At 61.7% G+C, this 55,883-nt stretch carries 56 protein-coding genes (1 of these 56 only partly in view); 23 read left to right on the forward strand and 33 right to left on the reverse strand.

Annotation, left to right across the window (positions count from 1 at the left end; translation table 11 throughout):
- Positions 1–34: 34 nt before the first annotated feature.
- From HX801_RS16160 to HX801_RS16170, 3 genes are all read right to left on the reverse strand, one after another.
- On the reverse strand, positions 35–667 hold the full coding sequence (locus HX801_RS16160) for a LysE family transporter (RefSeq protein WP_003208844.1): 633 nt from the start codon (positions 665–667) through the stop codon (positions 35–37).
- Positions 668–782: 115 nt separating this feature from the next.
- Complete coding sequence (locus tag HX801_RS16165; protein WP_008439307.1) at positions 783–1,346, reverse strand: mechanosensitive ion channel family protein; 564 nt, start codon at positions 1,344–1,346, stop codon at positions 783–785.
- Complete coding sequence (locus tag HX801_RS16170; RefSeq protein WP_177022372.1) at positions 1,346–3,256, reverse strand: ATP-binding cassette domain-containing protein; 1,911 nt, start codon at positions 3,254–3,256, stop codon at positions 1,346–1,348. The genes HX801_RS16165 and HX801_RS16170 overlap by 1 nt, the downstream gene beginning before the upstream one ends.
- A gap of 50 nt (positions 3,257–3,306) precedes the next feature.
- On the opposite strand from HX801_RS16170, the gene HX801_RS16175 reads away from it, so the two are divergent.
- Positions 3,307–3,768: a TIGR02444 family protein gene (locus HX801_RS16175; protein ID WP_177022373.1), complete on the forward strand. Its 462-nt coding sequence runs from the start codon at positions 3,307–3,309 to the stop codon at positions 3,766–3,768.
- On the opposite strand, the gene HX801_RS16180 is transcribed toward HX801_RS16175, so the two are convergent.
- On the reverse strand, positions 3,765–4,994 hold the full coding sequence (locus tag HX801_RS16180) for an AlgP family protein (protein ID WP_177022374.1): 1,230 nt from the start codon (positions 4,992–4,994) through the stop codon (positions 3,765–3,767). The genes HX801_RS16175 and HX801_RS16180 overlap by 4 nt on opposite strands.
- A 192-nt stretch (positions 4,995–5,186) precedes the next feature.
- Here HX801_RS16180 and HX801_RS16185 point away from each other — a divergent pair, with 192 nt between their 5' ends.
- Complete coding sequence (locus HX801_RS16185; protein ID WP_177022375.1) at positions 5,187–5,852, forward strand: FKBP-type peptidyl-prolyl cis-trans isomerase; 666 nt, start codon at positions 5,187–5,189, stop codon at positions 5,850–5,852.
- A gap of 53 nt (positions 5,853–5,905) precedes the next feature.
- Here HX801_RS16185 and HX801_RS16190 read toward each other — a convergent pair whose 3' ends face one another.
- The 7 genes from HX801_RS16190 to HX801_RS16215 form a co-directional block, all read right to left on the reverse strand.
- Positions 5,906–6,364: an Rsd/AlgQ family anti-sigma factor gene (locus HX801_RS16190; protein WP_003208832.1), complete on the reverse strand. Its 459-nt coding sequence runs from the start codon at positions 6,362–6,364 to the stop codon at positions 5,906–5,908.
- A 206-nt stretch (positions 6,365–6,570) separates the two neighbouring features.
- Positions 6,571–7,092, reverse strand: coding sequence for a disulfide bond formation protein B (locus tag HX801_RS16195; RefSeq protein WP_003208831.1), 522 nt, complete (start codon positions 7,090–7,092; stop codon positions 6,571–6,573).
- 237 nt (positions 7,093–7,329) lie between these two features.
- On the reverse strand, positions 7,330–8,571 hold the full coding sequence (locus tag HX801_RS16200) for a heme biosynthesis protein HemY (protein WP_177022376.1): 1,242 nt from the start codon (positions 8,569–8,571) through the stop codon (positions 7,330–7,332).
- A 5-nt stretch (positions 8,572–8,576) separates the two neighbouring features.
- Positions 8,577–9,695: a uroporphyrinogen-III C-methyltransferase gene (locus HX801_RS32035; protein ID WP_003208826.1), complete on the reverse strand. Its 1,119-nt coding sequence runs from the start codon at positions 9,693–9,695 to the stop codon at positions 8,577–8,579.
- A gap of 18 nt (positions 9,696–9,713) precedes the next feature.
- Complete coding sequence (locus tag HX801_RS32040; protein WP_102604070.1) at positions 9,714–10,481, reverse strand: uroporphyrinogen-III synthase; 768 nt, start codon at positions 10,479–10,481, stop codon at positions 9,714–9,716.
- Positions 10,478–11,419 carry a hydroxymethylbilane synthase gene (hemC, locus tag HX801_RS16210; protein WP_008439333.1) on the reverse strand — a complete coding sequence of 314 codons (942 nt, stop codon included), beginning with the start codon at positions 11,417–11,419 and terminating at the stop codon, positions 10,478–10,480. Before hemC ends, HX801_RS32040 begins: the two co-directional genes overlap by 4 nt.
- A gap of 138 nt (positions 11,420–11,557) precedes the next feature.
- On the reverse strand, positions 11,558–12,304 hold the full coding sequence (locus HX801_RS16215) for a LytTR family DNA-binding domain-containing protein (RefSeq protein ID WP_003208820.1): 747 nt from the start codon (positions 12,302–12,304) through the stop codon (positions 11,558–11,560).
- A 562-nt stretch (positions 12,305–12,866) separates the two neighbouring features.
- Between HX801_RS16215 and argH the strand changes: the two genes are divergently transcribed.
- On the forward strand, positions 12,867–14,261 hold the full coding sequence (gene argH, locus HX801_RS16220) for an argininosuccinate lyase (RefSeq protein ID WP_003208818.1): 1,395 nt from the start codon (positions 12,867–12,869) through the stop codon (positions 14,259–14,261).
- A gap of 144 nt (positions 14,262–14,405) precedes the next feature.
- Here the strand turns inward: argH and HX801_RS16225 are convergent, their stop codons facing one another.
- Positions 14,406–15,065: a glutathione S-transferase family protein gene (locus tag HX801_RS16225; protein WP_177022377.1), complete on the reverse strand. Its 660-nt coding sequence runs from the start codon at positions 15,063–15,065 to the stop codon at positions 14,406–14,408.
- A gap of 125 nt (positions 15,066–15,190) precedes the next feature.
- Here HX801_RS16225 and HX801_RS16230 point away from each other — a divergent pair, with 125 nt between their 5' ends.
- The 3 genes from HX801_RS16230 (at position 15,191) to HX801_RS16240 (ending at position 18,878) form a co-directional block, all read left to right on the forward strand.
- Positions 15,191–15,475, forward strand: a complete 285-nt coding sequence (locus HX801_RS16230) for a hypothetical protein (RefSeq protein ID WP_003208814.1) — start codon at positions 15,191–15,193, stop codon at positions 15,473–15,475.
- A gap of 148 nt (positions 15,476–15,623) precedes the next feature.
- Positions 15,624–15,872: a TIGR02647 family protein gene (locus tag HX801_RS16235; RefSeq protein ID WP_003208812.1), complete on the forward strand. Its 249-nt coding sequence runs from the start codon at positions 15,624–15,626 to the stop codon at positions 15,870–15,872.
- Positions 15,873–16,040: 168 nt separating this feature from the next.
- Positions 16,041–18,878, forward strand: a complete 2,838-nt coding sequence (locus tag HX801_RS16240; RefSeq protein ID WP_177022378.1) for a class I adenylate cyclase — start codon at positions 16,041–16,043, stop codon at positions 18,876–18,878.
- Here HX801_RS16240 and rnk read toward each other — a convergent pair.
- From rnk to cyaY, 3 genes are all read right to left on the reverse strand, one after another.
- Positions 18,875–19,285 (reverse strand): nucleoside diphosphate kinase regulator, encoded by a 411-nt coding sequence (gene rnk, locus HX801_RS16245; RefSeq protein ID WP_003208808.1) that lies wholly within the window; start codon positions 19,283–19,285, stop codon positions 18,875–18,877. The two genes, HX801_RS16240 and rnk, sit on opposite strands and share 4 nt — an antisense overlap.
- Positions 19,286–19,416: 131 nt before the next feature.
- Positions 19,417–19,635, reverse strand: a complete 219-nt coding sequence (locus tag HX801_RS16250; protein WP_003208805.1) for a DUF1289 domain-containing protein — start codon at positions 19,633–19,635, stop codon at positions 19,417–19,419.
- Between the two features lie 2 nt (positions 19,636–19,637).
- Positions 19,638–19,970 carry an iron donor protein CyaY gene (gene cyaY, locus HX801_RS16255; protein WP_003208803.1) on the reverse strand — a complete coding sequence of 111 codons (333 nt, stop codon included), beginning with the start codon at positions 19,968–19,970 and terminating at the stop codon, positions 19,638–19,640.
- A gap of 239 nt (positions 19,971–20,209) precedes the next feature.
- Here cyaY and HX801_RS16260 point away from each other — a divergent pair, with 239 nt between their 5' ends.
- Genes HX801_RS16260 through HX801_RS16285 form a run of 6 tightly spaced genes read left to right on the forward strand, consistent with a single transcriptional unit; the run spans position 20,210 to position 24,790 of the window.
- Positions 20,210–20,371: a lipoprotein gene (locus HX801_RS16260; protein WP_003208801.1), complete on the forward strand. Its 162-nt coding sequence runs from the start codon at positions 20,210–20,212 to the stop codon at positions 20,369–20,371.
- A 9-nt stretch (positions 20,372–20,380) separates the two neighbouring features.
- Positions 20,381–21,628, forward strand: a complete 1,248-nt coding sequence (gene lysA / locus HX801_RS16265) for a diaminopimelate decarboxylase (RefSeq protein ID WP_008439346.1) — start codon at positions 20,381–20,383, stop codon at positions 21,626–21,628.
- Between the two features lie 4 nt (positions 21,629–21,632).
- Complete coding sequence (gene dapF, locus HX801_RS16270; RefSeq protein WP_003208798.1) at positions 21,633–22,463, forward strand: diaminopimelate epimerase; 831 nt, start codon at positions 21,633–21,635, stop codon at positions 22,461–22,463.
- 13 nt (positions 22,464–22,476) lie between these two features.
- Positions 22,477–23,193: a DUF484 family protein gene (locus HX801_RS16275; RefSeq protein ID WP_003208796.1), complete on the forward strand. Its 717-nt coding sequence runs from the start codon at positions 22,477–22,479 to the stop codon at positions 23,191–23,193.
- Positions 23,194–23,195: 2 nt separating this feature from the next.
- Entirely contained in the window at positions 23,196–24,095 is a 900-nt protein-coding gene (gene xerC / locus HX801_RS16280; RefSeq protein WP_008439350.1) for a tyrosine recombinase XerC, read from the forward strand.
- Positions 24,092–24,790 carry an HAD family hydrolase gene (locus HX801_RS16285; protein WP_177022379.1) on the forward strand — a complete coding sequence of 233 codons (699 nt, stop codon included), beginning with the start codon at positions 24,092–24,094 and terminating at the stop codon, positions 24,788–24,790. The genes xerC and HX801_RS16285 overlap by 4 nt, the downstream gene beginning before the upstream one ends.
- Positions 24,791–25,047: 257 nt before the next feature.
- Here HX801_RS16285 and sutA read toward each other — a convergent pair whose 3' ends face one another.
- From sutA to glnK, 4 genes are all read right to left on the reverse strand, one after another.
- Complete coding sequence (gene sutA, locus HX801_RS16290) at positions 25,048–25,374, reverse strand: transcriptional regulator SutA (RefSeq protein WP_003208791.1); 327 nt, start codon at positions 25,372–25,374, stop codon at positions 25,048–25,050.
- 103 nt (positions 25,375–25,477) lie between these two features.
- On the reverse strand, positions 25,478–25,903 hold the full coding sequence (locus HX801_RS16295) for a secondary thiamine-phosphate synthase enzyme YjbQ (RefSeq protein WP_003208787.1): 426 nt from the start codon (positions 25,901–25,903) through the stop codon (positions 25,478–25,480).
- Between the two features lie 209 nt (positions 25,904–26,112).
- Positions 26,113–27,453, reverse strand: a complete 1,341-nt coding sequence (locus tag HX801_RS16300; RefSeq protein WP_177020286.1) for an ammonium transporter — start codon at positions 27,451–27,453, stop codon at positions 26,113–26,115.
- Between the two features lie 34 nt (positions 27,454–27,487).
- Positions 27,488–27,826 (reverse strand): P-II family nitrogen regulator, encoded by a 339-nt coding sequence (gene glnK / locus HX801_RS16305; RefSeq protein ID WP_002555808.1) that lies wholly within the window; start codon positions 27,824–27,826, stop codon positions 27,488–27,490.
- Between the two features lie 473 nt (positions 27,827–28,299).
- Here glnK and HX801_RS16310 point away from each other — a divergent pair, with 473 nt between their 5' ends.
- Positions 28,300–28,509 carry an accessory factor UbiK family protein gene (locus HX801_RS16310; protein ID WP_371103568.1) on the forward strand — a complete coding sequence of 70 codons (210 nt, stop codon included), beginning with the start codon at positions 28,300–28,302 and terminating at the stop codon, positions 28,507–28,509.
- Positions 28,510–28,561: 52 nt separating this feature from the next.
- On the opposite strand, the gene cfa is transcribed toward HX801_RS16310, so the two are convergent.
- Positions 28,562–29,644, reverse strand: a complete 1,083-nt coding sequence (gene cfa, locus HX801_RS16315; RefSeq protein ID WP_003208781.1) for a cyclopropane fatty acyl phospholipid synthase — start codon at positions 29,642–29,644, stop codon at positions 28,562–28,564.
- A 263-nt stretch (positions 29,645–29,907) separates the two neighbouring features.
- Here cfa and HX801_RS16320 point away from each other — a divergent pair, with 263 nt between their 5' ends.
- Positions 29,908–30,816 (forward strand): LysR family transcriptional regulator, encoded by a 909-nt coding sequence (locus HX801_RS16320; RefSeq protein WP_003208779.1) that lies wholly within the window; start codon positions 29,908–29,910, stop codon positions 30,814–30,816.
- A gap of 97 nt (positions 30,817–30,913) precedes the next feature.
- Positions 30,914–32,410, forward strand: coding sequence for a YifB family Mg chelatase-like AAA ATPase (locus tag HX801_RS16325; RefSeq protein ID WP_177022380.1), 1,497 nt, complete (start codon positions 30,914–30,916; stop codon positions 32,408–32,410).
- Here HX801_RS16325 and HX801_RS16330 read toward each other — a convergent pair.
- Positions 32,397–32,981 carry a TetR/AcrR family transcriptional regulator gene (locus tag HX801_RS16330; protein WP_003208775.1) on the reverse strand — a complete coding sequence of 195 codons (585 nt, stop codon included), beginning with the start codon at positions 32,979–32,981 and terminating at the stop codon, positions 32,397–32,399. The genes HX801_RS16325 and HX801_RS16330 overlap by 14 nt on opposite strands.
- Before the next feature lie 114 nt (positions 32,982–33,095).
- Between HX801_RS16330 and HX801_RS16335 the strand changes: the two genes are divergently transcribed.
- Positions 33,096–34,019 (forward strand): ABC transporter six-transmembrane domain-containing protein, encoded by a 924-nt coding sequence (locus HX801_RS16335; RefSeq protein ID WP_008439408.1) that lies wholly within the window; start codon positions 33,096–33,098, stop codon positions 34,017–34,019.
- 117 nt (positions 34,020–34,136) lie between these two features.
- Here the strand turns inward: HX801_RS16335 and HX801_RS16340 are convergent, their stop codons facing one another.
- A complete protein-coding gene (locus HX801_RS16340; RefSeq protein WP_008439409.1) occupies positions 34,137–36,113 on the reverse strand; it encodes a methyl-accepting chemotaxis protein in 1,977 nt (658 codons plus the stop codon).
- Positions 36,114–36,291: 178 nt separating this feature from the next.
- Positions 36,292–37,212: a LysR substrate-binding domain-containing protein gene (locus HX801_RS16345; protein WP_177022381.1), complete on the reverse strand. Its 921-nt coding sequence runs from the start codon at positions 37,210–37,212 to the stop codon at positions 36,292–36,294.
- Positions 37,213–37,364: 152 nt separating this feature from the next.
- On the opposite strand from HX801_RS16345, the gene HX801_RS16350 reads away from it, so the two are divergent.
- Positions 37,365–38,768, forward strand: a complete 1,404-nt coding sequence (locus tag HX801_RS16350) for a NorM family multidrug efflux MATE transporter (RefSeq protein WP_102370156.1) — start codon at positions 37,365–37,367, stop codon at positions 38,766–38,768.
- Positions 38,769–38,925: 157 nt separating this feature from the next.
- Here HX801_RS16350 and HX801_RS16355 read toward each other — a convergent pair whose 3' ends face one another.
- The gene (locus tag HX801_RS16355) at positions 38,926–40,596 is read right to left on the reverse strand and encodes a bifunctional diguanylate cyclase/phosphodiesterase (RefSeq protein ID WP_008439412.1); all 1,671 of its coding nucleotides are present in this window, start codon (positions 40,594–40,596) and stop codon (positions 38,926–38,928) included.
- Between the two features lie 267 nt (positions 40,597–40,863).
- On the opposite strand from HX801_RS16355, the gene rep reads away from it, so the two are divergent.
- Positions 40,864–42,873: a DNA helicase Rep gene (rep, locus tag HX801_RS16360; protein WP_008439414.1), complete on the forward strand. Its 2,010-nt coding sequence runs from the start codon at positions 40,864–40,866 to the stop codon at positions 42,871–42,873.
- A 57-nt stretch (positions 42,874–42,930) separates the two neighbouring features.
- Complete coding sequence (locus HX801_RS16365) at positions 42,931–43,503, forward strand: xanthine phosphoribosyltransferase (RefSeq protein WP_008439415.1); 573 nt, start codon at positions 42,931–42,933, stop codon at positions 43,501–43,503.
- Positions 43,504–43,633: 130 nt separating this feature from the next.
- On the opposite strand, the gene HX801_RS16370 is transcribed toward HX801_RS16365, so the two are convergent.
- From HX801_RS16370 to dadA, 6 genes are all read right to left on the reverse strand, one after another.
- Positions 43,634–45,556, reverse strand: coding sequence for an acetyl-CoA hydrolase/transferase family protein (locus HX801_RS16370; RefSeq protein ID WP_177022382.1), 1,923 nt, complete (start codon positions 45,554–45,556; stop codon positions 43,634–43,636).
- Between the two features lie 135 nt (positions 45,557–45,691).
- A complete protein-coding gene (locus HX801_RS16375) occupies positions 45,692–46,105 on the reverse strand; it encodes a cytochrome c5 family protein (RefSeq protein ID WP_305729269.1) in 414 nt (137 codons plus the stop codon).
- A 182-nt stretch (positions 46,106–46,287) separates the two neighbouring features.
- Positions 46,288–46,836, reverse strand: a complete 549-nt coding sequence (locus HX801_RS16380) for a cupin domain-containing protein (RefSeq protein ID WP_003208755.1) — start codon at positions 46,834–46,836, stop codon at positions 46,288–46,290.
- 116 nt (positions 46,837–46,952) lie between these two features.
- Complete coding sequence (gene alr, locus HX801_RS16385) at positions 46,953–48,029, reverse strand: alanine racemase (RefSeq protein WP_102370158.1); 1,077 nt, start codon at positions 48,027–48,029, stop codon at positions 46,953–46,955.
- An 80-nt stretch (positions 48,030–48,109) separates the two neighbouring features.
- Positions 48,110–48,463 carry a RidA family protein gene (locus tag HX801_RS16390; RefSeq protein WP_003208752.1) on the reverse strand — a complete coding sequence of 118 codons (354 nt, stop codon included), beginning with the start codon at positions 48,461–48,463 and terminating at the stop codon, positions 48,110–48,112.
- Positions 48,435–49,736 carry a D-amino acid dehydrogenase gene (gene dadA, locus HX801_RS16395; protein WP_003208750.1) on the reverse strand — a complete coding sequence of 434 codons (1,302 nt, stop codon included), beginning with the start codon at positions 49,734–49,736 and terminating at the stop codon, positions 48,435–48,437. Before dadA ends, HX801_RS16390 begins: the two co-directional genes overlap by 29 nt.
- Positions 49,737–49,892: 156 nt before the next feature.
- Between dadA and HX801_RS16400 the strand changes: the two genes are divergently transcribed.
- Complete coding sequence (locus HX801_RS16400; protein WP_003206849.1) at positions 49,893–50,381, forward strand: Lrp/AsnC ligand binding domain-containing protein; 489 nt, start codon at positions 49,893–49,895, stop codon at positions 50,379–50,381.
- 38 nt (positions 50,382–50,419) lie between these two features.
- Here the strand turns inward: HX801_RS16400 and HX801_RS16405 are convergent, their stop codons facing one another.
- Positions 50,420–50,773 (reverse strand): YkgJ family cysteine cluster protein, encoded by a 354-nt coding sequence (locus tag HX801_RS16405; RefSeq protein ID WP_003208747.1) that lies wholly within the window; start codon positions 50,771–50,773, stop codon positions 50,420–50,422.
- A gap of 115 nt (positions 50,774–50,888) precedes the next feature.
- Between HX801_RS16405 and HX801_RS16410 the strand changes: the two genes are divergently transcribed.
- Complete coding sequence (locus HX801_RS16410; protein WP_003208746.1) at positions 50,889–52,181, forward strand: FAD-binding oxidoreductase; 1,293 nt, start codon at positions 50,889–50,891, stop codon at positions 52,179–52,181.
- Between the two features lies 1 nt (position 52,182).
- Here the strand turns inward: HX801_RS16410 and HX801_RS16415 are convergent, their stop codons facing one another.
- Positions 52,183–52,419: a DUF1127 domain-containing protein gene (locus tag HX801_RS16415; RefSeq protein ID WP_023659297.1), complete on the reverse strand. Its 237-nt coding sequence runs from the start codon at positions 52,417–52,419 to the stop codon at positions 52,183–52,185.
- Between the two features lie 165 nt (positions 52,420–52,584).
- On the opposite strand from HX801_RS16415, the gene HX801_RS16420 reads away from it, so the two are divergent.
- Positions 52,585–54,009: a PLP-dependent aminotransferase family protein gene (locus tag HX801_RS16420; protein ID WP_008439421.1), complete on the forward strand. Its 1,425-nt coding sequence runs from the start codon at positions 52,585–52,587 to the stop codon at positions 54,007–54,009.
- A gap of 62 nt (positions 54,010–54,071) precedes the next feature.
- Positions 54,072–55,634 (forward strand): phospholipase D family protein, encoded by a 1,563-nt coding sequence (locus tag HX801_RS16425; protein WP_003208738.1) that lies wholly within the window; start codon positions 54,072–54,074, stop codon positions 55,632–55,634.
- Positions 55,635–55,758: 124 nt separating this feature from the next.
- Here the strand turns inward: HX801_RS16425 and HX801_RS16430 are convergent, their stop codons facing one another.
- Positions 55,759–55,883, reverse strand: partial view of an MFS transporter gene (locus HX801_RS16430; protein WP_102370161.1) — the end only. It continues 1,018 nt past the right edge of the window; the window shows 125 of its 1,143 coding nt (coding positions 1,019–1,143); the start codon falls outside the window, past its right edge; it ends in the stop codon at positions 55,759–55,761.

Consider the following 55,883-nt stretch of genomic DNA (forward strand, 5'->3'; position numbering starts at 1 on the left):
CCCGCTCCCACATTTTTTGATCCGGTTTCGTCAGTTACGCCGTTGCGCGATGCAGACTTGCGAGAAAGCCCGCCGCACCAACAAACAACCCGGCAAACGTACGGTTCATGCGCTTCTGCTGCTTCGGTGTGCGCAGCAACCGCAACACTTTCGAAGCGAGCCCGGTGTAGCCGGCCATCACGATCATGTCCACGCAGATCATGGTCGCGCCCAGGATCAGGTATTGGTTCAGCAGCGGCGCCTGCGGGTTCACGAACTGCGGCAGCACCGCCAGCATGAACACCAGGGCCTTGGGGTTGCTGGCGTTGACCAGGAACCCGCGGAACATCATCGCCATCGGCTTGCCGATCGGGCGAATCGCCGCGTCATCGCTCAGGTCGGTTGGCAGCGCGCGCCATTGCTTGATGGCCAGGTACACCAGGTACGCTACGCCAAACCATTTGATCGCATAAAACGCGGTGGAGGATGCGGCAAGAATCGCCCCCAGGCCACCGGCGACCACGGCAATCTGCATCGCCAGGCCCAATTGCAGGCCCAGGGCGTTCCAGTAACCGCGCAGGAAACCGTATTGCAGGCCGCTGGACATCGACGCAATGGCACCGGCGCCAGGGGAAAGACTGATGATCCAACTGGCCAGGAAAAAGGCCAGCCATGTGTCGAGCGCCATTACACACCTCAGAGCTTAGTTTGCTGAATGTTTCTAAACTAACGCTGCCGGCTGAGAAATGGCTAGAAAAATTTTGGGGTGCGCCTTTGTGGCGAGGCAGCTCCCTCGCCACAGGTTAAGGCAGCACGTCGCTGCCGCGCCAACGGCGCACCGAGCGCTGGAAGAACAGGCTGTTGGGCACTTGCACCATGACACTGCCGGTTCCGGCCTCTTCCACTTCGATCAGCGTGGTGTAGAGCAGGTTGATCGCCACCACCCTGCCTTTGACGCCGGGCTTGTCGACGGTGTCCACCAACTCGACCACATCGCCCAGGCGGAACGGCCCGACGGTGAAGATCAGGATGGCGCACAGCAGGTTGGACAACACCGACCACATGGCGAAGAACGCCACCGCGGCCACCGCCACAAAACCCGACAACGCCGTCCACAACACCGTGGCAGAGACGCCCAGGCGCTCCAGCACGAAGATCAGCGCGCTGCCCATGATCAGCCAGCGCAGGCCGCCGCGCAGCGGCATCAGCAACTGCGGCGGGAACGGATAACGTTCCCCCAGGCGGTTCAGGCATTTGGCGACGAAACGCTGAGCGAGATAGCCGGCCAGCAGGATCAGCAGAATCTGTACGGCCACCCAGATCGGCGCGATCCATTGGGCCGGCAGTGGCAGTTGCAGCGCTTCCATCAGGACAGCGCCTCCAGCTCCGCTTGCAAGGATTCCAGCAGTTCGAGGGCTTCCATCCAGGTCTCCTCCAACTGCACTTCACGTACCTTGAGCTTGGCCTGTTCGGCCAGCAGGTCGCGCAATTCATCCTTGCGGGCCGGCTCGTAGACGGCGCTGTCACCCAGGCTGGTTTCGATCTTCGCCAGCTTCTCGTGGATCTTGCCCAATTCGGCTTCCAGCTTGTCCGCTTCACGCTTGTGCGGGGCCAGTTGCTGACGCAATGCAGCCGCGGCCTGGCGCTGGGCCTTCTTGTCGGTCTTGTCCGGGTTGACCGGCGTGTTGCTGACCGGCGCGTTGCGCAGGCGGTAGTCCGACAGCCAACGGGCATAGTCTTCCAGGTCGCCGTCGAATTCCTCGACCTTGCCGTCAGCCACCAGCAGGAAGTTATCCGTGGTGCTCTTGAGCAGGTGGCGATCGTGAGACACCACCAGTACCGCGCCGCTGAATTCCTGCAGGGCCATGGTCAACGCCAGGCGCATTTCCAGGTCGAGGTGGTTGGTCGGTTCGTCGAGCAGCAACAGGTTTGGCCGGTCCCAGGCGATCAGGGCCAGGGCCAGGCGGGCCTTTTCGCCACCGGAGAAATTCAGCACCGGCTCGTCAATGCGCGCACCACGGAAGTCGAAACCACCGAGGAAGTCCCGCAGGGTCTGTTCGCGTTCGGTCGGCGCCAGGCGCTGCAGGTGCAGCAGCGGGCTGGCCTTGGCGTCGAGGGAATCCAGCTGGTGCTGGGCGAAGTAGCCCACCACCAGGTTCTCACCGCGCACCAGGCGACCGGCCAGGGGCTGCAATTCGCCCGAGAGGTTTTTGATCAAGGTCGACTTGCCCGCGCCGTTGGGGCCGAGCAGGCCGATCCGCGCGCCAGGGGTGAGCTGCAACTTGACCTTCTCGAGGATGGTCTTGTCGCCATAGCCCAGGCGGGCATCGGAAAGGTCCAGCAGCGGGCTGGAGATTTTCACCGATTCGCGGAACACAAAGTCGAACGGTGAATCGACGTGGGCCGCCGACAGTTCTTCCATGCGCTCCAGGGCCTTGATCCGGCTCTGGGCCTGACGGGCCTTGGTGGCCTGGGCCTTGAACCGGGCAATATAGCTTTCCATGTGCGCGCGCTGCGCCTGCTGCTTCTCGTAGGCCTGCTGTTGCTGGGCCAGGCGTTCGGCACGGGCGCGTTCGAAGGCGCTGTAGCCGCCGCGGTACAGGGTGATTTTCTTCTGGTCGACGTGGGCAATGTTGTCCACCACGGCGTCGAGGAAATCCCGGTCGTGGGAAATCAGCAGCAAGGTGCCCGGGTAGCTTTTCAGGAAGTCTTCCAGCCACAGGATCGCATCGAGGTCCAGGTGGTTGGTCGGTTCATCGAGCAGCAACAAGTCCGAGGGGCACATCAGCGCCTGGGCCAGGTTCAGGCGCATGCGCCAGCCACCGGAGAAGTCGGCGACCGGGCGGTCCATCTGTTCGTTGGTAAAGCCAAGGCCGGCAAGCATCTTGCGCGCACGCGCGTCGGCGGTGTAGCCGTCGGCGCTGTCCAGTTCCGAGTGCAGGCGGGCCTGTGCGGCGCCGTCCTGGGCTTTCTCGGCCTCGGCCAGGTCGTGTTGCACCTGGCGCAGGCGCAGGTCGCCATCGAGCACGTAGTCGATCGCAATGCGGTCGAGGGTGTCGATCTCCTGGCGCATATGGGCGATGCGCCAGTCGGCCGGCAGCAGACAATCCCCGGAGTCGGGAGTCAGCTCACCCAGCAGCAAGGCGAACAACGTGGATTTGCCGGCGCCGTTGGCACCGATCAGGCCGGCTTTGTGACCGGCGTGCAGGGTCAGCTCGGCGTCTTCGAGAAGACGTTGCGGGCCACGCTGTAATGTTAGGCTTTGAAGTCGGATCATAATGGCGGCGGAGTCTACCAGCTTCGTTGGCCGCTGGCTTGGGTGTGAATATGTGCGCTGACCTGTGGAGCTTTGCCCTCTCGACCTACGCCCGCTCGGGCGTCGAGGACGCGTGCCTGCGCTTGCAGGCGCAAGGGGCTGATGTGTGCCTGGTGTTGTGCGGGTTGTGGCTGGAGCAGCGGGGTGTGGCGCCGCAACCGTCGCGCTTGCAGGCACTGCGACAGATCGCCGGGCCGTGGCAGGCGGAGGTGGTTGAGCCGCTGCGGCAAGTACGCACGCAATGGCGGGCCATGGCGCAGCAGGATGCTGAGCTGGGAGCGTTACGGGAGTGGGTCAAGGCTTTGGAATTGGATGCAGAAAGGCTGCTGCTATCACGCCTGGAAGGTGTGGCGCAGCATTGGCCGATGGCCGAGGTGAATCATCAAGCATGGGTTGAAGGACTGGCGGCCGAAGCCGCCAACCTTGACCACGACGCGCTGCATCAGCTGCGCGCCGCGGTTACCGGCACTTAGGAAGCGCTGGTTGGGGTGACGCTTGGCGCTGCCGGTGCAGGCGTGCTGCTGGCCGGTGCGGTTGGCGCTGTGGTACTGGCAGCAGGTGCAGCCGGGGTCGCAGGCTTTGCAGCTGGAGTAGCTGGTTTGGCTGGTGCTGGCTTGGCGGCGGCAGGTTTAGCGGCTGGTTTGGCAGCAGCAGGTTTGGCGGCCGGCTTGGCAGCTGGTTTCGCAGCAGCAGGCTTAGCGGCCGGCTTCGCGGCTGGTTTTGCAGCAGCAGGTTTAGCGGCTGGCTTCGCGGCAGGTTTTGCAACAGCAGGTTTAGCGGCTGGCTTCGCAGCTGGTTTCGCAGCAGCAGTTTTAGCGGCTGGCTTCGCGGCAGGTTTTGCAGCAGCAGGTTTAGCGGCTGGCTTCGCAGCTGGTTTCGCAGCAGCAGTTTTAGCAGCTGGCTTCGCGGCTGGTTTCGCAGCAGCGGTTTTAGCAGCTGGCTTCGCGGCTGGTTTCGCAGCAGCAGTTTTAGCGGCTGGCTTGGCAGCTGGTTTTGCAGCAGCGGTTTTAGCGGCTGGTTTGGCAGCTGGTTTTGCAGCAGCGGTTTTAGCGGCTGGCTTGGCAGCTGGTTTTGCAGCAGCGGTTTTAGCGGCTGGTTTGGCAGCTGGTTTTGCAGCAGCGGTTTTAGCAGCTGGCTTGGCAGCTGGTTTTGCAGCAGCAGTTTTAGCCGCTGGTTTGGCAGCCGATTTAGCCGGTGCTTTTGCCGCAGGCTTGGCCGCAGCTTTTGCAGGTGCCTTGGCAGCGACGGCCTTGCTGGCTGGTTTTTTCGCCGCGCTGGCTGCAACAGCTTTAGCCGGAGCACGGGTGCTCAGCACTTTGCCTACAGCTTCCTTCACACGACCAACACCCTGGGCCAATTTCAGGCTCTCGGAAGCATCACGCTTGAGTTGGGAAATGTAGGTGCGGGTTTCGGATTGACGATCCTTGAGGGCGTCGAGCAAGTCCTCAAGTTCTTTGACGGCGTCCTTGGCCTTGGCTTGTGCCTTGGCTTTGCCAGCGGTCGCTGCGCCTTGCAGTTTGGTGCGGGATTTGTGCAGTTTTTCCTGAGCTTTGCCGCGTTGTTTTTCAAGCTTGGCGAGCAACTTCTCAGCATCAGCCAAGGCTTGTGAACAGGCGCTTTCCAAATGTTCGAGCAGGCTGCCCGAAAGTTGTTGGAGCAAATGCAACGGGGTATTTACAGGCTTCTGTTTGGCCGACATGGTTTACCTCCTGGCTGACGTGGGTGCGGCTCATACTAGCCCTCTGCTCTTACCGCCGCTAGGGCATGTTGACAGTATCGATTGGCTTGCGTTGCACCGCACGAAAATTCTTATTGATATAACGAAAATCCACGCCACTTTTTAAGCATTCACACTGGCATAATCCATCGCACTTTCGGCTGGAGAACGCCCATGTCGCGTTACCTTTTTTTAGTGTTGAGCGTGGTGCTTTGCGTGGCCAACGCAAGCGAGAAATCCCCCTCCAAAGATGACCACGACCTGGCCTACAGCCTGGGCGCGAGCCTGGGTGAGCGCCTGCGCCAGGAGATGCCTGGGTTGCAGGTAGAGGCGCTGATCGACGGACTCAAACAGGCCTATCAAGGTAAGTCACTGGCCCTGGACGACACACGCATCGAACAGATCCTTGCCCAGCACGAAGCACAAAACGCGCCGGACAATCGAGCACCACAAAGTGAAAAGGCACTCGCTGCCGAGCAACAATTTTTAGCCAGTGAGAAATCCAAAAGTGGTGTGCGTGAATTGGCAGACGGCATCCTGCTGACCGAACTGACCCCTGGCAGCGGGAAGAAACCGGCGGCCGATGATCGCGTGCAAGTGAATTATGTTGGGCGGTTACCCGACGGGACCGTCTTCGACAAGAGCACACAACCTCAGTGGTTTCGCCTGGACAGTGTGATCAGTGGCTGGCGCAGCGCGTTGCAACAGATGCCGGTGGGCGCGAAGTGGCGCCTGGTGATTCCATCCGACCAAGCCTATGGCGCTGATGGCGCAGGCGAACTGATCCCGCCTTATACGCCGCTGGTATTCGAGATCGAATTGCTCAAGGCGGGCGCCTGAGCCCAAACGAAAAACGGTGCGCAATGCGCACCGTTTTCTTGTGTCGGGGGGAGTCAGGCCTTAGCCGTCAACTCTTCCTTGTGAGCGTTGTGCAGCACTTCGATCAGGCAATCTTCCAGCTCGAAACGCTCGTGAAGCAAACCACCCAGCTCTTTGAATTTTTCTGCAACGCACTGGCCGGCATCACACAGGTCGTTGAACGCCAGCAGCTTCTCGGTGATGACATCGATGCGCGGGTAAATCGTCTCCGCTAAATCGAGGCCACGTTGATCGTCGAAAGCCTCGGCCTCTCTGGTCAACTGCTCGTAGATACCGAAGTGCCCCGCCGATACGTAGTCCACCAATACGCCGCAGAATTCCTGCAACGGCTTGCGGTTCTCGCTGAGCGCTTCGGGCTTGGCACCGAGAGCATCAAAGGCCCGAACCAGTTCGTGACGCGCTTTCAACCAACCATCGATCAGTTTGTGCACCCCACCCCAGCGTTCCTGAGCATTCTGACAACGTTCCAGCATGATGATCTCTCTTCCCTATAGGGGCGCCGCACGCTGCCCGCGCAACACTTCAAGGTTAAAGCGGCAACCGGGCAAAGGTGCATCGAACAGTCTGTTTCAATAACGCGTGCGGGCCAGATTATGCCCGCACGACTATGTCATCAAGGTACGCAGGAGAGAAAGTTCATACAAGTGTTTAATCCCTTCCTACAACCTGCGGTTACCTGTCAGTGCCGTGCAAGGCCAAAACGCTGGCTCAGCAGCAACCGCGAGAACTGCGCGATGCCAAGGATCAGCATCGCTACGAAGAACAGCAGGCTCCACTCGGGAATACTCAAGTCGAACAGCGTCCAGTTGATTTCCACGCAGTCGACGGTGCCCTTGAAGATCAAGGCCAACGTCTCTCTCAGCGACAGGTTCTCGATCATGGATTGAAGGCCGGGCCAACAGGCAGGCAACTGTTCCGGCGGCGTATTTTGCAGCAGCACCTGGCGTACGGCGGTAATGGCGCCCAGCACTGCACACCCCATGCTCGCCGCCCAATACAGGTAGATCCCGGACCGCTTCGGCCCATGAATCGCTGCCACGAGATTGATCAGCGTGAAGGCAGCCACAAGAATTCGTTGCACCTGGCACAGGAAACAAGGCCGCAAAAGCGCGGCGTATTCCAGGTAAAAGGACGCGCCCAGCGTCAGCGCACCAGCCAGGAACGCCAGGAGGAACAGGGAGCGTGAGGGGGCCAAAGACATTGTTTATCCGCAACGCAAGAGATAGGTAGTTACGGTAGAGGAAAGACCTTACCCCTTTCAATACGCGCCAGAGCAGACGATTCCGCGAGAGCGTAGGGATATCCCGTCAGAAGGCGAGCGATTAAACGCGCGTCTACGTAGGAGTTTACTACAAGCCGTATTGACTACAGCTATTGGGCGTTATTGAAGGGTTGGCCACCAGACAATTCTGAGGCAACCCTTACTCTGTTTCCTACTTCAAACCCGTGCCGGCACCGGCAGCGGTGACGCCAGCAAACGCTTGTCCAGCAAGCCCAGGCCTTCCTGGAACAACTGGTTGCTGCGCTCGGTGTCGCCCAACTGCGCCAGCAGGCGTGCCAGCTCGGCGCAGGCCTCAGGGTTGCGCTGCACCTGAAGGCTGCTTTCAAGGTAATCCCGCGCCTTGCCCCACAAGCTGTTTTGCAGGCACAGGCGCCCCAGGGTCAGCAGCAGGCTGGCATCGCCTGGATGGTCCTTGAGCCAGCCTTCGGCGAACTTCAACTGCTTCGCCGGATCGCTGCCACGCAGCAGCCCGTAGAGCCGGATCAGATGACTGTCGTACTCGCGCTTGAGGGCACCGCGCAGCACTTCTTCGGCCTTGGCGTCCGCGCCCAACTGGCGCAGTTGTTCGGCGTACGCCAGCACCAGTTGCGGCTCCTGGCGCTGGGCCGAAGTCAGTTGTTGCCAGGCCAGCTCCAGGGATTGCTGCCCGGCCTCGCCCTGCTCTTCGCGCTGGGCAGCCAGGGTCAGGTTCTCGCCCCAGGCGCGTCGCTCCAGGTCGGCCAACTCGGCAGGCGGCAACACCTTGTCCTTGCGCAACTCCGGCAACAGCCGGATTACCGAAGACCAATCGCCACGCTGTTGATACAACCGCTGCAGTTGGCGCAATACCTGGACGTTATGCGGATGACGCTCATGCATGGCCTGCAGGGTGACCAGGGCGCCATCGGTGTCACCGCGGTCCATCTGCAACTGCGCATGACTCAAGGCTACCGCCAGTTCGGCCTGGGGCTGGCGCTCAAGTGCGCGTTCCAGCAGGCCATCCGCATCCTCATAACGGCCCTGTTCGTTGGCCGCACGGGCGGCGCCGAGGTAGTAGAGCAATGGCTGGCGTTCGGCTTCGGCCGCACGGTGCAAGTGACGCTCGGCACTGGCCCAGCGCCCTTCGGCGAGGTCCATCTGGCCCTGCTCGATGGCAACCTGGACCCGACGGCTGCGGTTGCGCCGCGACCACGGATTGACCACGCCACCCGAGGTCAGCACCAGGCCCAGCAGCACCCTGGCCAAATAGATCACCAGGCCGATGGCAAACAACGCCACCAGCGTCGACCACAGCCCGGACTCGTAATGCAGCACATGGGGATAAGTAATCAGCACGTAGCCGGTATGTTTCGAAATGCCCACGGCCAGTGCCAGGGCGATCGCAATCGCCAGCACCAGGATCACATAGAAGCGCTTCATCGGCTTTACTCCTGGGTCGCCGGCTTGCCAGCGGAAGCCTTGGCTTCCTCGGCAGACAGGTGGCGACGGTCAAGGTAAGCCTGCACGGCAGCCAGGCTCGCGGCCAGGTCCGGCGTGACCACCGAGACGGCCTTGGGCTCAAGCTCGGCAATACGGGCCAGCATGGCTTTGCTTTGCGGGTTGTCTTGATTGAAGTTGTCCTGCAACACGCTGCGAGCCTCGCCCAGGGATCGGCTGTACACCGCCGGCTCGCCGTTGAGCGCCGCCCATTGCGCCTGCTCAAGTGCAAGGCTCAGGGCCAGGCGCACCTGGTTCAGGCCTTGCCCTGCCAGGAGCGGGCGAATGTTGTCATCAGGATTGAAGTCGATGCGGAAATACCGCGAGATCTGCGCCCACCACTGACTCCAACGGCTGTCCGTGTCGGTGGTCGGACGCCCATCATTGGCCGCTTCAGGGAGTTGGTATTCCGGCGCGATGGCCGCCAACTGCACGACCTGATCGCGCAATGCCGCCAGTTGCAGGTACAGCCCGGTACGGTCGGGCTGTTCGATATTGCGCAACGCGGCGAGGCTCTTGGCCAACTGCTCACGGGCGGCGTAGGAGCCAGGGTCACTTTGTTCGCGGAGGATTTCGTCAGCGCCCTGGACCAGTGCCTGGGCACTGTTGATGTCCTGCAAGGCGGAAAGACGCAGGCTGGCCAGGCGGATCAAGTGCTCGGCCTCGGCCAGGCGCCAGTCCTGGCGGCTGGCCCCCAGCACCGTTTCCAGGCGCTGGCTCAGACGTTGTTGATCACCCTGCAATTGCGCCACCAGCCGGCGACGCTCTTCCAGCTCATCGGCGCCGGGCAGTTGCCCCAGGCGGGCCGACAGCTGCTGCTGGCTCTGCTTTAGGCTCTGGGATTGGTCGTCCAGGGTTTGCACTTGGCCCAGCTGTTGCTGGCTGCTCGCCTGCAGTGCGCGGACCTGCCAGATCCCCCAGCCACCGGCGGCAACGCCGGCGGCGCCGAGCAACAAGGCCACGATGGCCAGGCCATTGCCACGGCGCGGGGCGGTGGTGACCGGTGTCTCAACAGGCGCATCAAGCGCGGGCTGAGCTTCATCTTTAGGCAAGGCTGTTTCGCTCACGTATCCATCCTTTGCGTATTAGAGAGTGGGAACGGAAACACTCCGTAACGCCACTAACAAAGCCGCGGCACTGGCGCCACGACAATCCACAACTTCTTGCGCGCCAGCGGCACGCGCCATCTCGGCGACTCGCGGGCTGGGCACGAACAACGGCAGCTGTGCCACCTGGGGCCAATCTGTACCGGCCAGCGCTTGCAGGTGTAAAAAACCCTGCCCACTGCTGACCACCACGCCGTTCAAGCGTTCCACGTTTATGCGCTGGGTCAGCGTTGCACGGTCGTAGTCCGGCAGGAAACGGCGATACAACTCCAGATAGTCGACACTAGCACCTTGCTCGCGTAAACGCTCAGCCAGCAGCTCTCGCCCGCCCTCGCCCCGCAGGATCAGCACCCGGGCGCCGGGCTTCGAGATAGCCTCGCGCAAGGCGACCAGTTCAAGCAAGGCTTCACTGTCGTCGCCGTCGTGGGGATAACTGACATCAAGGCCATGCTCGGCCAACACCTGCGCCGTAGCAGCGCCGACACTGAACCACGGTAACGCCGGCGGTTGCGGCCAGTGTTGAGCCAACAACTGCAAGCCCAGGCGCGCGGCCGGCTTGCTCACCACGATCACCGCGCAATAGCGGTCCAGCTCGCGAAAGACCGCCTGTTGTTCAGGCGTGACAGGCAGCGCTTCAATCTCCAGCAACGGCAGGCTGCTGCTGAAAATACCTTCTTCGGATAACGTCGCCGCCAGAGCCGCCGACTCCTCGGCAGGCCGCGTCAGCAGCACACGCCATTGCATCACTGCGGCCCGGCCTCGCCGTACACCGCTTGCAGAATGGCACCGGCGCCTTTTTCCAGCAGTTCCTCGGCGACCTTGATACCCAGGCTGGTGGCCTCGCTTTGCGGCCCGCGAATCTCTGCGGTGAGCAACAACCCACCACTCGGGTCGCCCACCAGGCCACGCAGCCAGAGGTTCTCGCCCTCAAGCACGGCGTAACAGGCGATCGGTACCTGGCAGCCACCGTTGAGGTGCTTGTTCAGGGCACGTTCGGCGGTGACGCGAATTTCGGTGTCCTGGTGATCCAGCGGCTTGAGCAGCGCATGAATTTCGCTGTCGGCGGTGCGGCATTCAATGCCCACAGCGCCCTGCCCGCCGGCCGGCAAGCTGTCTTCGACGCTGATGGCCGAGGTGATGCGGTCTTCAAAGCCCAAGCGGATCAAGCCGGCTGCCGCGAGAATGATCGCGTCATATTCACCGGCGTCGAGCTTGGCCAGGCGAGTATTGACGTTGCCCCGCAGGAAGCGGATTTGCAGGTCCGGGCGGCGGGTCAGCAACTGCGCCTGGCGACGCAGGCTGGAGGTGCCGACGACGCTGCCCAGCGGCAGCTCATCCAGGGAGGCATAGGTATTGGAAACGAAGGCATCGCGGGGGTCTTCGCGCTCGCAGATGCAAAACAGGCCCAGGCCTTCGGGGAAGTCCATGGGCACATCTTTCATAGAATGCACGGCGATGTCGGCTTCGTTCTCCAGCAGAGCGGTTTCCAGTTCCTTGACGAACAGGCCCTTGCCGCCGATTTTCGACAATGGCGAATCAAGCAGCTTGTCGCCGCGACTGACCATGGGCACCAGGGACACCTTCAGGCCAGGATGGGCCTGCTCAAGGCGTGCTTTGACGTATTCGGCCTGCCATAAGGCCAGGGCGCTTTTACGGGTGGCGATGCGGATTTCGCGAGAGGACATGGATCAATCCGTACTGAATAGATACGGCAGATAATAACAGCTCAGGCAAATGCGCTTTGATTTGAATCAGCAAGTGCGGGGCCTCCCTGGCCGCGTCGCACCGGGATATGGGCGGTGAAGCTCGCGTCAGCCCTCGGGCTAAAGCTGCTGCATCATCTTGCGCACGCCGGCGACATGGCGCCGGCTGACGATCAACGCGTCACCGTTGAGGCCCTTCAGGAACAGCTGAAAGTGCCCAAGCGGCGTGCGCTGCAGACGCTCGATTCGCTCGCGGGCCACCAGCGCATTGCGGTGGATGCGCACAAAGCGGTCGCCAAATTCATCTTCCAACGCCTTGAGTGGCTCATCGAGCAGCACTTCACCAGCCTCGTGACGCAAGGTCACGTACTTGTGATCGGCGATGAAGTAGACCACCTGGTCCAGGGGAATCAACTCGATGCCCTTGCGGGTACGGGCGCTGATATGGCTGCGTGGCCCATTGCCGCCCTGGGCTGCGGGCTGGGTCAAGGCTGCCAGTTGGACACGATTGGGACGCTCGGCCTTTTTCAAGGCGCGAAGCAACGCATCGGCATTGATCGGCTTGACCAGGAAACTGGCGCCGCTGGCATCCAGGGCCTCGGAAGAGAACTCATCCTGGGAGGCGCACAGCACCACCGAAGGCGGCGATTCTCGCTCGCTCAGGCGGGCAGCCACCTGCAAGCCATCAAGGCCCGGCATGCGGATGTCGAGCAACACGACATCCGGCTTGAGGCTGTCAATAAGGGCCAAGGCTTCCTCGCCACTGGTGGCGCTCGGCTCAAGGACATTGTAACCCTCGAGTTCACTGACCAAACGGCTCAGTCGCTCGCGGGCTTGGGGTTCGTCATCAACGATCAGGACATTCATATTGCGCTGGATTCCTGCGTGAGTCTCGCACAAGGATAGCGTAGACAGGTGCGGTGACTTCCGTCACGGCGATCCACGCTAAGACTAGCGCGAGCGGCAAAAAGTGCCCCGAGAGTGGCACCAATATTTACCCGGACCTGTTCAATCGCGCCCAAAGCCTGCTGCCTTCGGGCATCGTCGTAGGGTTTGCTGATACACAATACGAACACCCCCTCTCTAATGGATAGCCTGGAGTTCGACCTCATCGCCCGGCATTGGTGCAGTGCACCTTCTGTCAGCGCGAAGCTCTATCAGTGCAACTGTAGACGCTGGCGAAGACGATATTGCTCAATCGTCAAATATCGTTTCAATAAACACGCTTTGTTTGACCAAGGACCGCAAGTTTCCCCCCCGATCGGTCCTGGCTCCAGTCTCGTCCTGCGCGAGTCCGGGGGCAAGGCACTTAGCCATCTTGGAAACAAATAAAAATGCCCCGCCCCGGCATCGTCGCCTCCGGGGGCAACCCTGTTATTATCGGCGCCACACTTTCATGCCCTCTTTCCAGCAGATCACGAGCGAATCCATGAGCACCGACAAGACCAACCAGTCCTGGGGCGGCCGCTTCAGTGAACCCGTCGACGCCTTCGTCGCGCGCTTCACCGCCTCCGTCACTTTCGACCAGCGCCTCTACCGCCACGACATCATGGGCTCGATCGCCCACGCCACGATGCTGGCCAAGGTCGGCGTGCTGACCGACGCCGAGCGCGACAGCATCATCGACGGCCTGACCACCATCCGTGGCGAGATCGAAGCCGGCACCTTCGACTGGCGCGTCGACCTGGAAGACGTGCACATGAACATCGAGGCCCGCCTCACCGACCGCATCGGTGTGACCGGCAAGAAACTGCACACAGGTCGCAGCCGTAACGACCAGGTGGCTACCGATATCCGCCTGTGGCTGCGGGACGAGATCGACCTGATCCTGGCAGAAATCACCCGCCTGCAAAAAGGCCTGCTGGAGCAGGCAGAGCGTGAGTCCGGCACCATCATGCCCGGCTTCACCCACCTGCAGACCGCACAGCCTGTGACCTTCGGCCACCATCTGCTGGCCTGGTTCGAAATGCTCAGCCGCGACTACGAGCGCCTGGTGGACTGCCGCAAGCGCGCCAACCGCATGCCTCTGGGCAGCGCTGCACTGGCTGGCACCACCTACCCGATCGACCGCGAATACACCGCGCAGCTGCTGGGTTTCGACGCCGTGGGCGGCAACTCCCTGGACGGCGTGTCGGACCGTGACTTCGCCATCGAATTCTGCGCCGCGGCCAGCATTGCGATGATGCACTTGTCGCGCTTCTCCGAAGAGCTGGTGCTGTGGACCAGCGCGCAATTCCAGTTCATTGACCTGCCGGACCGCTTCTGCACGGGCAGCTCGATCATGCCGCAAAAGAAAAACCCCGACGTGCCGGAGCTGGTACGCGGCAAGAGCGGCCGTGTATTCGGTGCGCTGATGGGCCTGTTGACCCTGATGAAAGGCCAACCGCTGGCCTACAACAAGGACAACCAGGAAGACAAGGAACCGCTGTTCGACGCCGCCGATACCCTGCGCGACTCGCTGCGAGCCTTTGCCGACATGATCCCGGCGATCAAGCCCAAGCACGCCATCATGCGTGAAGCGGCCCTGCGCGGTTTCTCCACCGCCACAGACCTGGCGGACTACCTGGTACGCCGTGGCCTGCCGTTCCGCGACTGCCACGAGATCGTCGGGCATGCCGTGAAGTACGGCGTGGACACCGGCAAGGACCTGGCGGAAATGAGCCTGGAAGAACTGCGCCAGTTCAGCGACCAGATCGAGCAGGACGTGTTTGCGGTGCTGACCCTGGAAGGCTCGGTGAATGCCCGTAACCATATCGGCGGGACTGCGCCGGCGCAGGTGAAGGCTGCCGTGGTTCGCGGCCAGGCATTGCTCGCCAGCCGCTAACCCAAAGGTAAGTACCCCTGCAAACAAGGGCAAACACTGAACCTGTGGCGAGGGAGCTTGCTCCCGTTGGACTGCGCAGCAGTCCCATTTTGGGGCCGCTCCGCTGCCCGACGGGAGCAAGCTCCCTCGCCACAAAAGCAGTTTTTATTTCTTCGCAGCAACCATCGCCATAAACGCCGGCATCGCTGCTTCCTTGTCCGCCGCCACCCGCTGGGCATTCGGCAGCGCCTGCAAGCGCTCCAGCAACGCCTTGGCCTTCGGCAACTCAGCCAACAGATCCAGCCCGAACAGCTTCCCGGCCACGGCACAGGCCAGGTCCACGCTGTACACAAAATACAAATCCGCAATCGTGAAACTGTCCCCCGCCACATACGGCGCAAACTTCCCGTGCCGCCCCAGCGATGCGATCCCCAGCAATAACTCCGCCCTGGACTTTTCCTTGATCGCCTCCGGCACCGGCATTCCGAAAAACGCCTCGGCAAAACACGCCCGGGCCGGCAACTCGATGTACAGCTCGATTTCCCTGCACAACGCCAGCACCTGGGCGCGCTGGAACGGCTCGCTCGGCAGCAGCGATCGTCCGCCCTGGGTCTGTTCGAGGTATTCGAGGATCACGCTGGTTTCGTTGATAAACCCTTGCTCGACACCCAGCACCGGCACCTTGCCCCGCGGGCTCACGGCCAAGGCTTCAGGGGTCTGGCCTGCGTAGAACGGCACCTCTTCGAAGGGCAGCCCTTTCTCCAGCAGCGCCAGTTTGACCATGTTGTAGTAGTTGCTGACCGAAAATCCATAAAGCTTGAGCATCACAAAGCCTCCAGGCCGTGTATGGGGTTGGCAGCAGTGGTTATAGATCGGGAGGCCGCGCCTGGCCAGCAGCATCAGCCGAGTGAATGGGGGTAGACTGGCGCCCTTTCCTCCAGGAGCCTGCCATGAGCGAGCCAACCGATATCGACAACGACGAAGAAGAGTTCGCCGAGACCACCTTGATTGAAGCGATCGAAAACCAGATCGAAAGCGACAACCCGCCCGCCGCCAAGGCCACGTTCAACAAGCTGACCCTGGTGGGCTACGAGCGCGAAGACATCCTGCAAATGATGGCCCACGTCCTCGCCATCGAAATTGACGCGCTGCTCGAAGAAGATCGCGCCTTCAATACCGAATGGTATGAAACTGCGTTGCGTGCGCTGCCGGAGCTGCCACCCGAGAAGCAATAAGCCTCACACCGCGCTGGCCAGCAAACTCTTGCTGGCCACAATCCTGCCCCACATCAACACCGCATGAGTTCCGACTGGACAGCTCGCCCAAGTGCGTTCACCTTATGGCTGCTAACGTCTAAAAATTCCTAGAAAGTCTGGAGTCCTTATGTCGTATACCCCTGAGTTGGTTGCCGAACTGGAAATCCTTGCACTCTTCAACCTGGGCAGCTCCCAGGAAGGTCTGAAAGTTCATCAGACTGCCGCTCCCACTGCCATTGCCGCCGCCCGGCGCCTGTTTGATAAAGACCTGATCGACCAGCCAGACGGTGGTTACCTCACCAGCCTCGGCCGGGACGCTGCCGAACACGCACAAAGCCTGCTGACTATTCTGACGACCGCCAAAGAAGCCGCCTGACACCTCGTATCGCCCACGGGATCCTCTTTTCACGGATTCCGCGGGCATTCCCGCGCCCGGGATAAAATTCCGGCGTCAAAAACAAATTCCCTCTAAACCTCCTACGCTACTGGCTGTAAACTCCCACACGGCCGCCCACGTCGGGCCCTGCGAGCCACCGAGTTCGACATGACCCGCACCCACGAAATCCGCCCCGACCTGGACGAAGGCATCGACCGCAAGGTGCTGGCCCAGTTACGCGCGCGGTTTCTGGCCCTGAACGAAGGCCGCATGGCCCGGGCCGTCGAGGGACTGACACCACGCCAGCAAAGCGTATTGACCCTGCTGCCGCTGTTTTTCCACGTGAATCACCCGCTGTTGCCGGGCTATGTGTCGGGCAGCACGCCGGCCGGCCTGTCGAATTTTGAACCCGACGCGCAAGCCTTGGCCGAGGCCCAGCGCCTGACCCGCACGTTTTCCTACAAGCCCCGCCACGGCAACCCACCGCGGCCGATTCATGGCCTGTTCCTGATGGGCAGCCTGGGCACCCTGGCCCAGGCCGATCAAAGTGATATGGACGTGTGGGTCTGCCATGCGGCCGATCTCAGCGAGAACGAGCTGGCCGAGTTGCGCAAGAAATGCCAACTGCTCGAAACCTGGGCCCTGAGCATGGGCGCCGAGGCGCACTTCTTCCTGATCGAGCCGACACGGTTTATCCAGGGCGAGCGCGACACCCAACTGAGTTCAGAAGACTGCGGCACCAGCCAGCATTACCTGCTGCTGGACGAGTTCTACCGCACCGCCATCTGGCTGGCCGGGCGCACGCCGATCTGGTGGCTGGTGCCGGTGTACGAAGAAACCCGCTATGCCGACTTCACCCACGCGCTGATTTCCAAACGCTTTATTCGCGCCGATGAAACCCTCGACCTGGGCCACCTGGCGCACATCCCGCCGGGTGAATTTATCGGTGCCGGCTTGTGGCAGTTGTTCAAGGGCATCGAATCGCCCTACAAATCAGTACTGAAACTCCTGCTGACCGAGGTCTACGCCAGCGAGCACCCGAAGGTGCAGTGCCTGAGCCTGCGCTTCAAGCGCGCTGTGTTTGCCAATCAGCTGGACCTGGACGAACTGGACCCGTACATCGTCGTCTACCGCCGGATCGAGGAGTACCTCAAGGCCCGTAATGAGCCGGAACGCCTGGAACTGGTGCGGCGCAGCCTGTACCTGAAGGTCAACCGCAAGCTCAGCGCGGGCCAGCGCACCGGGTGGCAGCGTTTGCTGCTGGAGCGCCTGGCCAGCGAATGGGGTTGGGACCAGCGCCAACTGGCCCTGCTGGACAGCCGCAGCCAATGGAAAGTCCGCCAGGTAGCCTCCGAGCGCCGGGCGCTGGTCAACGAGCTGAACTACAGCTATCGCTTCCTGACCCAGTTTGCCCGCACCGAACAGACCGTCAGCCTGATCAACAAGCGCGATCTCAATGTGCTGGGCCGGCGCCTGTACGCCGCCTTCGAGCGCAAGGCCGGCAAGGTCGAGTTCATCAACCCCGGCATTGCGCCCGACCTTGCCGAAGACACCCTGACCCTGGTGCAGTCGCCCAACCGCAAAGAGCCCGGCCAGCATCATTGGGGCTTGTACAACGGCAGCCTGACCGCTCTGGAATGGGAGCACTTCGCGCCGATCAAGCGCAGCCGCGATTTGCTGGAAATGCTCACCTGGTGCCACCGCAACGGCGTGATCGACAGCAGTACCCGCCTGGCGCTGCATCCCGGCAGCAGTGACATGACCGAATTCGAGCTGTTCAACCTGCTGGGCAGCCTACAACAAACCGTCGTCCTGCCCCTGGCCAGCGTCGATGAAGACCGCCTGCTGCGCTCGGCAGTGCCCGAGGAAGTGCTGCTGCTGATCAACGTCGGCGTCGACCCGCTCAAGCATCATCGCGACCTGAACATCCTGATGACCACCGAGCGCACCGACTCCCTGAGTTACGCGGGCGTACGGGAAAACCTGGTGCTGACCCTGGACCAGGTCACGCTCAACAGTTGGAACGAGGTGATGGTCAGCCGCTATGACGGCCCCCACGCGCTGCTCGATTGCCTGCGCGACTACCTCAATCAGCTACCGCCCAATCACTTGCCGCGCTTGCGGGTGCGCTGTTTCTGCCACAACCGCGCGCAGTTCATTGCCCAGCGCGTGGAGGAAATCTTCGACACCGCGCAAAACCTGCTGCTGGGCCAGGAAAACCACCGCTACCTGGTGCAGGTGCAACAGCACTACCACGTGATGGAGCTGACACCCGGCCAGGCCAACCATGTGTCACTGGCGACCCAGGACGCGCTGATCGCCTACCTCACTGAGGAACTGGCCAGCTACAGCCCGCTGCACCTGGACACCATGGCCCTGGAAGACCACGACCTGGCGCTGCTGCTGCCCATGGGCCTGCCCGACTGTGTGCAGGTGTTCTACCGGATCAGCGACGGAGTTGCCGAGCTGTACGTGCTGGATGAGTTCAACGCGCTCTGGCAGCAGCGCCTGCCGTTCCACGACGAGCAAAGCCTGTTGGTGCCGTTGCAGCGCTTCCTGCAGTCGATCATTTATCGCCGCGACGCGCTGCTGCCGCTGGATCCGCAACAGCCCTTCGGCGCGGTGCAAATCCTGTATTACCAGCTGTTGCCGTCAGGCAGCGGCCGTGCACGGCGGGCCGAACCGCGCCCAGCGCCGCAAACCCCGGCCAACAAGCCGTTCTACGACGTGCAGGCGATTATCGGCAAGGCAGCACCGGGCCAGGTGGGGATCACCTTGTACTGCAATCAACGGGAGTTTTCCGAGCTGGAATTTGGCGACCAACTGTTTGCGGTGGTCGCCCAGCAAATCGTCGGGCAACGCCGGGAAGCCGAGCGTTACCGCTGCTACATCACCGATCTGGACCTGTCCGGCCTGCTCGGTGATGTTCAAAGCCCGAGCAATCTGTACCTGCGCTACAAGGCTGATCTGGAACTGGCGCTCAATGAAGCGCTGAACCAGGTTTAGAGAGGAAAGGCGCCACCGTCTTTCGGCTGGCCTTCGACGCCGAGCAATTCAAGCTTGAGGGTCTTGCCACCCGGTGCTGGCCAGTCGATGTGCTGGCCGACTTGCAGGCCCAGCAATGCACTGCCCACCGGCGCCAGGATCGAGATTTTGCCTTCGTCGGCGTTCGCGTCCTTGGGGTAGACCAGGGTCAGGTGATAGTCCTTGCCACTGCCTTGTTCACGGCAATGCACGCTGGAGTTCATGGTCACGACAGATGCAGGCACTTCATCGTGGCCAACCACTTCTTCGGCGCGGTCGAGTTCGTGTTGCAGGGCTTCAACGCCCGGCGACGCCTCGCCGACACGGTCGATCAGTTGCTCAAGACGCTGCACGTCAAGACGGGTGAGGATGATGGAAGGTGCGGTCATGATTCAGGCAGACTCCTTTTTTCTGCACAAAAAAGCAAAACCCCGCCAGGAAAAGGCGGGGTTCTCACGGACCTCGATGAGTTGAGGTGTATCCGGACACTACCACAGCACAATAAATAAACAAGACGGCCTCAGGCGCAGGTCCTGCGCTGCTCGGCCTGTGCGACGATAACGCGGCGTCGCGCATCGTCGGCAGAGCGCCATTCGCGGATGTCTTCCACATGACGGAAGCAACCGAGGCAGACTTTGTGCTCATCCAGCCGACATAAACTGATACAAGGTGACGGCACCGCCGGGCTGACATTGCTGAACAGCGGCTTGGGCGGGCGTACGGGAACGGGCTGCGTCACGATCAGATCTCGTCGAAGTCCAGCTCGACGCCGGCTTGTTCCTGGGTGAGGCGCGCGAGCATTTCGCTCAGCAGCTCATCGGTGGTGTCGTGGGTCCAGCGTTTTTCTTCTTCATCGTAATCGAAGTGAAAACCACCGGAACGCGCCGCCAGCCATAGCTGACGCAGGGGCTCCTGGCGGCTGAAAATCAATTGGGTGCCATTTTCAAACTTGACGGTGAGCACACCGGCCGAGTTCTCCAGGTCCACATCCAGACCGCTGTCGTCGAAAATATCCTCCAGCGCTTGCTGGGTCGCATCCACCAGGTCGTGAAAACGGGCTTCGGTCAAACTCATTGTGGGAACCTCGAAAAGTGTCTGGTCTCGCTCAAGCGCCGCACAATACGGACGCGCCATCATGATTGCAAAGGATACCGATTTCATTACCCACAGCCGTGTGAATTATCCTCGATTGGTGTAAGCACAATCGCGACAAACTCGGCAAAGCCCCGCCGGACGGGTATTTCGGCGCATAGGCAATCCGGCGGGTGGTCGGTATACTCGGGCGCAATTAATGCATATTCAAGGATTTCGCCATGAAGCGCCTGATCTCTTCCCTTGCTGCGCTCGTCGCGGTCGCTTGCCTCGTTAGTGCCTGTGGTCAAAAAGGCCCGCTGTATCTGCCCGATGACAGCAAAGACCCGAATGAACAGGCGCAATCGTCGCAAACCAAAGCGCACAAGCACGACACCTACTAAGGGAACATCATGGACGCTTTTAACTACCGGGACGGCGAGCTGTTCGCGGAAGGTGTCGCGTTGTCCGCCATCGCCGAGCGCTTTGGTACCCCGACCTACGTGTACTCCCGTGCCCACATCGAAGCGCAATACCGCTCCTTTGCCGATGCGCTGGAAGGCACGCCGAGCCTGGTGTGCTTCGCCGTAAAAGCCAACTCCAACCTGGGTGTACTCAATGTCCTGGCGCGCCTGGGCGCCGGTTTCGACATCGTGTCCCGGGGCGAGCTTGAGCGTGTACTGGCCGCCGGCGGCAAGGCTGACAAAATTGTGTTCTCCGGTGTCGGCAAGAGCCGCGAAGACATGCGCCGCGCCCTGGAAGTTGGCGTGCACTGCTTCAACGTCGAATCCACCGACGAGCTGGAGCGCCTGCAAGTGGTGGCCGCCGAGATGGGCGTTCGCGCGCCGATCTCCCTGCGGGTCAACCCGGACGTCGACGCCGGCACTCACCCGTACATTTCCACCGGTCTCAAAGAGAACAAGTTCGGCATCGCCATTGCCGACGCCGAGGACGTGTACATCCGCGCCGCGCAGTTGCCGAACCTGGAAGTCTTGGGTGTCGACTGCCATATCGGCTCGCAACTGACCAGCCTGCCACCGTTCCTCGACGCCCTCGACCGCCTGCTGGCGCTGGTCGACCGCCTCGGCGAGTGCGGCATCTACCTGCACCACATCGACCTCGGTGGCGGCGTGGGTGTGCGTTATCGCGATGAAGAGCCGCCGCTGGTGTCCGACTACATCAAGGCCGTGCGCGAGCGCCTCGAAGGCCGCGACCTGACGCTGATGTTCGAGCCGGGCCGCTACATCGTCGCCAACGCCGGCCTGCTGCTGACCCAGGTCGAGTACCTCAAGCACACCGAGCACAAGGATTTCGCCATCGTCGACGCGGCGATGAACGACCTGATCCGTCCGGCGCTGTACCAGGCCTGGATGAATGTGACGGCCGTCAAGCCACGCGCAGGCGAAGGCCGCAGCTACGATATCGTCGGCCCGATCTGCGAGACCGGCGACTTCCTGGCCAAGGAACGTCAGCTGGCCCTGGAAGAAGGCGACCTGCTGGCCGTGCATTCGGCCGGTGCCTATGGGTTTGTCATGAGCTCCAACTACAACACCCGCGGGCGTACCGCCGAGGTGCTGGTGGACGGTGATCAAGCGTTTGAAGTGCGTCGCCGCGAGACGGTAGCCGAGTTGTTTGCTGGCGAAAGCCTGCTGCCGGAGTAAGGTCATGTTGCTGCGTTTTACCAAGATGCACGGGCTGGGCAATGACTTCATGGTCCTCGACCTGGTCAGCCAGCACGCGCACATCCTGCCCAAGCACGCCAAGCTGTGGGGCGACCGGCACACCGGTGTCGGCTTCGACCAATTGTTGCTGGTGGAAGCGCCGAGTAACCCGGAAGTGGATTTCCGTTACCGGATCTTCAACTCCGATGGCTCCGAAGTGGAACAGTGCGGCAATGGTGCCCGCTGTTTCGCCCGTTTTGTCCTGGACAAGCGCCTGACCGCCAAGCGGCAGATTCGCGTCGAGACCAAAAGCGGCATCATCGAGCTGGATATTCGCAGCGACGGCCAGATCGGCGTCAACATGGGCGCGCCACGGCTGGTGCCGGCGGACATTCCGTTCCAGGCCACCGAGCAAGCCCTGAGCTATGCGGTGGATGTGGACGGCAAGACCGTCAACCTGGCTGCCGTGTCCATGGGCAACCCCCATGCCGTGCTGCGGGTGGATGACATCAACAGCGCACCGGTTCACGAACTGGGGCCGAAGATCGAAAACCACCCGCGCTTTCCGGCGCGGGTTAACGTGGGTTTCCTGCAGGTCATCGACCGTTCCCGTGCGCTCTTGCGCGTCTGGGAACGCGGTGCCGGCGAAACCCAGGCTTGCGGTACCGGCGCCTGCGCCGCTGCCGTGGCCGCGATCAGCCAGGGGTGGATGGATTCGCCGCTGCTGATCGACCTGCCCGGTGGACGCCTGTCCATCGAATGGGCAGGCCCCGGCCAACCGGTGAAAATGACCGGCCCGGCCACCCGCGTCTACGAAGGACAGGTCCGTCTATGAGTGAGCAAATCTAATGACTGATAAGCCTCAAGTACCCGCGCAAGCATCCCCAAGCGAAAGTCTGGAGGCCGCAGCCGTTGCGGCGTATCTGGAGGCTAACCCGGACTTCTTCGTCGAACACGAAGAACTGCTGCCGGCCCTGCGTATTCCCCACCAGCGCGGCGATACCGTGTCGCTGGTGGAGCGGCAGATGAAGATCCTGCGCGAGCGCAATATCGAAATGCGCCATCGGCTCTCGCAGCTGATGGATGTGGCCCGCGACAACGACCGCCTGTTCGACAAGACTCGCCGCCTGGTCCTGACCCTGATGGACGCCGCCAGCCTGGAAGAAGCGGTGATCGCCGTCGAAGACAGCCTGCGCCAGGACTTCCAGGTGCCCTTTGTCAGCCTGATCCTGTTCAGCGACAACCCGATGCCGGTGGGTCGCTGGGTCAGCGGCAGCGATGCCCAGACCGCGATTGGCGGCCTGCTGTCCGAAGGCAAGACCATCAGCGGCACCTTGCGCGAGCATGAACTGGACTTCCTGTTTGGCGCCGAGCAGCGCCAGCAGATCGGCTCCACCGCCGTGGTTGCCCTCAGTCATCAAGGTTTGCATGGCGTGCTGGCCATCGCCAGCCGTGATCCGCAGCATTACAAAAGCTCGGTGGGCACGCTGTTCCTGAGCTACATCGCCGAAGTGCTGGGCCGCGTCCTGCCACGCTTCACCAGCGCATTGCGCGCGGTGCGCTAGCCATGGAACGACAACTGGACGCCTACTGCGCTCACCTGCGCAGCGAGCGCCAGGTGTCGCCGCATACCCTGGAAGCCTACCGGCGGGACTTGAACAAGGTCCTGGCGTTCTGCGAGAAACAACACATCGGCAGCTGGAAGGCCCTGGACATCCAGGGTCTGCGCAGTCTGATCGCCCGCCTGCACCAGCAAGGCCAATCCTCCCGCAGCCTGGCGCGCCTGCTATCGGCGGTACGCGGCCTCTATCACTACCTGAACCGCGAAGGCCTGTGCGACCACGACCCGGCCAACGGCCTGGCGCCGCCCAAGGGCGAACGCCGCCTGCCCAAGACCCTCGACACGGATCGCGCCCTGCAATTGCTCGATGGCGCCGTGGAGGACGACTTCCTGGCCCATCGCGACCAGGCAATCCTCGAACTCTTCTACTCCTCGGGCCTGCGCCTGTCGGAGCTGACCGGGCTTAACCTCGATCAACTGGACCTGGCGGATGGCCTGGTGCAGGTGCTCGGCAAAGGCAGCAAGACCCGCGTATTACCGGTGGGCAAGAAGGCCCGCGAAGCCTTGCTGCTATGGCTGCCGCTGCGCGCCCTGGCCAACCCGGCGGACGACGCGGTGTTTATCAGCCAGCAAGGCCGGCGCCTCGGGCCCCGGGCCATACAAGTGCGGGTCAAGGCCGCCGGCGAGCGCGAGCTGGGGCAGAACCTGCACCCGCACATGCTCCGGCACTCCTTTGCCAGCCACTTGCTGGAGTCCTCCCAGGACCTGCGTGCGGTGCAAGAACTGCTGGGCCACTCCGACATCAAGACCACCCAGATCTACACCCACCTGGACTTCCAGCACCTGGCAACGGTGTACGACAGCGCCCATCCACGGGCCAAACGCATTAAGGGCAGTGACTCATGAGCATCAAGCTGATCACCTTCGACCTGGACGATACGCTCTGGGATAACGTGCCGGTCATCATCAGCGCCGAGGCATCGATGCGCGAGTGGCTGGCGACCCACGCCACCAAGGTGGGCGACTTGCCCCTGGAGAAGTTTGCCAGCCTGCGCCGGCAGGTGCTGGAGCGTCATCCCGAGCTGAAATATCGCATCAGCGTGTTGCGTCACAAGGTGCTGCAATACGCCTTCGAGGAAGCCGGGTACCCGCTGCCGGAAGCGGCGCAGATGGCGGATGTGTGCTTTGAAGCGTTCATCCATGCCCGGCATCAACTCACCGTATTCCCCGAAGCGGAACCGATGCTTCAAGCACTGCGCCGCGACTATCTGCTGGGGGTGATTACCAACGGTAATGCCGATGTGCAACGTGTGGGGTTGGCGGACTACTTCCACTTTGCACTCCGGGCTGAAGACATGGGTATTGCCAAGCCGGATGCGCGGTTGTTTCAGGAAGCCTTGCAGCGCGGTGGCGTAGCGCCGGGCGCGGCAGTGCATGTGGGTGACCATCCAGGGGATGACATTGCCGGTGCGCAGCAGGCGGGGCTGCGGGCGGTGTGGTTCAACCCGGCAGGCAAGGCCTGGGAGGCCGAGAAATTGCCGGATGCCGAGATTCGCAGCCTGACCGAGCTACCCGACGTGCTAGCCCGCTGGAACGCATAACCTGATGATGACGGGCTTTTGTGGCGAGGGAGCTTGCTCCCGCTGGGCTGCGAAGCGGCCCCTGAACCAGCCACGACGGCCTTTCTGAAAGACCGCGTCGACCCAACCAGGGGCCGCTTCGCGCCCCAACGGGAGCAAGCTCCCTCGCCACACACGCTCTTCATCCTTGGATGGGTGTTGGCCCTGACCATTTTTTGTAGCGCCCATGAAAAAGCCCGCAGCGACGGCGGGCTTTTTCAGCAAGCAGACAGCAGGCCTTAGATAGGCCGGCTGCCGTACTTGTTATCCGGCTTCTTCGGTGGATCTGCCACCACGTTAGCCTCGACTTCCTGCACTTTGCCGCCTTTGGCGAGGAATTCTTCCATCGCCCGGGCCAGCGCATCGCGCTCTTTGTTCTTGGCTTCTACGCTCGGCAACTCGTCAACCGACACTGCAGCCTTGGCCTTGCCCTTGGCTGCCGGGACCGGTGCATCGTCGCCACCGTCGTCGTCAGCCACGTCTTCGGCAGCCGCCTCAAGACCTTCTTCGGTTTCGTCGTCGTCGCCTACTTCGAGGTCGTCGTTTTCCAGATCATCGTCGCTCATGTTCTACCTCATGACTTGCGAAAAGCAGATTAGTTATAGCCCAGCTTCGCCGCCTGTCGACGGCCGCCGGAAAAAAATCAACATCCACCGGTTAACCAGTGGCTTATGCCCCATCACCGTGCAAGGTGGCGAGGACTTTACGAGCACCGCCATGATCACGGTGCTCGCCCAGATAAACACCTTGCCAGGTCCCCATCGCCAAGCGGCCGGCCCTTACCGGCAAACTCAGCTGACAGCCCAGCAGACTGGCCTTGAAGTGCGCCGGCAGATCATCCGGACCCTCGTCGTTGTGTTCATATCCCGCCGTGCCTTGCGGCACCAGCGCATTGAAAAAACGCTCGAAGTCACGGCGAACCGCCGGGTCGGCATTCTCGTTGACCGTCAACGAGGCCGAGGTGTGCTGCAGCCACAAATGCAACAGTCCCACCCGACAGGCCTTCAATTCAGGCAGGCCGGCGAGCAACTCGTCCGTCACCAGATGAAAGCCCCGGGGCTTGGCCCGCAGGGTTATCAGGGTCTGTTGCCACATACAGTTCTCCGCCTATCGGCGCGCATTCTAGCGCGCTCAGGGAAAAAACAAAGTGCCGAATACGCCTACATGCCTGTAAGACATTCGCACACTGAAAAGTGCAGTGCGGATCCCATCACAAAGTCGCAAAAAAACCCATACACCTTTAGCCACAGACAAACCCAAGGCAAAAAAATGCCCGGCAAGCCGGGCATCTTTTTTTCGCGTACTTACAAGTTGTAGCCGCGCTCGTTGTGTTGCGCCAGATCGAGGCCAACCGCCTCTTCTTCTTCGGTCACCCGCAGGCCCATCACCACGTCCAGCACCTTGAGGATGATGTACGTAACGATAGCGGTGTAGATGACGGTGAAGCCGACGCCTTTGCACTGGATCCAGACTTGAGCCGCGATATCAGTGGTGGTGGCGTTGAAGCCGCCCATCGCCGGTGCCGCGAACACGCCGGTCAGGATCGCGCCGAGGATACCGCCGATACCATGCACGCCGAAGGCGTCCAGGGAGTCGTCGTAGCCCAGTTTGCGTTTCAGGGTAGTGGCGCAGAAGAAGCACACCACACCGGCAGCCAGGCCGATTACCAGGGCGCCCATCGGGCCCACGGTGCCAGCGGCTGGGGTGATTGCCACCAGGCCCGCAACCACACCCGAGGCGATGCCCAGTGCGCTTGGCTTACCGTGGGTGACCCACTCGGCGAACATCCAGCCCAGGGCCGCAGCAGCGGTAGCGATCTGGGTCACCAGCATCGCCATGCCGGCAGTGCCGTTGGCCGCAGCAGCGGAGCCGGCGTTGAAGCCGAACCAGCCGACCCACAGCATGGCCGCGCCCACCAGGGTGTAACCGAGGTTGTGCGGGGCCATTGGGGTGGTTGGGAAGCCTTTACGCTTGCCGAGTACCAGGCACGCTACCAGGCCGGCCACACCGGCGTTGATGTGCACCACGGTGCCGCCTGCGAAGTCGAGCACGCCCCAGTCGCCCAGCAACGAACCCGGACCGCCCCATACCATGTGGGCGATCGGTGCGTAGACCAGGGTGAACCAGACGCCCATGAAGATCAGCATCGCGGAGAACTTCATCCGCTCGGCGAATGCACCAACGATCAGCGCCGGGGTGATGATCGCGAAGGTCATCTGGAAGGTCACGAACACGGCCTCAGGGAACAACGCCGCCGGGCCGGTGATGCTGGCCGGGGTCACACCCGAGAGGAACAGTTTGGACAAGCCACCCACAAACGAGTTGAGGTTGACGACGCCTGCTTCCATACCGGTGGTGTCGAACGCCATGCTGTAGCCGTACACGAACCACAGGATGGTGATCAGGCCGGTGATGGCGAAGCACTGCATCATCACGGAAAGAATGTTTTTGGAGCGAACCATGCCGCCGTAGAACAGCGCGAGGCCTGGAATGGTCATGAACAGCACCAGCGCGGTGGACGTGAGCATCCACGCGGTGTCGCCGGAATTGAGGACTGGAGCAGGTACTGGGTCCGCCGCCATGGCCAGGGCCGGCATTACGAGGGACAACAGGGCTCCTAGCCCTGCGAATTTACGCAGAGTCATATTGTTTTCTCCTGGGGCGTTGGGGTTTGGCGGCTTAGATTGCGTCGGTATCGGTTTCGCCGGTACGGATGCGAATAGCCTGTTCCAGATTGACCACGAAGATCTTGCCGTCACCGATCTTGCCGGTGTTGGCGGCCTTGGTTATCGCCTCGATAACCCGGTCAAGATCCTTGTCGTCAATGGCGACATCAATCTTCACCTTTGGCAGGAAATCGACCACGTATTCCGCGCCGCGATACAGCTCGGTGTGACCCTTCTGCCGACCGAAGCCTTTGACCTCAGTAACGGTAATGCCCTGCACGCCGATCTCGGACAGTGACTCGCGTACATCGTCCAACTTGAACGGCTTGATGATGGCAGTGACTAGCTTCATGAAAACTCTCTCCCGAATTGGTGGACTTGCCCCAGGAAAACAAACCCGTCTCAAGTCTAAGCGCAGTGCCTGGCTTTGTAACGCTTCGTCGCCCTGGCATTTGCCATTGCGACGCTCGCTAACCACTGGTGACGAAACATGTACCGCTGGTCCGTCGGCGCACTGCATCGTCACAGCGACTGCATCAGTGCATGGGTCATGATCGTCTAAGCAGAAAGCTTGCCAGCTCCGTAAAAATCACTGAAATCAGTCCTTTGTTCGCCTGTGCCCACCTACCGGGCGCCACGACAGCGAAGATACGCACGAAAACGGTGCGCGACCGCCCGTCCTCATGCGCGAAAAGCGTGCGCCGCAGGGGCTGGAAAAGACTATAGACGCTGCGTGATACACTGCCGGCCAACAGATTTTCCGGACTATTTCCCATGCTCGCGCCCAAAGACCTCCTCGACGCCCTGAGCGGCCACGCCTCCCGCCTGTTCAGCAGCGACACGCCGCTGCCACGCAATGAAATTGAAAGCCAGTTCAAGGCGCTGCTGCAAAGCGGTTTCAGCAAGCTGGACCTGGTAAGCCGGGAAGAGTTTGATAGCCAGATGGTGGTGTTGGCGCGCACTCGGGCGCGACTGGAAAGCCTTGAGGCCAAGGTGGCGGAGCTGGAAGCGCGATTGACGCCTGCCGCCGAATAAGCCGGCCCAACCGGGGCAGGTTTCGCCTGTCCCCGTTAAACCGTTGCAACCCTCAGCTCACCCGCTGATACCCGCCGACAACCCCCTTCTTCGACAATACCCACTGCCACAGCTGGATATCCCGCGCGCGAAACGCCCCTGCACACGACAGCAGGTAATAGCGCCACATCCGGTAGAAGCGCTGGCCAAAGGTGTCTGCGAAATCCGGCCACGCCAGTTCGAAGTTTTCGCACCAGGCCATCAGCGTCTTGTCGTAGTCGGCGCCAAAGTTGTGCAAATCCTCGGCAACAAATAACCCGTCCATGGCGTCGCCGATCTGCCCGATCGAGGGCAAATCACCGTTGGGAAAGATGTATTTGTCGATCCACGGATCCGGCGTGCTGTTGCGTTGGTTCTTGCCGATAGTGTGTAGCAGGAACAACCCATCGTCTTTCAGGCAGCGGTTGGCGACCTCCATATACGCCCGATGGTTCTTGCGCCCCACATGCTCGAACATGCCGACACTGGCGATATGGTCGAACTGCTCGTCGATATCCCGATAGTCCTGCAGACGAAACTCGATCGGCAGATGTGAATACTTGGCCCGCCCCCACTCCGCCTGCTCCTTGGAGATGGTCACGCCGACACACTCGACCCCGTAGTGCTCGGCCGCATGACTCATGAAACTGCCCCAGCCACAGCCGATATCCAGCACGCGCATGCCCGGCTTGAGCCCCAGTTTTTTACAGATCAGGTCCAGCTTGGCGAACTGCGCCTGCTCCAGGGTGGTGGCATCTTTCCAGTAGCCACAGGTGTAGGTCATGCGCGAGTCGAGCATGCGTGCGTAGAAGTCATTGCCGAGGTCGTAATGTGCTTCGCCGACTTGCCAGGCGCGTTTCTTGTTTTGCAGGTTCAGCCAGCGGGAGCTGAACGCGTGAAACAACAAGGTGGCCGGGTTAGCCTGGTCGATCACGCCGGAGCGCATGAGGCGGAAAAAAAACTCATCCAGCGCCTCGGCGTCCCAGCCGCCATCCATGTAGTCTTCGCCAAGGCCCAGATTGCCCTTGGCCAGGGCGAGATCAAATGTGGCACTGTGGTGCAATTGCATATCGGCAGCCGATGGCCCGTTGACCTCGATCTGCGCCTGCGCCAGCAACTCCTTAACGAAGCGCGCTCCCTGAGACATCTCATCAGAACCGGAAAAAGAATGACGCGTTTTGTTAAGCACAGTTGCTCTCCAGAAATAGCGTTGCCTTTGATTCATACACTGCGAGAAATCTGGCCATGGAAGCGTCTGGCAAGGCCCTTAAGGCGTCATGGAAGCGCTGGCTGGGAACAGATGTAACAAATCTTATCCAGCCATTTTTTAAAGATATAATGAATTAATATTATGAAAACCATGCAAAATTGGAATGCAAGATGGACATCCGGGCGCTCCGTTATTTCGTAGAAGTCGTCGACCAGCAGAGCTTTACCAAAGCCGCTGTGAAGCTGCACCTGACCCAGCCAACAGTCAGCAAGATGGTGCAGCAATTGGAGTCGAGCCTGGGCCTGAAGCTGCTCGACCGCATGGGAAAACGCTTCACCCTGACGGACGCCGGGGAAATTGTGCTCAAGCGCGCCAAGGAAATGATCGCGCTGCACGATGAAATGACGGTAGAGCTGCAAGACTTGCAGCATGTCGGGCGCGGCGCCCTGCGCATGGGGCTTTCGCCCTCCACCCACCTCGCACTGGCGCCGATTTTTGCGGAGTATCACGCCCGTTACCCGAAGATCGAACTGAAACTGTTCGAAAGCGGCGGCAATATCACCATCCAGGATCTGCGCCAGGGCACGCTGGAGTTCGGCACCATCCTGGACTCGCCGCGCGTGGCGGATATCTGGTCCGAATTCGAATCCATGCCCTTGTTCGAATCGCCACTGTGCCTGCTCGCGCCCCATGACTCGCCCTGGCAAGGCCGCAGCTCGGTGGAGTTGAGCGAACTGCAAGCCTGCGAATTCATCTTTTACGATGACACCTTCACCCTGAACCAATTCGTACTTGATGCCTGTGCACAAGCCGGTTTTGAGCCGCGGATCAGTGGCCGCAGCAGCCAATGGGACTTTATTGCCTCCCTGGTACGACTGGGCGTGGGCATCACCCTGCTACCCCGGGCATTCTGCGAAACCCTTGATGCGAGCCAGTTCAGCATCGCGGAAATACAGTCGCCGGCGCTGAACTGGAGATTGATGCTGGCGTGGCGTCGGCAGTGCAAATTGTCGTTTGCGGCGCAGGCGTGGTTGACGTTGGCGAAAGAGTTTCTGTGTGTGCCGCCGTCGGACCGCTAGCGCGATACGTTCTGTAAAACCTCGCCGCCGCGGGTCGCCATCACTCAACTACCCTTGAAAAACCGCAGGAAGCGGCCACTCATTTCAAGGAACCAGCATGTCCCTCGCCATCGTCCACAGCCGCGCCCAGATAGGCGTCGAAGCGCCCGCCGTCACTGTCGAGGTGCACATGGCCAACGGCTTGCCGTCGCTGACGCTGGTAGGCCTGCCGGAAACCGCCGTCAAGGAAAGCAAAGACCGCGTGCGCAGCGCCATTCTCAATTCTGCGCTGCAATACCCGTCCCGCCGCATCACCCTCAATCTCGCACCCGCCGACCTCCCCAAGGACGGCGGGCGTTTTGATTTGGCGATTGCCCTGGGGATTCTCGCCGCCAGCGTGCAGGTACCGGCGGTGACCCTCGATAACGTGGAATGCCTGGGCGAGCTGGCGCTGTCCGGTGAGGTGCGGCCGGTGAAAGGTGTGTTGCCCGCAGCCCTGGCGGCGCGCAAGGTCGGGCGCACCTTGATCGTGCCACGGGCCAATGCCGAGGAAGCCTGCCTGGCTTCGGGGTTGAAGGTGATTGCCGTGGATCACCTGCTGCAAGTGGTGGCGCACCTGAACGGTCACGTGCCGATCGAGCCCTTCGTTTCCAGTGGCCTGATGTACTTGAACAAACCCTACCCGGACCTGAGTGAAGTGCAGGGCCAACTGGCGGCCAAGCGTGCGCTGTTGATCGCTGCGGCGGGCGCCCACAACCTGTTGCTCAGCGGGCCACCGGGCACCGGCAAGACCTTGCTCGCCAGCCGTCTGCCGGGGTTGTTGCCGCCCTTGAGTGAACAGGAAGCACTGGAGGTGGCGGCGATTCAATCGGTGGTCAGCCTGGCGCCGCTGAGCCATTGGCCACACCGGCCATTTCGCCAGCCGCATCATTCGGCATCCGGCCCGGCGCTGGTGGGCGGTGGCTCGAAACCGCAGCCGGGGGAAATCACCCTGGCCCATCACGGTGTGTTGTTTCTCGACGAGTTACCGGAGTTTGATCGCAAGGTCCTGGAGGTGCTGCGTGAGCCGCTGGAGTCCGGGCATATTGTGATTTCCCGCGCCCGCGACCGGGTGCGTTTCCCGGCGCGCTTTCAGTTGGTGGCGGCGATGAACCCCTGCCCTTGCGGCTATGTGGGCGAGCCCAGTGGGCGCTGTCGCTGCACGCCGGAGCAGATCCAGCGCTATCGCAACAAACTCTCGGGGCCGCTGCTGGACCGGATCGACCTGCACGTGACCGTCGCCCGGGAAAGCACCGCGCTGAACCCGGGCATACAGTCCAGTGATGATACCGCCAGCGCCTCCGTCCTCGTCGCCGATGCCCGGGACCGCCAACAACGGCGCCAGGGCTGCGCCAATGCGTTTCTCGACCTGCCGGGGCTACGCCAGCACTGCAAACTGAAAAAGGCTGATGAAGGCTGGCTGGAAAGCGCCTGCGAACGGCTGACGCTGTCGTTGCGGGCAGCCCATCGCCTGCTCAAGGTCGCCCGCACCCTGGCCGACCTGGAACAGGTGGAAGCCATCGCCCGCCATCATCTGGCGGAGGCCTTGCAGTACCGCCCTGCTAGCGCGTCCTAGGCAACGCCAGGAGCAGCCCCGCCACTTCCATCACCTCATCCATCACCGCTTCAGCTGACTCAACGGAGGGTTTGAGCAACAAGTCATCGGCATAGCCCATCGCTACGGCAAAGAGTTGTCGCGCAGCGCGCTTGGGCGACTCACAGCGGAACACTTTGGCCGCCACACCTTGCTCGATGATCTCGGCGAGCATGGCTTGCCATTGGGCGTTGATCACCAGGTAGGCCTGGGCCAATGGCTCGTCATGCATGGCTTCGTCCCAGGCATCCAGCCACAGCGCCCAACCGGCGTCTGCCGTGGAGGGCAGGCAGTCACGCAGGAACCCTTCGAGGGCTTCCAATGGTGGCAGATCCACCAGCGGCGCCCTCACCTCGTCCAGTTGCTCGTTGGCGAACCGCACGAACGCTTCGCGGCGCAGTTCTTTCCAGTCGCTGAAGTAGTGATAGACGTGGCTGCGGGACAGCCCGGCATGCTCCGCCAGGTCGCGGGTGGAAACATCGGCAAACCCTTTGCTGCGAAATAGCTCCAGGGCGGCGGCGATGATCTGGTCTTTACGGTCGATACGCGACATGAGGCTTTTCCTTCAGGCACCGGCAGATCGACGGCGCTTGCTTTTTGAGCAGTCGCTCAAGGATACTTGAGCAGTCGCTCAATAATAGCGTTTATCTCACTCTCGGTGCACCCCATGTCATCCGTAACACCCCAGATCCTGATCGAAGAAAGCAAAAAGATCGGGCAACAATCCGCCAGCCAAACCCTCAAGGCGATCGCCAAGGCCTATCCCGGCAAGTTGTTCTGCACCTTGTCGCTGGTGGCCCTGGAGAACGCATTGCTGCTGGCCTACCCACTGTTTGCGGGGTTCGCGGTGGACTCGATCATCCGCGGCGATGCCGGCAGCGCGCTGTTCTACGCCGCCGTGGTGCTGGCGTTCTGGGTGGTCGGGGCGGCGCGACGGGCGCTGGATACGCGCACCTTCACCCGTATCTACGCGGACCTGGCGGTGCCGGTGATTCTCAACCAGCGTCTGCAAAACCACAGCACTTCCCGGGCGGCGGCGCGGGTGGTGCTGGCGCGGGACTTTGTCGACTTCTTCGAAAAACACGTGCCGATCATCGCGACGGCGCTGGTTTCCATCGTCGGTGCGGCAGTGATGCTGTTGGTGATCGAGCCGTGGATAGGCCTGGCGTGCCTGACGGCGCTGGTGCTGTGCACAACCCTGCTGCCACGCTTTGCCCGGCGCAATCAGGAACTGCATGAGCGCTTGAATGACCGCCTGGAAAAGGAAATCGGCCTGGTGGAAAAGGTCGGCGCACAGACCTTGCAGCGCCACTACCAGGTGCTGTCACGCCTGCGCATCTGGCTGTCGGACCGCGAGGCCGCAGCGTTCCTGTTTATCGGCACGCTGGCGGCGCTGTTGTTTGTGGTCGCCATCAGCCAGTTGGCGCTGTCGCCGGCGGTCAAGGCCGGCCATGTGTATGCGGTGATGACTTACCTGTGGACCTTTGTCAGCAGCCTGGATGAAGCGCCAGGGATGGTTGATCAACTGGCGCGACTCAAGGACATTGGCAAGCGTGTGGACCCGGGGCTGGGCGACCGATCCGACGTTTGACGCGTCGGGTAGGCCGTCATCGCGGGCAAGCCCGGCTCCCACAGTGGACCGCGTACTCCAGAACAACACGGTCAACTGTGGGAGCGGGCTTGCCCGCGATGAGGCCCGAACAGTCAATCAACGAAACCGGTCAACCTCATGCCGCAAGCCCGCCGCCAGGGTCTCCAGTTCCTTGGCGGTGATCGCAAGGTTGGACACCACTTCACGCTGCTCGCTGTTGGCCAGGGCGATGCTCTGCAAGTTGCTGCTCAGCAGGGTCGCCGTGCTGCTCTGCTCCTGGGTCGCCGTGGTAATGGCCGCAAACTGCTGGCCCGCCGAGCGGCTTTGCTCGTCGATCCGCGCCAGCGCAGAGGCGACGTCAGCGTTGCGAGCCAGGCCTTCCTGCATCAGCACGTTGCCTTGTTCCATGGTGCTGATGGCGTTGCCGGTTTCCTGCTGGATACTCTGGATCATCCCGGAAATCTCATCCGTGGCCTGACGAGTGCGCGATGCGAGGTTGCGCACTTCATCGGCCACCACCGCAAACCCGCGCCCCTGCTCACCGGCCCGCGCCGCTTCGATGGCGGCGTTGAGCGCCAGCAGGTTGGTCTGTTCGGCAATCGCGGTGATCACCCCGACGATCCCGCCGATTTCCTGGGAGCGCTGGCCCAAAGTGTTGATCACCGTGGCCGTGCTGTTCAGCGCGGTGGCGATGTGTTCCAGGGACGACGACGCTTCTTGCATCGAGGTGCGGCCGATCCTGGTTTGCTGGGCGTTGTCCTGGGCCAGGCGCTCGGTGTTGCCCATGTTGTCGGCAATGTTCAGCGAGGTGGCGCTGAACTCTTCCACGGCGCCGGCCATGCTGGTGATCTCGCCGGACTGTTGCTCCATGCCTTCGTACGCACCGCCGGACAACCCCGACAGTGCCTGGGCGCGGCTGTTCACGTCTTCAGCCGCCTTGCGGATATGCGACACCATGGTCGACAGCGCTTCGCCCATCTGGTTGAAACTGCGGGCCAACTGGCCGATTTCGTCATGGCTGGAAACGTTCAGCCGTGCGCTCAAATCACCGGCGCCCAGGGCTTCGGCCTGACGCACCAGGTCGCCCAACGGCTGCAACTTGCTGCGCAGCAACCAGACCGCCGCGCCCACCGCCAGCAGCATCGCGAGCAAGCTGCCGATCGCCAGGCGAATCCCCACCGACCAGGTCACCGCGCGAATTTCGGCTTTCGGCATGCTCGCCACCACCGACCACGGGCCGCCTTCAAACGGCACGGCAACGCTGTAGAAATCTTCGTTCTTGTCGCTCCAGAAACGGCCTTTTCCAGGTTTGGCGGCCAGGTCGAGCATCACCGGAATCGACTGATCCAGCGCCTGCACGCCAGCGGGCGGTACCAGCCAGTGCTTCTGTTCGTCCAGCAGCGCCAGGGAACCGGTCTGGCCGATGCGGAAACGCTTGAGGTTGTCGAACTGGGCGTTCTGCGCATCGGTGTAGTCGAAGCCGACAAACAGCACCGCAATCACTTTGCCGCTGGCGTCCCGCACCGGGCTGTACTGGGTCATGTAGGAGCGATCGAACAATACCGCACGGCCAACGTAGCCCTGCCCGCCCAGCAAGCGTTGATAGGCCGGATGCTGGTGATCCAGCGCCGTACCGATGGCGCGGCTGCCATCCTGCTTGGTCAGGGAGGTGCTGACGCGGATAAAGTCCTCGCCGCTGCGTACGAACAAGGTCGCCACGCCGCCGGACATCTGCTTGAACTCATCGACTTCAGCGAAGTTGTTGTTGAGCACTTCCTCGCCCAGGTACAGGCCCGGCGTCTGCACGCCCGCCACCGTCACCGGTTGCTCAGGGCGCGTACTCAAGCCGGCGCTGAAGCGCTTTTCAAACAGCCCGCTCAAACGCTGGGTACTTTCGCGCAAGGTGCTGTGGAAGGTATTGAGCTGGTCGGCCAGCAAGCGGGCCTCGCTGGCCAGGTGCTCCTCGCGGGTGTCGAGGTTGGCGGAGTCCAGCGAACGCAACGCGAATACCGTGCTGCCGCTGATGACGACAGCCAGTATCACGGCGAGGGCAAGCCCCAGTTGAGAGGCAATCCGGGCGCGAGGTTGAGACATGAAGGCTCCTGGCCGAGGCCAGGATCATCCTGATCTCATAGCGCTGCTCGGCAAAATTCTAATAGGGGAAACGTTGCAGAACGGTAGTTCCAACAACCCTACTTCGGCGGGCAGGCTCAATACTTGAGCGAATCACAGGGGTATCGCGCAAACGATTGCTGGCCGGTGCGCAATCCACTCAGTCGAGGCGCTCGACCTGGGGCAATTCCATGGCCTGCACTTCGCCCTGGAGAAAGTCACCCAGCCGTCGCAAACGCTCGCCACCCGGCCGGGTCTTCGGCCACACCAAATAGTAATTTTCCCCACTGGCCACAGCGGTGGGCCATGGCAGACTCAGGCGGCCCTGGGCCAAGTCTTCGGCCACCATCAGCAAGTCGCCCATGGACACGCCGTACCCTCGGGCGGCGGCGATCATGCCCAACTCCAAGGTATCGAACACCTGCCCGCCCTTGAGCGAAACCTGGGATGACAGCCCCATGCGCTCCAGCCAGTTGCGCCAGTCACGCCGGTCCGGCGTCGGGTGCAGCAGTTCGGCAGAGGCCAGGCGCGCAACGTCCCAGGGCCCGTCGCTCAACAGGTTCGGCGCGCCCACCGGAATCAGCAACTCCGGAAACAGGTAGCTGGCTTCCCAGTCCGGCGGGAAATGCCCGTTGCTCAGCAACACCGCGCAATCGAATGGTTCCTGGTTGAAATCCACCTCATCGACGCTCATCCAGGCGCTGGTCAGTTGCACTTCATTGCCCGGCTGCAGGTGCCGGAAGCGACTGAGCCGCGCCAGCAGCCAGCGCATGGTCAGGGTGGACGGCGCCTTCATGCGCAGGATGTCGTCCTCGGCATTCAAGGTATGGCAGGCGCGCTCCAGGGCCGCAAAGCCTTCACGCACGCCCGGCAGCAACAGGCGCGCTGCCTCGGTGAGTTGCAAGGTGCGGCCGCTGCGCTGGAACAGGCGGCAGGCGAAATGCTCTTCCAGGGTACGAATGTGCCGGCTCACCGCACTTTGGGTAATCGACAACTCTTCCGCCGCCCGGGTGAACGAGTTGTAGCGGGACGCAGCTTCAAACGCGCGCAAGGCGTAAAGAGGAGGAAGACGACGAGACATGGCGAAAACTCCGACGGCGCAATATCGAAACCCTACCAGAATCATTCAGGCATGAGTTTTAATCATGCGAACCATCGGATTTATCCCTTTGTGCAATGCGCTGTGGGCGCCGAGAATCAACCCTTCCACCCCTCCCTGACTTTTTGAGCGTGATGATCATGCAGCATCCGGCACGTACCGAACTCTGGGCCATTCTGCGGCTGTCAGGGCCGCTGATTGCCTCACAGTTGGCCCACATGCTGATGGTGCTGACCGACACCCTGATGATGGCCCGCCTGAGCCCCGAGGCCCTGGCCGGCGGAGGCCTGGGTGCGGCGAGCTATTCGTTCGTGTCGATTTTCTGCATCGGCGTGATCGCTGCCGTGGGCACGCTGGTCGCGATCCGCCAGGGCGCCGGCGACATCGAAGGCGCCACCCGCCTGACCCAGGCCGGGCTGTGGCTGGCCTGGTTGATGGCGCTGGTGGCTGGTTTGCTGCTGTGGAACCTCAAGCCAGTGCTGCTGATGTTCGGCCAGACCGAAACCAACGTCGCGTCCGCCGGCCAGTTCCTGACCATCCTGCCGTTCGCCCTGCCCGGCTACCTGACGTTCATGGCCCTGCGCGGCTTCACCAGTGCTATCGGCAAGGCCACGCCGGTGATGGTGATCAGCCTGGGCGGCACGGTGATCAACTACCTGCTCAACCACGCGTTGATCGAAGGCATGTTCGGCCTGCCGAAACTCGGGCTGGTGGGCATTGGCCTGGTCACCGCCATCGTTGCCAACTGCATGGCCCTGGCGCTGATCTGGTACATCAAATACAACCGTGCCTACGACGCGTATCCGCTGCGCAAGGGTTTGCTGCGGCCCAACCTGCACTACCTGCGGGAACTGTGGCGCCTGGGCCTGCCGATTGGTGGCACCTATGCGGTGGAAGTCGGGCTCTTTGCGTTCGCCGCGCTGTGCATGGGCACCATGGGCAGTACGCAGCTGGCTGCGCACCAGATCGCCCTGCAGATCGTGTCGGTGGCGTTCATGGTGCCGGCGGGCATGTCGTACGCGATCACCATGCGTATCGGCCAGCATTATGGTGCCGGGCAGTTGCTGGAAGCGCGGCTGGCCGGGCGAGTTGGCATAGGCTTTGGCGCAGTGGTGATGCTGGGCTTTGCAGCGGTGCTGTGGTTGTTCTCGCACCCACTGATCAGCTTGTTCCTCGACCAGCATGACCCGGCGTTTCGCGACGTGATCAACCTCGCCGTCAGCCTGCTGGCGGTGGCCGCATGGTTTGAGCTGTTCGACGGCGTGCAGACCATCGCCATGGGCTGTATTCGCGGACTCAAGGATGCCAAGACCACCTTCCTGGTCGGACTGGGCTGCTACTGGCTGATCGGCGCACCGGCCGCATGGTTGATGGCGTTCAATCTCGGCTGGGGGCCGACGGGCGTTTGGTGGGGCCTGGCCCTGGGCCTGGCGTGCGCGGCAGTCAGCCTGACCTGGGCGTTTGAACGGAAGATGAAGCGGATGATTCGCCAGGAGCCTGAAACCCACCAAGGATTTCAAGCCGCGCAGCCGGAGTAATGACTCTACTCGGTCAGTGTAGGAGTTGGCTTATGTGGGAGCCGGGCTTGCCCGCGATGCAGGCACCTCGGTAGGTCAGACACATCGCAGTGATGCTATCGCAGGCAAGCCAGCTCCCACAAAAGCTGGCTCCCACATTTTGATCGGGTTTACACGGTCAGATCACGCCGCCCACCAGTTCCTGGCTGTCACCAAACGTCAGGTAGTCCACCAGTTCCGCCAACGGCAACGGCTTGCTGATCAGGTAACCCTGGGCCTGATCGCAGCCGAACAACCGCAGCAACGCCAGTTGCTCGGCGGTTTCCACGCCCTCGGCGACCACTTCCAGGTTCAGGTTATGAGCCAGGTTGATCATGGCGTGCACCAGCTTGCGATTCTCTTCGCGCTCTTCCATGCCGCCGACAAAGCTCTTGTCGATCTTCAGCAAGGCAATCGGCAGGCTGTTGAGGTGCACGAACGACGAAAAGCCGGTGCCAAAGTCATCCAGGGAAAAGCGCACACCCAGGCGGCCCAGCGCATCCATGGTCTGCTTGACCAGGTCGCTGCGGCGCATCACGGCGGTTTCCGTCAGCTCAAATTCCAGCCACTGGGCTTCCACGCCGCGCTCGGCAATCAGCCGGCTGAGGGTGCTGAGCAGTTGGCTGTCCTGAAACTGGCGGAACGACAGGTTGACCGCCATGTGCAACGGCGCAATCCCGCGTTCGCGCAGGTCCTGCATGTCGCGCAGGGCCCGGGAAATCACCCAGTAGCCCAGCGGCACGATCAAGCCGCTCTGTTCGGCCAGCGGCACGAACTCGCTCGGCGGCAACAGGCCGCGCTCACCGTGGCGCCAGCGCACCAGTGCTTCCAGGCCGACGATATGCCCATCGTCGAGGTCCAGGCGGGGCTGGTAATGCAGTTCCAGTTCGTCACGGCGCAACGCCCGGCGCAGTTCGCTCTCAAGGTCGGCGAGGCTGCGGGCATTGCGGTTGATGCGTTCGTTGAAGATATGAAAGGTGCAGCCCTGGGTGCTTTTGGCTTGCTGCATGGCGATGTGGGCGTGCCACATCAACGGGTCGGCGCCAGCCTTGGCGCGGGCATGGGCCACGCCGAGGCTGCAACCGATCAGCAGGCTTTCGCCATCGACCCAATAGGGTTCGGCCATGGCTTCGACGATGCGCTCGGCCATCCATTCGGCGCGCTGGGGCGCACGGCGGGTATCGATCAGCAGGGCAAATTCGTCGCTGCCCAGGCGCGCCAGTTGATCGCCGGCCTCCAGCTGGCTCTTGAGCCGCGAGACCACTTGCAGGATCAGCCGGTCGCCGGCCTGGTGGCCGAGGGCGTCGTTGGCGTGACGGAAGTTGTCCAGGTCGAGGTGGCCGAGGGCAACGCCACGGCCTTCGTTTTCCGCCAGGCGGGCGGTCAGCAGGGTCTGGAAGCCCTGGCGGTTGGCGATACCGGTCAGCGGGTCCTGTTCGGCCAGGCGTTGCAGGGTGTTTTCCAGTACACCGCGCTCGCGCACATGCCGCAGGCAACGGCGCAATGTATCGACATCCAATGCATTCAGGATCAGCCAGTCGCTGACGCCGAGGGGTGAAACCAGGGGTTCCTCTTCCAACAGCAATACCGTTGGCAAGCTGCAGCGACCGGGGCCGGGCTGAAGGTTGGCCGTGGTCAACAGCACCGCGCTGTGATCGTCGTCGAACAGGTTGCTCACAGACTCCCAGTTTGGCGCGCTGATCAGCACAGCTCCGTCGCCCATCGGCGCCAGGCACTCGCGCAATAACGCTGCCCACGCTGGCTCATCGGCCAGTAGCAGCAAACGCAAGGGTTCGACAGGCGTAGACAAGCTAGCTCCCTAGACTCTGCAAAATTTCGTTGGCGGCGGGCATTATGACGTGCGCCCCGATAATGACCAATGATATGGGTTATCAAATGCGCACTGTGCAGCTCTAGACCGAACAATAGTCCTAAATACCCTGCACATCCTGCGGCAAAGTAACAAAACCGGCAAATTTAGATCGAGTGGTACGTCACACTGTCGTTCAGAGGCAGCAGAATCTTGCCAGCCTGTTAAAATGCCCGCCCTTTTGATCAATGACCTCCTGAATTTCGTATGTCCCGACTCAATCCCCGGCAGCAAGAAGCCGTGAACTACGTCGGCGGCCCTCTATTGGTGCTCGCCGGTGCCGGTTCCGGCAAGACCAGCGTGATCACCCGCAAGATCGCGCACCTGATCCAGAGCTGTGGCATCCGTGCCCAGTACATCGTCGCCATGACCTTTACCAACAAGGCGGCGCGGGAAATGAAAGAGCGCGTCGGCACCCTGCTCAAGGGTGGCGAAGGCCGTGGCCTCACCGTGTGTACCTTCCACAACCTGGGGCTGAACATCATCCGCAAAGAGCACGTGCGGTTGGGCTACAAGCCGGGCTTCTCGATCTTTGACGAGACAGACGTCAAGGCGCTGATGACCGACATCATGCAGAAGGAATACGCGGGCGACGACGGCGTCGACGAGATCAAGAACATGATCGGCTCGTGGAAAAACGACCTGATCCTGCCCGCCGAAGCCCTGGAAGCTGCGCGCAATCCCAAGGAGCAGACTGCCGCCATTGTCTACACCCACTACCAGCGCACGCTCAAGGCGTTCAACGCAGTGGACTTCGACGACCTGATCCTGCTGCCGGTGAAGCTGTTCCAGGAACATGCCGACATCCTCGAAAAGTGGCAGAACAAAGTCCGCTACCTGCTGGTGGACGAATACCAGGACACCAACGCCAGCCAATACCTGCTGGTGAAGCTGCTGATCGGCAAGCGCAACCAGTTCACCGTGGTAGGCGATGACGACCAGTCGATCTACGCCTGGCGCGGCGCCCGCCCGGAAAACCTGATGCTGCTCAAGGACGACTACCCGTCCCTGAAAGTCGTGATGCTGGAGCAGAACTACCGCTCCACCAGCCGCATCCTGCGTTGCGCCAACGTGCTGATCTCCAACAACCCCCACGAGTTTGAAAAGCAACTGTGGAGCGAGATGGGCCACGGCGACGAGATCCGCGTGATCCGCTGCCGCAACGAAGACGCCGAAGCCGAGCGCGTGGCCGTCGAACTGCTCACCCTGCACCTGCGTACCGACCGGCCCTACAGCGATTTCGCGATCCTGTACCGCGGCAACTACCAGGCCAAGCTGATCGAGCTGAAGCTGCAGCACCACCAGATTCCTTATCGCCTGTCGGGCGGCAACAGCTTTTTCGGACGCCAGGAAGTGAAAGACCTGATGGCCTACTTCCGGCTGATCGTGAACCCGGACGACGACAACGCCTTCCTGCGGGTGATCAACGTCCCACGCCGGGAAATCGGTTCGACTACCCTGGAAAAGCTCGGCAACTACGCCACCGAACGCAAGATCTCGATGTACGCCGCCACCGACGAAATCGGCCTGGGCGAGCACCTCGACACTCGTTTCACCGACCGCCTGGCGCGCTTCAAGCGCTTCATGGACAAGGTGCGCGAGCAGTGCGCCGGCGAAGACCCGATCAGCGCCCTGCGCAGCATGGTCATGGACATCGACTACGAGAACTGGCTGCGCACCAACAGCTCCAGCGACAAGGCTGCCGATTACCGCATGGGCAACGTGTGGTTCCTGATCGAGGCGTTGAAAAATACCCTGGAGAAGGACGAAGAAGGCGAGATGACCGTCGAGGACGCCATCGGCAAGCTGGTGCTGCGGGACATGCTTGAACGCCAGCAGGAAGAGGAAGACGGCGCCGAAGGCGTGCAGATGATGACCTTGCATGCGTCCAAGGGCCTGGAATTCCCCTACGTGTTCATCATGGGCATGGAAGAGGAAATCCTCCCGCACCGCTCCAGCATCGAAGCCGACACCATCGAGGAAGAACGGCGCCTGGCCTACGTGGGCATTACCCGCGCGCGTCAGACATTGGCCTTCACCTTTGCCGCCAAGCGCAAGCAGTACGGCGAGATCATCGATTGTGCCCCCAGCCGGTTCCTCGACGAACTGCCGCCGGACGACCTGGCCTGGGAAGGCAACGACGACACACCGACCGAAGTCAAAGCCGTTCGCGGCAACACCGCCCTGGCGGATATACGCGCGATGTTAAAGCGCTAGAATCGACTACTTTTTAATCTACTTTCGGCGCGTGTTGCGCCAACAGAGGAAGCTTTCGTGGAAGCACTGCACAAGAAAATTCGCGAAGAAGGCATCGTGCTTTCCGATCAGGTACTCAAGGTCGACGCCTTTCTGAACCACCAGATCGACCCGGCGCTGATGAAACTGATCGGTGACGAGTTTGCTGCGTTGTTCAAAGATTCGGGCATTACCAAGATCGTCACCATCGAAGCCTCGGGCATTGCACCGGCGATCATGACCGGCCTGAACCTCGGCGTGCCGGTGATTTTCGCCCGCAAGCAACAGTCCCTGACCCTGACCGAAAACCTGCTGTCGGCGACGGTGTATTCCTTCACCAAGAAAACCGAAAGCACCGTGGCGATTTCCCCGCGCCACCTGACCAGCAGCGACCGCGTGCTGATCATTGACGACTTCCTGGCCAACGGTAAGGCGTCCCAGGCGCTGATCTCGATCATCAAACAGGCCGGCGCGACCGTTGCAGGTTTGGGGATCGTGATCGAGAAGTCGTTCCAGGGTGGCCGTGCGGAGCTGGATGCCCAGGGTTACCGGGTTGAGTCGCTGGCGCGGGTGCAGTCGTTGGCGGGTGGGGTTGTGACCTTTATCGAGTAATCGGTGCGGGCACGGTTAAACATGTGGGAGCGGGCTTGCTCGCCAAAGCGGTGTGTCAGTCACCGGATAGGTCGACTGATCCACCGCTTTCGCGAGCAAGCCCGCTCCCACATTTGATCTCCTGTGTTTTCTAGTGCGCGGTAGCTTGTAGGCCCGCTAGCAACAGGCGCTGATACAAGTCCTCCTTCAACCCCTCCGGCTTATCCAGTCGCATCCGTACCAAATGCTCGGGAAACGCTTCCGGCTCCGGTGCATCCAGCGCCGCCTTGCCCAGTTCCAGAATTTCCGTCAGCTTGAATTTGCTCTTGAGCCAGTTCAACGCCCGCAACAAATCCCGCTCTTCATCCGTGAAGTCACTGCCCAGCGGATACTCCGGGAACAGCCGTGGATGCCGCGCCTGAATCCCCTGCAAACGCTCCGGCGTGTTGTCGGCAAACCGCGGATCCAGCTGGAAATCCTTCGGCAACTTCCCGGCCTTTTGCGCCTGCTCGATCAAGTCTTCCTGGAACCGTGAGTCGGTGATATTCAGCAGCGCCTCGATCACCCTGGCATCAGTCTGCCCGCGTAAATCCGCGATGCCGTATTCGGTGATGACGATGTCTCGCAGGTGCCGGGGAATCGTGCAGTGCCCGTATTCCCAGACGATATTGGAACTGACCTCGCCGCCCGATTCGCGCCAGCTGCGCAGGATCAGGATCGAGCGCGCGCCTTCCAGCGCATGGCCCTGGGCGACAAAGTTGTATTGCCCGCCAACACCGCTGAGCACGCGGCCGTCTTCCAACTGGTCGGCCACGCCCGCGCCCAACAGGGTCACGGTAAACGCGCTGTTGATGAAGCGCGCATCCAGGCGCTGCAAACGCTTGAGTTCTTCCTGGCCGTACAGCTCGTTGATGTAGCTGATGCGGGTCATGTTGAATTCCAGGCGCTTGCTCTGCGGCAAGTCCCGCAAACGCTCGTAAAAGCTACGAGGCCCGAGGAAGAAGCCGCCATGCACCGAGATGCCGTCGGTCTGTGCCGCTTCGTCCAGGGTGCCGGCGTTGGCCCGCTCCTGGGTCGCGACGTCCGGGTATACCTTGCGCCGCACAATCCCGGCATCGGCCAGCACCAGCAGGCCATTGACGAACATTTCGCTGCAACCGTACAGCCCACGGGCAAACGGCGCGACTCCGCCTTCGTGGCTGATCAGCGGTGCCCATTGGTACACATCCAGGTCGGTGAGCAACAGGCGATACGCCTCGTTATCGGCCTGGCGCGCCAGCAAGGCCGCAGTCAGTGCATCGCCCATGGAGCCGATGCCGATCTGCAAGGTACCGCCGTCGCGCACCAGGGTGCTGGCGTGCAAACCGATAAAGTGATCCTGGATACCCACCGGCATGTTCGGGGTGGAGAACAGCGTGGTGCTGTCCTTCTCGTCGATCAGGAAGTCGAACTCATCCATGCCCAGCTCGGCGTCGCCGGGCATGTAGGGCAAATCACTGTGAACCTGGCCCACCACCAGGATGGTTTCACCGGCCTCGCGGCGCTTGGCGATCATCGGCAACAGGTCGAGGGTGATGTCGGGGTTGCAGCTCAGGCTCAGGCGATCCGGATGTTCGGCGCTGCTGGCCACCAGTTGCGCGACGAGGTTCAGGCCGGCGGCATTGATATCACGGGCAGCGTGGCTGTAGTTGCTGCTGACGTAATCCTGCTGCGCCGAAAGGCTGTGGAGCAAACTGCCGGGCTGCATGAAGAACTGCTGCACGTGAATGTTCGACGGCAGGCTGTCCTTGCGCAGTGCGGCGAGGAAGTCCAGCTCGGGATAGTCACCGAAGACCCGTTCGATAAAGGGCTCGAGAAAGCGCTTCTGCAAACCATCGCCCAAGGTAGGGCGACCCAGGGCCAGGGCTGTGTAGATGGTCAGCGCCCGGTCCGGCAACTTGGCGATACGCCGGTACAGCGCGTTGACGAACAGGTTGGGTTTGCCCAGGCCCAGGGGCATGCCCATGTGAATATGCGCCGGCAGCCGTGCCAGTACGTCGTCGACTGCTTGCTCGATTGAACACAACTGCACCATCCGACTTCTCCCGAACATTCCATGAATTGGGGTTGGACCGAGCTTGCCGGGTCTTTGCTGCAAAGAACAGCCTCAAAAGGCAAATCGCGGGCACAAAAAAGCCGCTGGTCAGCGGCTCTTTTGGCGAAGATCGGTTTATTTCAGCCCCGACATCTTCTCGATCGCGCCTTTAAGCTCGGCATCCGAGCAATCGGCGCAGGTGCCTTTTGGCGGCATGGCGTTCAGACCGGTAATGGCCTTGGCCAGCAGGCCATCGAGGCCACCCTGATGGTCCGCGCGGTCTTTCCAGGCGGCGGTGTCACCGATTTTCGGTGCGCCCAACAGGCCGGTACCGTGGCAAGCGTTGCAGTGCTTGGCGATTACGTCATCCGGCGATTTCGCACCGCCGCCGCCCGCAGCCACTGCCACTTCCATCCCCTTGCACTCTTGCCCCTGGACGCACACCTGGCCTACAGGCTCCAGGCGCTTGGCAATTTCATCATTGGTCGCAGCTTGAGCGCTGACAGCCCATAGGGCCAGTACGGTTGCTGGTGCAGCCAGCATTTTCATAATTAGGTTCACGCGTTCACCCTCAATGGTGGCTATTCACGCCTGCGGCCACGGTTTCGCAGGCGGCGAAAGTATAACGGTTAGCCCGCCCCGCCGAAACAACCCTATTAACCAAGGGGAGATTCAGCAAGACAGAATGCTGCTACGGGCGTCTCTGCGACATAGGCAGGACGCCTCTTTTCTTAAAAGTTCGCGGGTGTGGCTGCGCTGATTAGTCGCGCCGGCACTTCGAACGGATTGCGAAAACGGTGCGGCTTGGTGCTTTCAAAGTAGTAGCTATCGCCGGCTTCGAGCACAAAAGTTTCAAGGCCGACCACCAGCTCCAGGCGACCTTCCACCAGGATCCCGGTTTCCTCGCCCTCGTGGGTGAGCATCTCTTCGCCGGTATCAGCACCTGGCGGGTAGATCTCGTTGAGGAACGCAATCGCCCGGCTCGGATGCGCGCGGCCCACCAGTTTCATGGTGACGGCGCCGTCGGAGATATCGATCAGCTCATTGGCTTTATAGACGATCTGGGTCGGTTTTTCCTGGAGGATCTCCTCGGAAAAGAACTCCACCATCGACATGGGAATGCCGCCCAGCACCTTGCGCAAGGAGCTGATGGAGGGGCTGACACTGTTTTTTTCGATCATCGAAATGGTGCTGTTGGTGACGCCCGCGCGCTTGGCTAGCTCACGCTGGGAAAGACCTTTCAGTTTACGGATGGATTGCAGTCGTTCGCCGACGTCCAATGCAGGAGCCTCCTAGGATTCAGGCGTTGTTGTAATTGAGCGTTATCATGGCGACAGCGTTCAGTATTTACAACACTTTGGCCTAAATCCCGGGATCTGCCATTCGTGGGTGCCGCTCAAGCGCCGGAATAGAGCCGTGGCACTCGGCGCAGGTTGCAGAAGATCTGGTACGGAATGGTGTCGGCGGCGGTGGCAACGTCACTGGCGAGGATGTTTTTGCCCCACAATTCGACGGTGGAACCGAGCCCGGCCTGGGGCACGTCGGTCAGGTCGACACACAGCATGTCCATCGACACACGGCCCAGCAACTGGCTGCGCTGGCCGGCCACCAGCACCGGGGTGCCGGTGGGTGCGTGGCGCGGGTAGCCGTCGGCGTAGCCCATGGCAACTACCCCGATGCGCATCGGTTTCGGGGTAATGAACCTGGCACCATAGCCCACAGGTTCGCCGGCCGGCAGTTCACGTACGCAGATGACTTTCGATTCGAGGGTCATCACCGGCTGCAAACGCGCGGCGATGGCCTGGTCTTCGCCAAACGGCGTGGCGCCGTAGAGCATGATGCCCGGGCGTACCCAGTCACTGGAAACGTTCGGCCAGCCCAGCACCGACGGCGAGTTGCGCAGGCTGACCTGGGCCGACAAGCCCTGGCGCGCCGCTTCAAACACCGCTACTTGCTCTTCGCTGCTGGTGCTGTCCAGCTCATCGGCGCGGGCGAAGTGGCTCATCAGCACGATCTTCGCGACTTTGCCGCTGGCCAGCAGGCGCTGGTAAGCGTCGTGATAATCCTTGGGGTGCAAGCCAACGCGGTGCATGCCCGAATCTAGCTTGAGCCAGACGGTCAGCGGCTTGCTGAGTTGCGCCTGTTCAATCGCGTCCAGCTGCCACAGCGAATGCACCACGCACCAGAAATCATGCTCGATGATCAGCGGCAGCTCGTCGGCTTCGAAAAAACCTTCGAGCAACAGCACCGGCCCGCGAATCCCGGCGGCCCGCAGCTCCAGCGCTTCCTCGATGCAGGCCACGGCAAACCCGTCCGCCTCGGCTTCCAGCGCCTGGGCAACACGCACGGCACCGTGGCCGTAGGCATCCGCCTTGATCACGGCGAGGGCCTTGGCCCCACCCGTGACTTCACGGGCCAGTTGGTAGTTATGGCGCAGGGCTTGGAGGTCGATCAGGGCACGGGCAGGACGCATGGCGGCAGGCTTCTAGGCGGCGGTGGGAAGAAAAAACCGGTACCCGCTGACAACGCAGGCACCGGGAGAGGATTTTTTGCTTACGGCAGAGCGGCCACAACCGACAGCTCCACCAGGATTTCCGGTTCGCAGAGTTTCGCTTCAACCGTGGCACGGGCCGGCGCGACGCCTTTTGGCAGCCACTTGTCCCATACCGCGTTCATCCCGGCGAAATCGGCGTCAATGTCTTTCAGGTAGATGGTCACCGACAGCAGCTTGGTCTTGTCGGTACCGGCCAGGTCCAGCAAACGCTCAATATTGACGAGGGTTTCGCGGGTCTGCTGTTCAATCCCGGCACTCATGTCGTCGCCGACCTGCCCTGCCAGATACACGGTACCGCTGTGAACAACGATCTGGCTCATGCGCTCATTGGTGAGCTGGCGCTGGATTGACATGTTTTGCAGACTCCTGGTGGTTGCCATAACGGGAAATATCGAGGCCTTCGGCACTGATTTGCGGGGTTTTCTTCGCCATCAGGTCGGCCAGCAAACGACCAGAGCCACAGGCCATGGTCCAACCGAGGGTGCCGTGGCCGGTGTTCAGAAACAGGTTTTTGAACGGGGTTGCACCCACGATCGGCGTGCCGTCCGGCGTGGTCGGGCGCAGGCCGGTCCAGAAACTGGCCTGGCTCAAATCACCGCCCTGAGGATAAAGGTCGTTGACGATCATCTCCAGGGTTTCCCGCCGACGCGGGTTCAGCGACAGGTCAAAACCGGCTATCTCAGCCATGCCACCGACGCGAATACGGTTGTCGAAACGGGTGATCGCGACCTTGTAGGTCTCATCGAGAATGGTCGAGGTCGGGGCCATCGCCGGGTTGGTGATCGGCACGGTCATCGAGTAACCCTTGAGCGGGTACACCGGCGCCTTGATTCCCAGCGGCTTGAGCAATTTCGGCGAGTAGCTGCCGAGGGCCAGCACGTAGCGGTCGGCAGTTTCCAGCTTGCCGTCGATCCACACGCCGTTGATCCGGTCACCGGCGTAGTCCAGGCGCTGGATATCTTGCTCGAAGCGGAATTCGACACCCAGTTGCTTGCACATGTCGGCAAGGCGGGTGGTAAACATCTGACAGTCGCCGGTTTGGTCGTTCGGCAGGCGCAGGGCACCGGCAAGAATATCGGTGACGCTCGCCAGGGCCGGCTCGACGCGGGCAATCCCGGCGCGGTCCAGCAGCTCGTAAGGCACACCGGACTCTTTCAATACCGCGATGTCCTTGGCAGCACCGTCCAGCTGAGCCTGCGTACGGAACAGTTGGGTAGTCCCCAAAGTGCGCCCTTCGTAGGCGATGCCGGTCTCGGCACGCAGCTCGTCGATGCAATCGCGGCTGTATTCGGACAGGCGCACCATACGCTCCTTGTTCACCGCATAACGGCTGGCGGTGCAGTTGCGCAGCATCTGCGCCATCCACAGGTACTGGTCGATATCGGCGGTGGCCTTGATCGCCAGGGGCGCATGGCGCTCCAGCAACCATTTGATAGCCTTGAGCGGCACACCCGGCGCAGCCCATGGCGAGGCGTAGCCCGGCGAGATCTGCCCGGCGTTGGCGAAACTGGTCTCCATGGCCACAGCCGGCTGACGGTCGACCACGACCACTTCAAAACCAGCTCGTGCCAAATAGTAGGCACTGGCCACGCCAATGACACCGCTACCCAAGACCAGAACGCGCATTTTTATTCCCTCATCACGGCTTGACCGCTGACGTTTGTTGTTCAGCACAAAGATGTGGGCAGTATAAAAAGCAATCACCAGTGCATTTCACTATATAACTGCCTATATTTGGCGACAATTCTCGGCAAAAACCCTTTTCACGGAGGAGCATCCCCTATGCGGACCAACACTCAGACCAAGCGGGAGCTGGACAAGATCGACCGCAACATCCTGCGCATCCTGCAGGCCGACGGGCGAATTTCGTTTACGGAGCTGGGGGAAAAGGTCGGGCTATCGACCACGCCCTGCACCGAGCGGGTCCGGCGCCTGGAGCGCGAAGGGATCATCATGGGCTACAACGCCCGGCTCAACCCGCAGCATTTGAAGGGCAGCCTGCTGGTGTTTGTCGAGATCAGCCTCGACTACAAGTCCGGCGACACCTTTGAAGAATTCCGACGCGCCGTGCTGAAACTGCCCCACGTGCTGGAGTGCCACCTGGTGTCGGGGGATTTCGACTATCTGGTGAAGGCGCGCATTTCGGAGATGGCGTCGTACCGCAAGTTGCTCGGCGATATCCTGCTCAAGCTGCCCCACGTACGGGAGTCCAAGAGCTATATCGTGATGGAAGAGGTGAAAGAGAGCCTGAACCTGCCGATCCCGGATTAAGACAGCACCACAGGCCAATGTGGGAGCGGGGACATCCGCTAGACCAATACCTGACGCGTCGACGCCATGTACGCATGAATCTGCTTTTCCACCCGTGGGTGGATCAACTCCACCGGGCGGCGGTCGTTGGGGCATGGCAAGGTCGGCGTGGTGCCGAACAAGCGGCAAATCAGCGGGCGCTCGTCGTACACGGTGCAGCCATTGGGGCCAAGGTGCACGCAGTTGAGTTCGTCCATCGCCGCTTCCTGCTCGGCAGCGGTCTTGCGCGGCAGGCGCGACATTTCCTCGGGGGACGTGGTCACCGGCCCACAGCAGTCGTGGCAACCCGGGACACACTCGAACGAGGGAATCTGCCGGCGCAGCGCGTTGACTTTCTGACTGTTGCAACTCATCGACACAGGGACCGAACGGCGAATAGGCGTGGATTCTGCCCTAAAAGCCCCCGGTGAGACAGCTTCGCCCGACCGCTGTATCCTGCGTCAAATTTTCCAAACAGGGATGCTCCCCATGACCGCCAGCGCCCGGCACGCCAATTCCTACTACGCCGCCAGCAGTTTCCCGCAGCCTGATTATCCGGTGCTGACAGGTGAAATCGTGGCCGATGTGTGCGTGGTCGGCGGCGGCTTTTCGGGGCTCAACACTGCTCTGGAACTGGCCGAACGGGGTTTCAGCGTAGTCCTGCTGGAAGCCCGCAAGATTGCCTGGGGCGCCAGCGGGCGCAATGGCGGGCAACTGATTCGTGGCGTCGGTCATGGCCTGGATCAGTTCACCAACGTCATCGGCACCGAGGGCGTGCGCCAGATGAAATTGATGGGCCTGGAAGCCGTGGAAATCGTGCGCCAGCGGGTCGAACGTTCGCAGATCGCCTGCGACCTGACCTGGGGCTACTGCGACCTGGCCAACAAACCCCGCGACCTGGAACACCTGGCCGCCGACGCCGAAGAGCTGCAAGGCCTTGGCTATCGCCATGAAGTGCGCCTGCTGCAAGCCAGCGAGATGCGCAGTGTGATCGGCTCCAACCGCTATGTTGGCGGCATGATCGACATGGGCTCCGGCCACCTGCACCCGCTGAACCTGGCCCTCGGCGAGGCAGCCGCTGCACAGCAGTTGGGCGTCCAGTTGTTCGAGCATTCCGAGGCGGTGCGGATCGATTACGGCCCGGAGGTCAACGTACACACCGCCCAGGGCAATGTGCGCGCCAAGACCCTGGTGCTGGGCTGCAATGCTTATTTGAACGGCCTCAACCCGCATCTGAGCGGCAAGGTGCTGCCCGCCGGCAGCTACATCATCGCCACCGAGCCCTTGAGCGAAGCCCAGGCAGCCGAGTTGCTGCCGCAAAACATGGCGGTGTGTGACCAGCGGGTGACGGTGGATTACTTCCGGCTGTCAGCCGACCGACGCTTGCTGTTCGGCGGTGCCTGCCATTACTCCGGACGGGATCCGAAGGACATCGGTGCCTATATGCGTCCGAAAATGCTGCAGGTGTTTCCACAACTGGCCAACGTGAAAATCGACTACCAGTGGGGCGGGATGATCGGCATTGGCGCCAACCGCCTGCCGCAGATTGGCCGACTGGCCGACCAGCCCAATGTGTATTTCGCCCAGGCCTATGCCGGCCATGGCCTCAACGCCACCCACCTGGCAGGCAAACTGTTGGGCGAAGCCATCAGCGGCCAGCAAAGCGGGCGCTTTGATCTGTTTGCCAAGGTGCCGCACATCACTTTCCCGGGCGGCAAGCATTTGCGCTCGCCGCTGCTGGCGCTGGGAATGCTCTGGCACCGATTGAAAGAACTGGTCTGAATCAGCCGCGCCAGAAGGGCTTCAAGCCTTCCCGGCGCGCCTGCTCGGCACTCAAGCCCACGTCTCGCAGTTGCTCGGGGGTCAGCTCCAGCAAGGTTTTGCGCGTATGCATGCGGTGCCAGAACAACGCCCATGAACTGAGTGTGGGGGCCTTGGTACGCGCCGCCATGCGCCGCTCCTGCCCGGCTTCCAGTTCCTGACTGTGTAACGCCAACCGCACATCGCTCATACCGCTCATTTTCCTGCCCCTCATTAACGTGTTGCCATGAGTACGTAGGATGAGCCGGCGCGTAAAACCATGACAGATTCAACCACCCTGTATTAAATCCATACAGATACTGCCTATCGGCCGCTGAATCCTGTATTTTCAGCCTATCTGTACTGGTAACCGGGAAGCACCGCCATGACCCTATACGTCAACCTCGCCGAACTGTTGGGCACGCGCATCGAGCAGGGTTTCTATCGCCCGGGCGACAGATTGCCGTCAGTTCGGGCCTTGAGTGTGGAGCATGGGGTCAGCCTGAGCACCGTGCAGCAGGCCTACCGCGTACTGGAAGACAACGGCCTGGCGATGCCCAAACCCAAATCCGGCTACTTCGTACCGGTGGGCCGCGACTTGCCGGCATTGCCCGCCGTAGGCCGCCCCGCCCAGCGCCCGGTGGAAATTTCCCAGTGGGACCAAGTGCTGGAGCTGATCCGCGCGGTGCCACGCAAAGACGCCATACAGTTGGGCCGGGGCATGCCGGATGTATTGTCGCCGACCATGAAACCCCTGCTACGCAGCCTCGCCCGGATCAGTCGGCGCCAGGACATGCCGGGGCTGTATTACGACACTATCCACGGCAACCTGGACCTGCGTGAACAGATTGCCCGCCTGATGCTCGATTCAGGCTGCCAACTGACGCCCCAGGACCTGGTGATCACCACCGGCTGCCACGAGGCCCTGTCCGCCAGCATCCACGCCATTTGCGAGCCCGGCGACATCGTTGCCGTCGACTCGCCAAGCTTCCACGGCGCCATGCAAACCCTGAAGGGCCTGGGCATGAAAGCCCTGGAAATCCCCACCGACCCACTCACCGGTATCAGCCTGGAAGCGCTGGAACTGGCACTGGAACAATGGCCGATCAAAGTCATACAGTTGACCCCCAACTGCAACAACCCACTGGGCTACATCATGCCGGAGTCGCGCAAACGCGCACTGCTGACCCTGGCCCAGCGCTTTGACGTGGCGATCATCGAAGACGACGTGTATGGCGAACTGGCCTACAGCTACCCGCGGCCACGCACCATCAAGTCCTTCGACGAAGATGGCCGCGTCGTACTGTGCAGCTCTTTCTCGAAGACCCTCGCACCCGGCCTGCGGATTGGCTGGGTCGCACCCGGTCGCTATCTGGAGCGTGTGCTGCACATGAAATACATCAGCACCGGCTCCACCGCGACCCAGCCGCAGATCGCAATTGCCGAGTTTCTGAAAGGTGGACATTTCGAGCCACATTTGCGGCGGATGCGCACGCAATACCAGCGCAATCGCGACCTGATGCTCGATTGGGTCAGCCGCTATTTCCCGGCGGGCACCCGCGCCAGCCGCCCCCAGGGCAGTTTCATGCTGTGGGTGGAACTGCCGGAAGGCTTCGATACCCTGAAACTCAACCGGCTGCTGGTGGATGAAGGTGTACAGATTGCAGTGGGAAGTATCTTTTCCGCCTCCGGCAAGTACAGGAACTGCCTGCGCATGAACTACGCTGCCAAACCAACGCCGCAGATTGAAGAGGCTGTACGCAAGGTCGGCGCGACCGCCATCCGGTTGCTGGCCGAAGCGATGGACTGACCTTTTACGGGAAATAGCCGTCATATGCCGACAATCGCCCTGATTCGGAACCCATGTCATTGATGACCCACCGGCTATTACCGTTTTTCCTGCTGGGCATCCTGGCCCTGGGCGGCTGCGCCACCATCGACGCGCCACGCACACCCAGCGAGGCGCTGCCGGCCAGCGAATCTTCCTTCGGCCGCTCGATCCAGGCCCAGGCCGCACCCTACAAAGGCCGCTCCGGGTTCCGCCTGCTGCCCAACAGCAGCGAAGCCTTCATGGCCCGCGCCGAACTGATCCGCAACGCCCAGACCAGCCTCGACTTGCAGTACTACATCGTCCACGACGGCATCAGCACCCGCATGCTCGTGGATGAACTGCTCAAGGCCGCCGACCGTGGCGTGCGCGTGCGCATCCTGCTGGACGACACCACCAGCGACGGCCTGGACCAGATCATCGCCACCCTCGCCGCCCACCCGCAGATCCAGATTCGCCTGTTCAACCCGCTGCACCTGGGCCGCAGCACCGGCGTGACGCGGGCCATGGCGCGGCTGTTCGACCTGTCGCTGCAACACCGGCGCATGCACAACAAGCTGTGGCTGGCAGACAACAGCGTGGCCATCGTTGGCGGGCGCAACCTGGGGGATGAGTATTTCGACGCCGAGCCCAACCTCAACTTCACCGATATCGACATGCTCAGCGTGGGCCCGGTGGCCGAGCAACTGGGCCACAGTTTCGATCAGTACTGGAACAGTGCCCTGAGCAAACCCATTGGTGACTTCGTCAGCAGCGCTTCCAAAGGCGACCTGGCCAGTGCCCGCGTACGCCTGGAAGATTCCCTTGCCGAGTCTCGCCAACAAAACCATGCCCTGTACAACCGCCTGCGCACCTACAAGACCCAGCCGCGCATGGACATCTGGCGCCGTGAGCTGATCTGGGCCTGGAACCAGGCACTGTGGGATGCGCCGAGCAAGGTGCTGGCCAAGGCCGATCCGGATCCACGGCTGCTCCTGACCACCCAACTGGCGCCCGAGCTGGAAGGTGTCAGCCATGAGCTGATGATGATTTCGGCTTACTTCGTGCCCGGGCAGCCCGGGCTGGTGTACCTGACCGGTCGCGCGGACGCCGGCGTATCGGTAAGCCTGCTGACCAATTCCCTGGAAGCCACCGACGTACCGGCCGTGCACGGCGGTTATGCGCCCTATCGCAAAGCGCTGCTGGAACACGGGGTGAAGCTATACGAGTTGCGCCGCCAGCCGGGAGACGGTGGCGGCAGCGGCCCTCATCTGTTCCGCAAAGGTACATTCCACGGTTCGGATTCCAGCCTGCACAGCAAGGCGATCATCTTTGATCGGGAGAAATCCTTCATCGGCTCATTCAACTTCGACCCGCGCTCGGTGCTGTGGAACACCGAAGTCGGGGTGCTGGTGGACAGTCCCGAACTGGCGGAACACGTGCGCAACCTGGCACTGGAGGGCATGGCGCCCCCGTTGAGCTACCAGGCGAAGCTGCAGGATGGCCAGGTGGTATGGGTGACCGAAGACAACGGCCAACTGCACACCCTGACCCGCGAACCCGGCAGTTGGTGGCGCCGGTTCAATGCCTGGTTTGCCACATCCGTCGGGCTGGAACGCATGCTTTAAGAACAGCGACGGGACCTGTGGGAGCTGGCTTGCCTGCGATGGCGGAGTGTCAGTTTACGTATCCGGTGCTGACACTCCGCCATCGCGGGCAAGCCCGGCTCCCACAGGTGATCGCATTTCAAGTTCAGGCGGGTTGTGCGGCGCCGAACGCACCTTGGCGCAGCAACAGGATCACCAACCCCAACGCCCCCGCCGCCATCAACAACGGCAACGCATGCCCGCTGATCCACTGGCTGCCGGCACCGGCCA

Source organism: Pseudomonas sp. G1002 (assembly GCF_013385455.1).
Lineage (GTDB): Bacteria > Pseudomonadota > Gammaproteobacteria > Pseudomonadales > Pseudomonadaceae > Aquipseudomonas.

Excerpts from the sequence above, each read along its gene's own strand:
- HX801_RS16285 (WP_177022379.1), top strand. The coding sequence starts at position 24,092 with ATGAGCATCAAGCTGATCACCTTCGACCTGGACGATACGCTCTGGGAT.
- HX801_RS16375 (WP_305729269.1), bottom strand. The coding sequence starts at position 46,105 with ATGAAAATGCTGGCTGCACCAGCAACCGTACTGGCCCTATGGGCTGTC.
- HX801_RS16350 (WP_102370156.1), top strand. The coding sequence starts at position 37,365 with ATGATCATGCAGCATCCGGCACGTACCGAACTCTGGGCCATTCTGCGG.
- lysA (WP_008439346.1), top strand. The coding sequence starts at position 20,381 with ATGGACGCTTTTAACTACCGGGACGGCGAGCTGTTCGCGGAAGGTGTC.
- HX801_RS16420 (WP_008439421.1), top strand. The coding sequence starts at position 52,585 with ATGACCCTATACGTCAACCTCGCCGAACTGTTGGGCACGCGCATCGAG.
- rep (WP_008439414.1), top strand. The coding sequence starts at position 40,864 with ATGTCCCGACTCAATCCCCGGCAGCAAGAAGCCGTGAACTACGTCGGC.
- HX801_RS16400 (WP_003206849.1), top strand. The coding sequence starts at position 49,893 with ATGCGGACCAACACTCAGACCAAGCGGGAGCTGGACAAGATCGACCGC.
- HX801_RS16200 (WP_177022376.1), bottom strand. The coding sequence starts at position 8,571 with ATGAAGCGCTTCTATGTGATCCTGGTGCTGGCGATTGCGATCGCCCTG.
- HX801_RS16180 (WP_177022374.1), bottom strand. The coding sequence starts at position 4,994 with ATGTCGGCCAAACAGAAGCCTGTAAATACCCCGTTGCATTTGCTCCAA.
- HX801_RS16225 (WP_177022377.1), bottom strand. The coding sequence starts at position 15,065 with ATGCTCAAGCTTTATGGATTTTCGGTCAGCAACTACTACAACATGGTC.
- hemC (WP_008439333.1), bottom strand. The coding sequence starts at position 11,419 with ATGTCCTCTCGCGAAATCCGCATCGCCACCCGTAAAAGCGCCCTGGCC.
- HX801_RS16320 (WP_003208779.1), top strand. The coding sequence starts at position 29,908 with ATGGACATCCGGGCGCTCCGTTATTTCGTAGAAGTCGTCGACCAGCAG.
- HX801_RS16425 (WP_003208738.1), top strand. The coding sequence starts at position 54,072 with ATGACCCACCGGCTATTACCGTTTTTCCTGCTGGGCATCCTGGCCCTG.
- HX801_RS16415 (WP_023659297.1), bottom strand. The coding sequence starts at position 52,419 with ATGAGCGGTATGAGCGATGTGCGGTTGGCGTTACACAGTCAGGAACTG.
- HX801_RS16190 (WP_003208832.1), bottom strand. The coding sequence starts at position 6,364 with ATGCTGGAACGTTGTCAGAATGCTCAGGAACGCTGGGGTGGGGTGCAC.
- argH (WP_003208818.1), top strand. The coding sequence starts at position 12,867 with ATGAGCACCGACAAGACCAACCAGTCCTGGGGCGGCCGCTTCAGTGAA.
- HX801_RS16235 (WP_003208812.1), top strand. The coding sequence starts at position 15,624 with ATGTCGTATACCCCTGAGTTGGTTGCCGAACTGGAAATCCTTGCACTC.
- HX801_RS16335 (WP_008439408.1), top strand. The coding sequence starts at position 33,096 with ATGTCATCCGTAACACCCCAGATCCTGATCGAAGAAAGCAAAAAGATC.
- xerC (WP_008439350.1), top strand. The coding sequence starts at position 23,196 with ATGGAACGACAACTGGACGCCTACTGCGCTCACCTGCGCAGCGAGCGC.
- HX801_RS16300 (WP_177020286.1), bottom strand. The coding sequence starts at position 27,453 with ATGACTCTGCGTAAATTCGCAGGGCTAGGAGCCCTGTTGTCCCTCGTA.
- HX801_RS16165 (WP_008439307.1), bottom strand. The coding sequence starts at position 1,346 with ATGGAAGCGCTGCAACTGCCACTGCCGGCCCAATGGATCGCGCCGATC.
- dadA (WP_003208750.1), bottom strand. The coding sequence starts at position 49,736 with ATGCGCGTTCTGGTCTTGGGTAGCGGTGTCATTGGCGTGGCCAGTGCC.
- HX801_RS16215 (WP_003208820.1), bottom strand. The coding sequence starts at position 12,304 with ATGAATGTCCTGATCGTTGATGACGAACCCCAAGCCCGCGAGCGACTG.
- cyaY (WP_003208803.1), bottom strand. The coding sequence starts at position 19,970 with ATGAGTTTGACCGAAGCCCGTTTTCACGACCTGGTGGATGCGACCCAG.
- HX801_RS16170 (WP_177022372.1), bottom strand. The coding sequence starts at position 3,256 with ATGATCCGACTTCAAAGCCTAACATTACAGCGTGGCCCGCAACGTCTT.
- HX801_RS16325 (WP_177022380.1), top strand. The coding sequence starts at position 30,914 with ATGTCCCTCGCCATCGTCCACAGCCGCGCCCAGATAGGCGTCGAAGCG.
- HX801_RS16370 (WP_177022382.1), bottom strand. The coding sequence starts at position 45,556 with ATGGTGCAGTTGTGTTCAATCGAGCAAGCAGTCGACGACGTACTGGCA.
- HX801_RS16260 (WP_003208801.1), top strand. The coding sequence starts at position 20,210 with ATGAAGCGCCTGATCTCTTCCCTTGCTGCGCTCGTCGCGGTCGCTTGC.
- HX801_RS16340 (WP_008439409.1), bottom strand. The coding sequence starts at position 36,113 with ATGTCTCAACCTCGCGCCCGGATTGCCTCTCAACTGGGGCTTGCCCTC.
- HX801_RS16275 (WP_003208796.1), top strand. The coding sequence starts at position 22,477 with ATGACTGATAAGCCTCAAGTACCCGCGCAAGCATCCCCAAGCGAAAGT.
- HX801_RS16160 (WP_003208844.1), bottom strand. The coding sequence starts at position 667 with ATGGCGCTCGACACATGGCTGGCCTTTTTCCTGGCCAGTTGGATCATC.
- HX801_RS16390 (WP_003208752.1), bottom strand. The coding sequence starts at position 48,463 with ATGTCAATCCAGCGCCAGCTCACCAATGAGCGCATGAGCCAGATCGTT.
- HX801_RS16405 (WP_003208747.1), bottom strand. The coding sequence starts at position 50,773 with ATGAGTTGCAACAGTCAGAAAGTCAACGCGCTGCGCCGGCAGATTCCC.
- rnk (WP_003208808.1), bottom strand. The coding sequence starts at position 19,285 with ATGACCGCACCTTCCATCATCCTCACCCGTCTTGACGTGCAGCGTCTT.
- sutA (WP_003208791.1), bottom strand. The coding sequence starts at position 25,374 with ATGAGCGACGATGATCTGGAAAACGACGACCTCGAAGTAGGCGACGAC.
- HX801_RS16230 (WP_003208814.1), top strand. The coding sequence starts at position 15,191 with ATGAGCGAGCCAACCGATATCGACAACGACGAAGAAGAGTTCGCCGAG.
- HX801_RS16330 (WP_003208775.1), bottom strand. The coding sequence starts at position 32,981 with ATGTCGCGTATCGACCGTAAAGACCAGATCATCGCCGCCGCCCTGGAG.
- HX801_RS16240 (WP_177022378.1), top strand. The coding sequence starts at position 16,041 with ATGACCCGCACCCACGAAATCCGCCCCGACCTGGACGAAGGCATCGAC.
- dapF (WP_003208798.1), top strand. The coding sequence starts at position 21,633 with ATGTTGCTGCGTTTTACCAAGATGCACGGGCTGGGCAATGACTTCATG.
- HX801_RS16295 (WP_003208787.1), bottom strand. The coding sequence starts at position 25,903 with ATGTGGCAACAGACCCTGATAACCCTGCGGGCCAAGCCCCGGGGCTTT.
- alr (WP_102370158.1), bottom strand. The coding sequence starts at position 48,029 with ATGCGTCCTGCCCGTGCCCTGATCGACCTCCAAGCCCTGCGCCATAAC.
- glnK (WP_002555808.1), bottom strand. The coding sequence starts at position 27,826 with ATGAAGCTAGTCACTGCCATCATCAAGCCGTTCAAGTTGGACGATGTA.
- HX801_RS16185 (WP_177022375.1), top strand. The coding sequence starts at position 5,187 with ATGTCGCGTTACCTTTTTTTAGTGTTGAGCGTGGTGCTTTGCGTGGCC.
- HX801_RS16195 (WP_003208831.1), bottom strand. The coding sequence starts at position 7,092 with ATGTCTTTGGCCCCCTCACGCTCCCTGTTCCTCCTGGCGTTCCTGGCT.
- HX801_RS16345 (WP_177022381.1), bottom strand. The coding sequence starts at position 37,212 with ATGTCTCGTCGTCTTCCTCCTCTTTACGCCTTGCGCGCGTTTGAAGCT.
- HX801_RS16175 (WP_177022373.1), top strand. The coding sequence starts at position 3,307 with ATGTGCGCTGACCTGTGGAGCTTTGCCCTCTCGACCTACGCCCGCTCG.
- HX801_RS16410 (WP_003208746.1), top strand. The coding sequence starts at position 50,889 with ATGACCGCCAGCGCCCGGCACGCCAATTCCTACTACGCCGCCAGCAGT.